Genomic DNA, 45195 nt, shown 5'->3' on the forward strand with positions numbered 1-45195 from the left:
CAGCAACTGATCAGTGAACCGGACGAGCGTCTGGCCGACACCGCCGTGTTCGACGACCTGGCCCAGTTCGCGGATTTTCTGCTGCGGCAATCCTGATAAACAGTAGCTGCGCGGCGCTGCGCTTTCCCTACTTTAGCGGCAGAAAAATATCCGTAACCGCCTCTGCCTCCGGCACATCGGGAAAAAACTTCACGCGCTGGAAATAGATCGGAAAATCCCGCAGCTCCTCCCCACTCCGGGGCAGCCACTCAGAGTAGAGATACTTCACCGCTTCGCCCAGTCCGTCGTCGGACCCCGTATGCCGAAGCACCGCACAGTGGCCGGCGGGAATAATCTTGCCGACCACGCCGTAGGCATTTTCCTCCACTTCCCTGTCCGTCGCCGCGCAGATATCCAGGCGATAGTCTTCTGCGGCAACCTGTTGCGGGTCGTCGTAGACGATATTGAACGTCGCGCTGACAACCGGCGAAAGCTTCTGCTGCTTTCGCCACTCGATAAATTTCCGCACCGTGCTGCCGATGATCCGCGGATCGCCGCGATGTTCCAACGCTGCAACTTTTGTCTCCGCGAACGCCACTATCTCGACCTGCTTCTGCTTTCTCTCAGATTTCACCTGGCTGCCTCTCAGTACACTCAATAATTGATACTGTGAGTACCAGTTGCCCCAGCGCGGCGCCTTCCTGAACTCCGACGGCGACTGGCCGGCGCACCTCCTGAAAGCCCGCGCGAAGGACTCGGGCCCTTCGTAACCACAGGTCAGGGCTATTTCCGTCACCGGTATTGCGCGAAAGGCGAGCAGATAGGCCGCCCGCTTCAGCCGGCACAACTGGATATAGCCGTGCGGGCTGATGCCAAACAGCGCTGCAAACTGCCGCTGGAAATGAAATTTCGATAATGCAGCGATATCGCAGAGCCGTTCCAGAGTCAGTTTCCGATCCAGGTTCGCATCGATATAGGCAATTACCCTGCGAAATCTGTCCCGGTAAATTTCCGATTTCAATTCGGTCAAAACTGGCCTCCTCACAACACCGTCGAGTGTAGCGGGCCTGGCCCGGAGATACCTGATCGATATTGCTCAGTCCGCGCGGCGCCGTTCCTTCAGGCAGTGGCCGACCCGGACAATCGCCTCTATCGCCGGCTTGAGTTCCGCGCCCAGTTCGGTGAGGCGATACTCCACGCTCGGTGGCGAGGTGGGCATCACCTCTCGGATCACCACGCCGCTGGATTCCAGCTGCTTGAGGCGCGTGGTCAGCATCTTGGCGGAGATGCCGTGGATATCGTCTTTCAGTTCGCTGAAACGCCGCGGGCGCTGGCTCAGGTACCAGATGATATTCGGCGTCCAGGCGCCGCCGATCACTTTCATGCACTCGCCGATGGGGCAGGTCGACGGCGGCGGCTCTACGGGATTTTTTCTGCGCGGCAGCATGAGATTTCCTGTTCGCGGGGTGGCGTTGTCGGTTCGACTTACCGGGCATTCACATGGTTACCCGCCGGTAACTACTGATTTTAGTTACCAAGTCTCCGCAAGTATACTTTGGTAACTCGCATGGCTAGACTCAGCCGCGAATCAGAGATCGCTAGGGAGTCGGCAGGCATGTGGGATAACAACCCCGTCACACGCGCACTGGGTATTCAGTACCCGATACTTCAGGGACCTTTCGGCAGCGGCCACTCCAGCGCCGAGCTGGCGGCGGCGGTTTCAAACGCCGGCGGCCTCGGTGCCTACGGCGCCCACCACCTGTCCGGGGAGCAGATACTGGCGCTGGCGGCGGATATCCGCGCCGGGACACCCCACCCCTTCAACCTAAACCTGTGGATTCCGCGGCCGTCCGAGTGGGGCGAGCCGACGAGCGCAGAGCGGGAAGCCGCCTACCTGCAGCGGATAGAATCTTTCTTCGAGGAACTGGACCTGCCGCTTCCGGCGCGCATCGAGAACCCGCTGCACGACTTCGACGAGCAGGTGGAGGCGCTGCTGGAGGCGCGCCCGGCGGTGTTCAGTTTCGTGTTCGGCATTCCCGATAAAAAGATTCTCGAGCGCTGCGCCGAGCGGGGCATCACCACCCTGGGGGCGGCCACCTGTGTCGCCGAGGCGGTGGCGCTGGAGCGCGCCGGCGTGGACATGCTGGTGGCCTCGGGGCTGGAGGCCGGCGGCCATCGCCCGGCCTTTCTCGAGGAACCGCAGCCGCGCGCGCTGCTCGGCACCTTTGCGCTGCTGCCGAAGATCCGCGATGCGATTTCCATTCCAGTGATCGCCGCCGGCGGCATCGCCGACCGCCGCGGCCTGGACGCGGCCTTTGCCCTGGGTGCGGACGCGGTGCAGATAGGCACCGCCTTCCTGGCCTGCGACGAATCCGGGGCCAGCCCGCTGCACCGGTCCCTGCTGCGCCATCCCGAGGGCTGCGACACAGTGCTGACCCGCGCCGTCTCCGGCCGCATGGCGCGCTATATCCGCAACCGCCTGACCGAAGCCAGCGCCCGCTGGCCAGACCCGGCCCTGCCCTATCCGCTGCAGCTTTCACTGACGCGACCGCTGGCGAAGGCCTCCACCGCGCGCGGCAGCGCCGATTTCGCCACCATGGCCGCGGGCCAGGTCGCCGGCCTGTCGCGCCACCGCGGTGCCGCCGAACTGATGGCGTCGCTGGTGGCCGGCGGCTCTCCCGAAACAGCCTCATCCGAAGGAAAAACCCACGAGGAGTAAATACCATGTACAAGCTCTACTACATGCCCGGCGCCTGTTCCCGCGCCATTCACGCCCTGCTCAACGAGCTGCAGCAGCCGGTCGAACTGATTGCGCGGGATTCGGTGGCCGACTTCCGCCAGATCAACCCCACCAACCAGGTGCCTGTGCTGGTGGACGGTGACCTGGTTCTGCGCGAGGGCATCGCCATAGTGCTGCACCTGCTGGAGAAGCACCGCAGCCCGATGCTGCCCGCGGATCCGGCAGAACGGGCCGGGTTTTACCAGTGGCTGCTGTTTGCCAACGCGACCCTGCACCCGGCCTACAGCCTGCTGTTTTTCGGCGCCCGCGCGCTGGAGAGCGACGCGGCAAAGCAGGAGGTGCTGGCCAAGGGGGCGGCGCGGCTGTCCGCGCTCTGGGCCATCGTCGAGGACAGGCTGCAGGACAGGCCCTTCGTCTGCGGCGAGAGTCTCGGCGCCGTGGACATGATGCTGGCGGTCTATTCCGGCTGGGGTCAGGCTTTTCCGCTGGAAATCGAACTGGGCGACAGGACCCGCAGCATGATCGCGCGGGTGCAGGCGCACCCCGCCTTCGCGCAGGCGGTCGAGCGGGAACGGGAAACCGCGACTGCCTGACCGGCCGCTATCGGGGAGCCGGTCCCGGCTCCCCTTTCGCCCACTGGGTCCCAGTAATCGGGCAAAAAAAACCATTGCCGCGCCAACGAATTGAATTGCGCGCCCCATTCCTATAAAAGCGAATTTCAGGAAATGGAATTCCGTCATTTTGCTATCAAGCAGTACCACATAGCTGGCGGAGAAGGGTTGAAGGACCAGACCCGCAGTACCGCCTTGCGCCAGCCACCTCGGGGGAGCCCAGCGGATAGTCCCGTCTTTTGATCACTTCCGTTCCTGGAAAGCCATCAAAAACAATGGGGCATCCACCATGAGAATAACGGTAGTTTCGACATTGATTGCCGGCCTGCTGCTGTCATTTGGCAGCGCGGCGGAACCCGGCAGGGGGGCACTGAAACCCGACCACAACAAAGAGAAGAAGGTCTATATCGTCCAGCTGGCGGAAGAACCGCTGGCTGCCTACGGCGGCCATATCCCCGGCCTGGCGGCGACCAGGCCGCGCGCCAGCCGCAAGCTGGATCCGCAGAGCAGCCAGTACCGCAACTACGCGGATTTCCTCAAGTCCCGCCGAGACAGGGTGCTCTCCTCGGTACCCGGCGCGCGCAAGGTCCACGAGTACAAGGTGGCCTTCAACGGCTTCGCCGCGCTGATGAGCGCCAGGGAGGCCGAGGCGCTGCGCGCGCGCAAGGACGTGCTCGGGGTCTGGGAGGACGAACTGCTCAAACCACAGACGGATTCCACCCGGGATTTCCTCGGCCTGACCGGCTTCACCGGCCCCTGGCTCTGGGGCATCACCGGCGAGGATGTGGTGATCGGCGTGATCGACAGCGGCATCCATCCGGAGCACCCCAGCCTCGCCGATGTGCCCACGCCTAAGCGCGGCGACCGCGGGCGCGCGCTGCCCTTCGGCCCGGTGCCGGAGACCTTCGTCGGCGAGGGCTGCGACTTCGGCAACAGCGAGTTCAACCCCGGCGACGCGCCCTTCGAGTGCAACAACAAGCTGGTCAAGGCGCAGTCCTTCTCCGAATCCTTCCTGACCGTGAACACCCTGGCGGACTACGAGTTCCTGTCCGCGCGGGATGCGGACGGCCACGGCACCCACACCGCCACCACCGCCGGCGGCAACTACGGCGTCGAGGGGCCGAACGGCGGCATCCTCAGCGGCATGGCGCCGCGGGCGCGGGTGGCCGTGTACAAGGTGTGCTGGGACGCGCCGGATCCGGACGACAGCGGCTGCTTCTCGTCCGACTCCATGGCCGCCATCGACCAGGCGGTGGCCGACGGCGTCGACGTGATCAACTTCTCCATCGGCGGCAGCAGCACCAGGTTCAACGGCCCGGACGATATCGCCTTCCTGTTCGCCGCCGATGCCGGTGTCTTCGTGTCCGTCTCCGGCGGCAACAGCGGCCCGGGCGCCGAGACCATCGGCACCCCGTCTGGTGTGCCCTGGGTCACCTCGGTGGCCGCCGCCGAGGACAACCAGAACTTCGGCACCGGTCTGCAGCTGGACGCGCCGGCGGATATCGCCGCCACCTATGAGGGTCTGGAGGGCAATGGCCCTGTCTCCCTGGCCGTTTCAGGTGCCATCTCCGGATCGGTTGTGGTGGCGGAGCCGCTGACCGCCTGTGAGCCGCTGGCCAATGCCGCGGAGATGGACGGGCAGATAGCCCTGGTGATGCGCGGTGGCTGTAGCTTCAGCAGCAAGTACGACAACGCCGCCGCCGCGGGCGCCCGCGCCATAGTGGTCTACAACGACGGCTCTGCCGCGGACCGCATGGATCCGATCGTGATGTCGGCGCCGGACACGACCATTCCCGGTATCATGATCCGCCACCCGGACGGCAACCTGATCGCATCCAGCGCCGACAGCGCCGGCACCCTGAGCCCGGAGATCTCCGTGCCGCGAGTGGACCGTATCACCGGCTTCTCCTCCCGCGGCGCCAACGCCGGCGCGCCGGACATCATCAAGCCGGATGTGGCCGCGCCGGGCGTCGGCATTGTCGCCGGAGACAGCCCGGTGCTGAGCGGCGGCCAGTTGTTCGGAGCCAAGAGCGGCACCTCCATGGCCAGCCCCCACGTGGCCGGTGTGATGGCGCTGCTGAAGCAGGTGCACCCGGACTGGACCCCGGCCATGGCCAAGTCGGCGCTGATGACCACCGCGCGCAGCGACATGCGCAAGTCCTTCGGCCCCGCTGCCGCCGATCCCTTCGATATGGGCGCCGGCGCCATAGATCCAGGCGCGGCCTTCAACCCGGGCCTGGTCTACGACGCGGGACTGGCGGACTACTTCGCCTTCCTGTGCGGCGCGGAGCGGCAGCCGCAGATGCTCGACCCGGCCAGCTGCGGCCAACTGGAATCCAGCGGTTTCTCCCTGGATTCCAGCGACCTGAACCTGGCCTCCATCGGCATTGCCGAGCTGGCCGGCAGCCAGACGATCACCCGCAGGGTGACCAACGTGGCTCGGGGCAACAAATGGTTCTGGGTCTCGGTGGACGCCCCGGCGGGCGTGGATGTACGGGTTGAGCCGGCGGTGTTGCGGCTGAAGGAGGGTGAGAGCGCCAGCTATAGCGTCACCTTTACCGCCACCGGGGCCGCGGACCTGGGCAACTGGGCCTTCGGCGCCCTGACCTGGCAGTCCCTGACCAGCCACCACGCCGCGCGCAGCCCCATCGCGGTGCGCCCGGTGCCCATCGCCGCGCCGGCGGCACTGGGCGCCAGCGGCAGCGACGGCTCGCTGAGCTTCGATGTGCAATTCGGCTACGGCGGCGCCTACCAGGTGGCAATGAACGGCCTGGCCGAGGGCGTGCCCTATCCGGGCGCAGTGGAGGACGGCGCCGATGACCTGATCTTCTTCGAGGTGCCCGAGGGCACCAGCCTCTCGCGGGTGGCACTGTTCGATGCGGATGTGGGTGCCGGCGACGGCTCCGACGACCTGGACCTGCAGGTGTACGGCCCGGCGCCGGACTACCCGCTGGTCGGCAGCAGCGGCTCGCCCACCTCGGCAGAAGCCGTCACCATGCGCAATCCCCAGGCCGGTCAGTACGCGGTGTTCGTGATCGACTACGCCTCGGCCGCCGGCCCGACGCCCTACACACTGTTCAGCTTCAACCTGACCGGCGACAGCGGCAACACAGTGCTGAGCGCGCCGTCGACGGCTGAAGTGGGCGGCACTGGCAGTGTCTCAGTGGAGTGGATGGGACTGGCACCCGGCAGCCGCGCCTTGGGCCTGCTCAGTCACGGCAACGGCACCGAGACTTTCGCCGAAACGGAACTGCTTATCGATACCCGGTAACCGTGCCCGTATCCCCCTCCCGCGCGGAGGGGGAGCTTTCCATCGGCCCCGGATTTCCCGTCCATCGATTCTCGCCGCGGGCAATCAGGGCCCTTTGCGCAGTATGCCCTCGCATACCAGTCCCCTTCCCCTGCCGATATGCACTTTGTAGTGTTTGCCGGAATATTCCACTACTGCTTTATAACCGGAAATAATCACCGGCAGATAGCGCCGACCCGGCTTGGGACAACCCAGGCTGCTATCCTGCCATTGCACTTCCTCCAGCACCACCAGGTTTAAATCCCCGGAACTGACATCCAGGTGCTCAGCCGCGATAGACAACGCCAACTGAGACGCGCTGTCTTCTTCCTTTTCCTGCGCCGCGGTGCCTGCACTGAAAACGAAAATGGCGATCAGACTCATCCAGCGGATAGGCATGGTGTGTCACTCCTGTCGTCACGTGCCCCCCCTACTATTTTTAGCCTCCGTCACAGCCTTCCACCCGTTGGGTACGGATAAAGGCATCGGCAATATCCATCGATACACTGCTGAAATCCCGGAACACCTCCGTCTTGCGATTGATGTTCACGGCCACCGCCATCCGGTAATCCGGCAGTACCATCAGCCAGCTCTGGCCGCCGCGGGAGACGCCACCGTGGTTGGCGTAACGCACAGGGCCCGCCTGTGCAAACTCCTCTTCGAGGAAGCGCCAGCCGAGCGCGTAGTGCTGGGGATTCACTTCCCCACTGGCCAGTTTCTGCGGCGTCCAGAAAATTTCGCGGGTTTGCGGGGAGAGGTATTCATCGTCGAGGTAGCGGCTGCCGAGTTTCACCAGGTCCGACGGCGTGGAAACAAAGCCTCCTCCGGGCAGGCGGTGGCTCAGGTCCACCGGCCGCCACTCGCGCAGCCGGTGTTCCGCACCGGCCCTGCGGTTGCTTTTGTAGGGTGTGGCGATTTCATTCTGGTAATCGCCGCCGGTCGGTGCGGGAATTGTCGCCGTCATTCCCGCCGGCCCGAAGACCTCCTCCTGCATCAGCTGCAGATAGGGCTTTTGCGCCGCCCCGGCCATGGTCGCGCCGAGCAGAACCGTGTGGAAGCTGGTGTAGTGGAACTGGGTGCCCGGCTGATACAGGAGGGGGCTGTCGTCGAACACGTCCAGCGCTTCGGCCATGCTGTCGTAGTGACTCCGCAGCGCCAGGGTCTGGTAGAGGCCCAGCCAGTCCCTGTTTTCCTTGTAGTCCGGAAGGCCGCCCATATGGGAGGCGAGGTGACGCGGCGTTATCTGGGCCCACTCTGTATTGGGCAGAGGCTGTAGGTATTTTGCAATCGGTGCGTCCAATTCCATGTGCCCGCTCTGCACCAGCCGCGCCAGCGCGGTGCCGGTCAGCGCCTTGGCGGTACTGCCGATGCGGAAGCGGGTTGCGATGCTGACCGGGGTTTTCGATTCGATATCCGACCAGCCGGCGGCGCCCGCCCACACCAGCCTGCCACAGGCGGATACGGCGGCGGAGATTGCCGGAGATGCAATTTTCTGCCGGTGTTTTTCGATCGCCATCAAGGAGAGCTGTCCGGCCTCCGCGTAGGCCGGATCGCGGATTTCCTGCACTGACGGGCTATCGCCGGGAAGCTCCAGCCAGCCTAAAGGAGGCAGCGGCATCGAGCCCTTGTTGTAGGCGAAGAACTGGTAGGCGGGCCACAGCAGCCAGCCGAGAAATATCGCCAGCGCCACCGTGGCCAGCAGCGGCTTGTTTATTTTTTTCACGCCAATTCCCTTTTAAATTTTCATTGGTTCCTCGGCAGGAACACTGGGACAGGGATTTTTATTCCGTCGCCCCCGCGCCGATTAAGTACTCGCGTACCGCCGCATTGCGCGCCCGGTTGAGCGGCGTTCTGAATTCATTGCCGTTGGCCATGACACCGAGGTTTACATCGGCTCCCTTCTCCACCAGGAACCTGACCATTTCCAGATGGCCGTGGTGCGAGGCATTGATCAGCGGTGTCTCATCGGTCGGCACTATTCCGTTGATATCCGCCCCCTGTCGGTAAAGCCGTTGGGCAATTTCCAGGTTGCCGGTCATGGCTGCGGCAATCAGTGGGCTGCCGTCCCGCTCTGCGGCCCGGTTTACATCGGCACCCCAATCGATCAGCTGCTCCGCCATGGCATCGTGGCCGGAGCGGATGGCGACAATCAGCGGTGTGCCGTCTCCCGGTACTACAGTGTCCAGGTCCGCGCCCCGCTGGTGGAGCAGTTCGGCCAGTTCCATGCGGTTGTGCTGCGCGGCGGCGATCATCGGGTTGCCATCACCCGGGGACGATAAATTCACGTCCGCCCCGGCACCGATCAGCAGCTCCGCGATCTCGCGCCTGTTATGGCGGACCGCCTCTATCAGGGCGCTACCCTCCCCCGGTACCGGCGTATTGATGTCGAGGCCGTTGTTCAGCATTTCCGTCAGCGCCGGCAGGTCGTTTCTGCGGATGACTTCCATCAGTCGCTCGCCTGCGGCGCGCGACAGGGCTTCGCCCTTGATGAAAGCCAGGTCGATCCGCGGCGCGTATTCCTGTGCGGCGCCCAGGCTGGCGATGGCGAATACGGCACAGGCGGTTGCGGTGGCCAGAAGTTTCGGTGTCTTAGCGGTTTTGAGTTTCAGCACGGCGTTTATCCTCTCGGTCAGGTCCTTCTTTTTACTGAACAGCCCCATGGCCACCAGGTTCTGTTGCCGGGTGATCATCAGCTCGGCACAGTCGAGCAGGGATTGCGCATAGCGCTTGCCACTCTCCAATGCGCGCGCCGCGCGCATGTCACAGGCCAACTCCCTGGAAACATGGATCTTTCGCTCAATCAGTCGCATCACCGGGCTCCCCCAGAAGACGATGGCAACCAGCTCCTGCAGGGTGCCCACCCAGAGGTCCCGGCGCTGGATATGGGCCCACTCGTGCAGGATGATGGGCGCCAGCCGCTCGCTATCGAATCGCTCGACAAGGATTTTTGGCAGCAGGATTACCGGCTCTAACAGGCCCGCGGCCATCGGCGCCCTGGCGCTCGCGGATACGAGCAGCGGACAGGGGACCAGCTGTTTCCCGCAATCCCTGTAGGGCACCGCGGCTCCAACAAGCCGGCGCGTGCGGCGAATCGATCGCACCACACCGACCGAACGCCAGGCGCTGCCCAGCAGCCAGATCAGCAGGAAAATGTACAGGCCTGTGCTCGCCTCACTCACCCAGAGCGCGGAGAGCTGCCACTGGAATTTGTCGCCGGTGGCAGAGGGGCGCGGCGCAGTTTCGGGGAGCGCGACACTGCCGTTGGCCGCCGGCGACGCGGCCACTGCGGCATCTTCTGTCTGCGCGACCACCGCGTCGTGCTCAGCCACCGGTGGCTCCGCGCTCGATACCAGCGACGCAAAGGGAACCAACAGACATATTGCGAAGGCGGTGGTCCAGAGCCAGCTCTGCAGTTCGGCGCTCGGTCGCCACAGCCGAACCGCGGTGGCCAGCAGCAGTATCAGGCAGCCCCCGACCAGCAGGTGGTGCAGGGTAAAGGTCGTGAAGAGTGTCAGTTCAAAGAGCATGGAGCACCCGCCGTTCAGTCCGTTTCGTCGATTTTCCGCTGCAGGGCCTCGAGGTCCTTCAGGTCGATATCCGTTTCCCGGATCAGGTGCTGCGCGAGCAGTTCGGGGGAGCTGCCGAAGAAGCGGTTCAGCAGGCTTTTGAGCGCGCTCTGGCGCGCCTCGGTGCGGCTTATGCGGGCGCGGTAGATAAAGGCGCGCCCCTCCTTGCGGTAGTCGGCGTAGCCTTTCTCCGCCAGGATTTTGCACATGGTCTGCACGGTGGTGTAGGCGGCTGGCTTGTCCGTCGAAAGCGCACCGGCAATGTCCTTCACCGAACTCTCGCCCCGCTCCCAAAGTATTTCCATGATGCCCTGTTCACCGTCGGTGAGCTGATCGGATTTCTTTCTGGCCATGGGTCAGTCTACTAATTCGTTAGTTTTTTTAACTCTAGGAGCACAGATTCCGGTTGTCAACTAATTAATTAGTTTTTCATGAGTGACTGGAGAGTTCATTTTTGCGAATGAAAGGCCTGGTAACGGTAACTGTTTGGCGCCCGGATCAATCCAGTATGCCGCAGCGCCTGCCGCCTTTGCTGTATCCATGGGCCGCTCGCTCGCGGTGGCAAAATTAAGTAATTTAAAAAATTAGGTGCCGTGCCTCGCCGTCGGGAATTCCTCTCCGGCGTGGCCGGCAGGCTGGGAAACTCGTACTGACAAGAACCACGCAAAGAAATGGAAAGCCCATGCGAATACTCTTTTTGGCCGTCCTTTGGCTGTTGGGAAGCACGATGGCCAATGCAACACCTGTGCATTTGGGCCAGTGGCAGCAGCTTGATTTCGACAGTGATCCGGCGCTGAATCAGCACTTTTTCCTGTATGAATTGGCCCGCTCGGAGATATTGTTTGCCGAACAGGTAACCGACAATCCCGCGTTGACGCCGGCACAAAGACAAGCGCTTGTCGTGGCCGTGACGGCCTACCGGCCATTTGCTGCCAACCGGCGTATTCATGTGTTGCGTTCCGACACCGAGCTGTCGGAGGTCACCGCCGCGCTTATGGCCCGGCAAAGCCTGCCCGACGAGTGCCCGATCCTGTGCAAGCCTTATCGCGAGGCCACCGCTGTCTACCGGACCGGGTTCTGGCCGCAGCATCATCAGATGAATGAACAGTGGGGGGCAACATTGATACCCAAACTGGAAAAGCACGGCGAAGCAATCGCGCAGCGGTTGAGTCGACTGCTCCAGACTCCGCTGATCGAGCACCGCCACCAGGTGGATATTGTGCCCGGCTTACCCCAGGGCGCCACCACCTCGGGACGCAGCGCCCATACCCTGATCACCAGCCAGTCAGAGGAGTACCAGGACTGGTTCGCCCTGGAAATGCTGTTTCACGAAGTTGTCCATGTCCGGGCCAGCGGACGGGGAAGCCCTTTGAGAGAGGCATTGAATAGAAGACTCGATGACCGACAGGCCCGCGCCCACCGGAGCCTCTGGCATGCACTGCATTTTTACACCGTGGGGCAGGTGGTCAGAACACACCTGCAAACGGCCGGGGTGGACTATGAGACCTACGCAATGAGCCACGGCGTTTACGACGGCGGCTGGGAAGCCTATGTACCCCTGATGGAAAAGCATTGGGCGCCCTACCTACAGGGCGACACCACGATGGAAGACGCACTGACAAATCTGATCGAAGCATTGCCGAGATCCTAGTCGCCGATCAAATTGCGGTTGTTTAAAAGCGGCTATTTTTTGCGGGACTCGTCGCGCCTGTCCACAGCCAGCGGCGACATCCCGTTTCTCTCGGCAATATCGTCCATCACCCAGGCCAGGGGCTTGTCTATTCCCCGGCGGTAGCTCTCCCAGTCCGCCTCAATCAACACGTCCGGCTGGACCCCCTCGGAAAATTTGTCCTGGAACTTGTAGCTGCGCTTGGAGTAAGTGACGGTCCAGCCTGAGTTGGGCAGGGAAAACCGACCCATGTCCTGGTAGCCGACCGGATTGCCCCCGGTCGGTTCTCCCACCAATTTGGCATTCAGTATCTGTCGGTACTGGGCCGCGTTGCTCATGGCGGCGGAGTAAGTTCTGTTGCCGATCAGGGTATAGACCCCCTGCTCCCAGTCCAGACCATCCACGAGCACCAGCCCCCAGGCCAAGCCGAGGCCGACAAAGAAGTCGCCGCCGCCGTTGTCGCGCAAGTCGATAATCAGGTTTCTGATGCGCTGGTCGTCCAGATAGTCTTTGACGTCTTCGGCGAAATCCTCCATGTCCGAAAAACTCGGGTATCTGCGGAAGTAGAGGTAAGCCGTTTGGCTTGCTTCGTCGGCTGAAAGCCAGAGATCCTCGGATTCGATCACTCGCCTTTCGCGAAACGGCGTCACTTTTGGAAGTAGAGAGTGGGTGACCTGCTTGTGGTACTGCCCCATGGACAGCGGTTGCACGGAAACTTTCTCCACGCGCCCGCCGTCGTCCTCAAACGTGTATTCGGCCAGGTCGAGCCGATCGGTGATGCCCAGGCCGTAGAGGATCTGCACTGCATTGATCTGCCCGGAGAGCCGCACTTTCAGCGAGTGCGCATTCTCCACGCCTTGTACTACCGGGGATAGGCGCGACATCACTTCCTCGGTGGGAATGCCGTCGATAGCCCGAAGTTTGCGGCCGAGCAGATGCCGGTGATCCGCGCCGGTGGCGACCAAGCGAAATTCCCCGTCGATTTTCAGGAAATGGAACGGGAAGAAATCGATATCCCCTTCCCACCAGGCGAACTGTGTATGCCCGTCCTCCACCAACCGGCTGACTCGCATCATCTCGACCAGAAGCTGCTGGTGATTGAGTTCGGGCAGCGACACTTTCAGTTGGCGCAGTTCCACGGCAAACGCTTCCCTGCTTACGCTGTGGTACAGGTTGATATGCTTTGCTTCCAGCTGTTGCCTATAGCTGTCGATATCCTCGGACCAACGCTTCACCTCCGCTTGGGGTAGAGCCTGCGTAAAGCTGCAAATAGTGCAAAGACTTGCCAACAGGGAAACCGATAAACTGAAACGCATCCTTTCTCCTTGTTTGTTTTTCCTTAAGATTGCTAGCGGCAGGGCTTCAGCGGGCTTTTCAGTTCGGAGGAACTGGCCCTGCCGTAGGGCGGGGACAGGCAGCCCCTGGACCAGTCGGCCAGCAAACGGAAATAGTCCTTCGCGTAGCCGGCGGCGCCGCGCGATCGCTGCCGGCAACTATCGAGTACCAGCACCGAGAGCGCACTCAACACCGGCATGGCATCGTAGTCCCAGCGCCTGCTTATCGCATGTTTCAACAGAGGGAGTAAATACGCGTGCGGCCAGCTCCGGCTTTTCTTCGGTGAGTGGCCGCTGGAACAGCTGTTGCGGAACAGGCTCAGAGCACTTCCGCCCAGAGGTCGTACTCGTCGGCGTGGGTCACGCGGGCGCGGATCCTGTCGCCGGGCGCGAGCGACGTTTCGCCATTCAGGTAGACGGCGCCGTCGATCTCCGGGGCGTCGGCCCATGAGCGGCCGATGGCGCCCTCCTCGTCCACCTCGTCGATCAGCACTTCGATTTCGCTGCCGATCCTGCGCTGCAGGCGCGCGGCGCTGATCTGCTGCTGGTGGGCCATAAAGCGCTCCCAGCGCTCCTGCTTCACTTCCTCCGGCACAGCGCCTTCCAATTCGTTGGCGGGCGCGCCGTCCACCGGCGAGTATTTGAAGCAGCCGACGCGATCCAGTTGCGCCTCGGTCAGCCAGTCGAGCAGGTACTGGAAGTCCTCCTCCGTCTCGCCGGGGAAACCGACGATAAAAGTGGAGCGGATAGTCAGCTCCGGGCAGATCTCGCGCCACTTCTTGATGCGCGCCAGAGTCTTGTCCTCGAAGGCCGGGCGCTTCATCGCCTTCAGGATTTTCGGGCTGGCGTGCTGGAAGGGGATGTCCAGGTAGGGCAGCAGCTTGCCCGCGGCCATCAGCGGAATAACGTCGTCCACATTCGGGTAGGGGTACACATAGTGCAGGCGCACCCAGACGCCCATTGACGACAGCGCCTCGCAGAGTTCCAGCATGCGGGTCTTGACCGGGCGGCCGTCCCAGAAGTCCAGCTTGTACTTCAGGTCCACGCCGTAGGCGCTGGTGTCCTGGGAGATCACCAGCAGTTCCCGCACGCCGGACTTGACCAGCCGCTCCGCCTCGCCCAGCACCTCGCCCACCGGGCGGCTGGCCAGCTTGCCGCGCATGCTGGGGATGATGCAGAAACTGCAGCTGTGGTTGCAGCCCTCGGAGATCTTCAGGTAGGCGTAGTGGCGCGGGGTCAGCTTGATGCCTTGGGGCGGCACCAGGTCGACGAAGGGGTCGTGGTTCACCACGGGCGGAACAACTTCATGGACCGCGTTGACCACCTGTTCATACTGCTGGGGACCCGTGACCGCGAGTACGCTCGGGTGCACCTCGCGGATATGTGCCTCCTCCACACCCATACAGCCGGTGACTATCACCCGGCCGTTCTCGGCGATGGCCTCGCCGATCGCATCCAGGGACTCGGCCTTGGCGCTGTCGATAAAGCCGCAGGTATTGACCACCACCACGTCGGCGTCCTCGTAGGTGGGCACCAGCTGGTAGCCCTCGGTGCGCAGCTGGGTCAGGATGCGCTCCGAGTCCACGGTGGCCTTGGGGCAGCCGAGGGAAACGAATCCAACTTTTGGAGTGGTGCTGGTCATGGAGGCTCCAGGGGAGTGCTATCAGTTTGGTTAAAAAGCGGGCAATTCTAACGGCGCCGCGCGCGCTTGGAAAGCGGCCACAGGCCGACAGTCTATAACTTGACCTGGAGCCACCGAGGCGCACAATTGCCGCCCAGCCCAGAAAGTCCAACGGAGAGCCCCCTTGCCCGAACTGATACTGAACCGCGGCGCCGAGCGCCGCCTGAAACGCGGTCACCTGTGGATCTACAGCAACGAGGTGGACACCAAACGCTCGCCGCTCAAGGGCATAGAGCCCGGCAGCCAGTGCCGGGTGCTGGACAGCCAGGGCAAGCCGCTGGGCACCGCGTTTGTCAATCCGGGCCAGCTGATCTGCGGTCGCCTGGTCTCCCGCGGCCCCGAGCTGGACGCAGCCCTGCTGAGTGAGCGCTTGCACACCGCGCTGGCCGTGCGCGAGCGCTATTTCGATCGCCCCGGCTACCGGCTGGTGTACGGCGATTCCGACTGGCTGCCGGGACTGGTGGTGGACAGGTTCGGCGACTACCTGGTGGTGCAGGTGAGCAACTGGGGTATGGAGAAGCTGCTGCCCCAGGTGGTCGACACCCTGGTGCGGCTGGTGGAGCCGAAGGGTATATTGCTGCGCAACGATCACCAGGGCCGCGCCCTGGAGGAGATGCCGCTGGTCAACGAGGTCGCCTACGGCGAGGTGCCGGAGATGGCGCCCTTCGAGGAGAACGGCGTGGCGCTGCTGGCGCCGGTGCACGCCGGGCAGAAGACCGGCTGGTTCTACGACCATCGCGACAACCGCGCGCGGCTGAACCAGTGGGTAAAAGGCCGGAAGGTACTGGACCTGTTTTCCTACGCCGGCGGCTGGGGCGTGCAGGCCCTGGCCAGCGGCGCCGACAGCGCCACCTGCGTGGACGCGTCGGAACAGGCGCTGGAATGGTGCCGCGCCAACGCATCCCACAACGGACTGGCGGACAGGCTGCAGACGGTGCGCGGCAAGGCGGTGGATGTGCTGAAAGCCATGGTGGCCGATGGCGAGCAATTCGACGTGGTGGTGCTGGATCCGCCGGCCTTTATCAAGCGGCGCAAGGACCACAAGGCGGGGCTGTCCGCCTACCGCCATATCAACGAACTGGCGATGCGGCTGCTGGCGGCGGACGGCCTATTGGTGAGCGCTTCCTGCTCCATGCACCTGCAGGCGGACGAACTGCTGGATTGCGTGCGCGGCGCCGCGCACAGGCTGGGCCGGCCAGCGGCACTGCTGACCAGCGGCGGCCAGGGGGCGGATCACCCGGTGCACCCGGCGATTCCCGAGACGCGCTACCTGAAGGCGCACTTCGTGCACCTGTACAAGTAGGTAATAGATGAAGGAAGACCTGCCCTTGTAGGAGCGGCCGCTGGCCGCGATCGAGCTTCTCGACTTCTCCGGAATCCGATCGCGGCCAACGGCCGCTCCTACAGAATGAAGAAGACCGCGGGCACTCTCTTTTAGAATGTGGTCCGCGGCCTTTTTCGTTTGCCGGTAGCGACCGGGTCAGAAGACGAACTTCATGCCCAGGGTCGCGGTGCGCGGGCGGTTGGCGCGGGCGCCGTCCGGGCCGCGGTTGACGATGGCCTGCTCGTCAAGCAGGTTGTCCACCTTCAGGTAGCCACTCAGATCCTCGCTGAAGTCGTAGTGGGCGGCAGCGTCCAGCACCCACAGGGATTCGGTGTGGTCGAACTTGTCGGTGCCGCCGCGGTTGCACTCGGTGCTGACGCACATCTCGTCCTGATAGGCGGCGGTCAGGTTGAGGCGCCAGGCGGCGCCGCTGTCCAGGCCGGCGGACAGGGCGAAAACGTTTTCCGGCAGGTAGGCGAAGTTGTCGCCCGCGAACAGGTCGCCGCCATCGCTGTCTTTGGTGATTTCCGCATCCGTGTAGGTGTAACTGGCCCGCACCGGCAGGTTCCAACCGTTGGCTAGTGCCCACTCACTTCCGATGGAAGCCTCCAAGCCCTTGATTTCAGACTCGCCCAGCTGGTAGCTGCCGCCGTCGGCGCCGTCCGGACAGGGTACGGCGATAGAGCAGTTCTGCACGGTATTTTCGTAGTCGCTGAAGAAGCCGATGGCCTCCCCATAGAGGTTGCCGTCACTGAAGCGCGCGCCCACCTCGTAGTTGGTGGACACTTCCGCACCCACGCCGTCGCTGGCCCCAGCGCCGGGAGGCGCAAAGCCGCGGTGCACACCGGCCAGCAGGCTCCACTGCTCATTCACGTCGTATACCAGGCCCAGGCCCGGCATCCACTCGTCGAGGCTGTTGGACTTGCTGCTGCCCTTTTCACTGCGCTCCGGATCGTTGTAGCGCTGCTGTTCGGTCTCCACGTCCTCGTAGCGCAGGGCTGCGGTCAGGGTCAGCTTCTCTGCAAGCTGGATATCGTCATAGATAAAGAAGGAGGTGGCTTCCGCTTCCTCGACACGGTTGTTGCTCGAGCTTGGGGCACTGATGCCCTGAAATACCAGGCCGCCGTCGATCTGGCTGAAGTTTTCCGTCGGCTGGAAGCGGTCCACCTCATCCCAGTGGCGGCGCAGGCCGAAGGTCAGTTCGTGATCGATGTCGCCGGTGGCCAGCTGCCAGTCGGCGCTCAGCTGCAGGCCGCGGGCCTCGTATTTGCGGTTGTTGTGCTTGATGCCGAAGTCGTAGTCCGCCAGGCCGTCCAGTACAGCCTGGGCGTCGGCGTCGCCACCGTTGGCGTCCTCGATCAGCCCGCCGAGACTGACCTTGAACCAGTCGCGCTTGAACTTGTTGTAGTAGGCCTGGGTGTGCACGGAGAAGCTGTCGCTCAGGGCGATGCTGTGGTTCAGCTGCACGGTGCTGTGGCGGTTCTGCATCTCGTCCAGGGCGCTGATGCCGTAGCGGCGGTTGGGATCCCTGTTGAAGTCCGCGTCGGTCAGACCCAGGTAGCTCATGCCGGACTCCTCTTCGGAGTACTGCAGCTTGATATCCAGTTGCTGCTGGTAGGCAGCGTCGGCGCTGGAGCTCAGGCGCCCCTTCAGCAGGTAGTCTTCCTTGGCGATATCGGCGCTGTCGGCGCGGTCGATGTCGCGAAAGCCATCCGCCTGCTGCTGGTGGGTCTCGAGCAGCCAGCCGGTGTTATCGGAGCTGGTACCGTAGTAGCTGTGCAAGCGGGTTTCGCCGAGCTGGCCGGCCTCCAGTTGCACCATGCCCTCGGAGGCTTCAGGGATCGGCGTGCTCAGCATATTGACCGCGCCGCCGACGGTGAAGGGGCCGTATTTCAGCGTACCCGGCCCCTTCAACACTTCGATGCTGTCCAGCCGGCCGGCGGTGGGGAAGTAGTAGGCCTCGGGCGCAGAGTAGGGTGCCGGGGCTATCAGCACGCCGTCTTCCATCAGGGACAGCTTACTGGAGCGGCCGCTGCCGGAACCGCGGATGCCCAGGTTCGGGCGCAGGCCGTAGCCATCCTCTTCCAACAGATACACGCCCGGTACGGCGCGCACCATGCGGTTGATATCGACGAACTCGAACTTGGCCAGTTCTTCGGCGCTGACCAGGTGGGCCGAGCCCGGCAGCTGGTCGATGGCCTCGGCATCGCCGATCACGGAAATGGTTTCCAGGCGCACATCGCGGTCCTGAGCCAGGGCTGGTGCGGCCACAATGGCAGCCAACGCCAGGGCGAGAGGGGACAGGGAGAAGAGCTTCATGAATCCTCCATGGATTACTGGCTGTTATATGATTGAATTTGTTAATAATAATGATTCTATTTTAACATTTAACGGAGTTTTGAGTTAACAAAACTTTACGGGTTCGAGCGGGTTTCTATCCCCGGGTCCCCCTTCTTTTCTTCCCGGCCTACCCGGAAGGCCGGCGAGTCAGACTAGGAGCTGGCTTTTTCACTGGCTAGGATTGCGAGCAAGTGCTCACTTAGGTTGCAAGAATGATTCGAACGGCACGTCAATCGGACCTGCAAAGACTGGAGCAGCTTTGGTTCTACTCGGTGACAAGCGCACACCCTTCCCTGCCCACACACTACTGGCAAGCCCGCGCGGCGGAGTTCCGCCGCCACTGCCGCGAGGCGGACTGCATGGTGTACACGGAGGTGGACGATGGTATTGCGGAGGGATTTGCCGCGGTCAGGGATCTCGATCGGCTGGAGTGCCTCTGTGTCAGCCCGGCTTTTGCCGGCCGCGGCGCCGGCAGCGAGTTGATGCGCGCGGCCAAGCGCGGCAGGTCCCAGTTGGAGGCCTTGGTTCTGCAGGAGAACCTGGGAGCGCGCTATTTCCTGCAGCAGCACGGCTTCGTGGAGATTGGGCGGCAGCCCAGTGCCGCGGCGGGCCAGGCGGAGATACGGATGTGCTACTGCGCCAGTGGCGCCGCGGCGGCCGGCTGAATCATCCGCCAGCTGTGGTTTGCCCCTTTCTTATAACCGGATCTTATGGATTCACTTCTTTTTATTGTTTCTCACTCGTTCCTGCAGCGGGTAGCATGCTTTTCACCCTACAGATCCAATGCCTCGAGTGTTTTATGGGACTTAACGCCAGCAGCAACGCCATTCGCTCCTACCCGACGCGCACCTTCCACCACGGTGCCGACCTGGAGTCGCTGAACCAGCGCTTCAAGGGGGCCAAGCCGAGCGAGATAATGCGGTTCACGATGGAGCAGGCGGAGAACCCGGTGGTCTTCACCAACTTCCGCCCGCTCGCGGTGGCCTTCCTGCACCTGGTGACCCGCGCCAAACCGGATATCCCGGTGATCTGGGTGGACCACGGCTACAACACGCCGGAGACCTACCGCCATATCGAGCGGGTGGTGAAGGAGTTCGACCTGAACCTGCGCACCTACTCGCCGAAGATGTCCGCGGCCCACTACAACGCCGTCTACGGTGGCATTCCGCCACTGGATACACCGGAGCACGACTTCTTCTCCCGCACCGTGAAGCTGGAGCCCTTCAACCGCGCCATGCAGGAACTGCAGCCGGACGTGTGGCTGAACGGCATCCGCCACGACCAGAACGCCCACCGCAAGAACCTGGATATCTTCACCAAGGGCAACCACGGCACCATCCGCGTCGCCCCCATGTTTCACCTCAGCGAACTGGACGTGGAGGAGTATGTGTACGAGAACGAGTTACCGGACAACGACGTCTACTTCGATCCGACCAAGGGGGAGGAGCACAGGGAGTGCGGATTGTTGCTGGAGAAGTGACTTTTCCAGTCTCAAACTGAAAACGGCCGCAGTTGCGGCCGTTTTTGTTTGCCCCCTCCCCCGCAAGCGGGAGAGGGGAGCAGATAGGGGCAGCCGAGAGTCCCGAGTCCCGAAACAACTTACACGTCCAGGTTCTCCACCGCCAGCGCATTGCTCTCGATAAAGTCCCGGCGCGGCTCCACCTGGTCGCCCATCAGGGTGGTGAAGATCTGGTCCGCGGCAATGGCGTCCTCGACGGTCACCTGCAGCATGCGGCGACTCTCCGGGTTCATGGTGGTCTCCCACAGCTGGTCCGGGTTCATCTCGCCCAGCCCCTTGTAGCGCTGTATGCCGTAGCCGCGGCGGCTCTCGTTCATCAGCCACTCCAGGGCTTCGGGGAAGCTGTCGACCGGCTGCTGCTTCTCGCCGCGCTGGATATAGGCACCCTCCTCCAGCAGGTCCACCATCTTCTCACCCAGGGCGCAGATGGCGCGGTACTCGGCGGATTCGAAGAACTCGTGGCTGAACTGGTAGTCACTGCCGACACCGTGGGCGACGACATGGATATGGGGCAGAAAGAGGCCGCGCTCGGTGTTCTCGTGCACGCTCACACGATGACGGCGACCGCCGCCGTTGCCCTCTTCTTCCGCCAGCTTCTCCTGCAGCTGCGCGCACCAGGATTCCATCCTGTCCCTCGACTGCAGGTCCGCCTGGGCCAGGCTCGGCAGGTAGATCATGCTGCGCAGCACCTCCTCCGGGTAGAGTCGCGACAGCCGATCGATGGTGGCCAGCACGGCGCGGTACTCCCCCACCAGGTTCTCCAGGGATTCACCGGACAGGGCCGGCGCGTCCGGATTGACGAACAGGCTGGCGCCCTCCAGCGCCGCGTTGGTCAGGAACTGGGTCAGGGCCGTCTCGTCCTTCAGGTACTGCTCCTGCTTGCCCTTGCTGATCTTGTACAGCGGCGGCTGGGCGATGTAGATATGGCCGCGCTCGATCAGCTCCGGCATCTGCCGGAAGAAGAAGGTCAGCAGCAGGGTGCGGATATGGGCGCCGTCCACGTCGGCGTCGGTCATGATGATGATGTAGTGGTAGCGCAGCTTGTCGGGGTCGAACTCGCTCTTGCCGATGCCACAGCCCAGCGCGGTGATCAGGGTGCCCACTTCGGCGCTGGACAGCATCTTGTCGAAGCGCGCCTTCTCCACATTCAGGATCTTGCCCTTCAGCGGCAGGATCGCCTGGGTGCGGCGGTCGCGGCCCTGCTTGGCGGAGCCGCCGGCGGAGTCACCCTCCACCAGGTAGAGTTCGGACTTGGCCGGGTCCTTCTCCTGGCAGTCCGCCAGCTTGCCGGGCAGGCCGGCGATGTCCAGGGCGCCCTTGCGGCGGGTCATCTCGCGGGCCTTGCGCGCGGCCTCGCGGGCGCGGGCGGCGTCGATCATCTTGCCGACCACAGCCTTGGCCTCCTGGGGGTTTTCCAGCAGGTAGTCGTTGAAGTGATGGCCCATCTCCTGCTCCACCGCCGGCTTTACCTCGGAGGAAACCAGCTTGTCCTTGGTCTGGGAGGAGAACTTGGGGTCCGGTACCTTGACCGAGATGATCGCGGTCAGGCCCTCGCGGGCGTCGTCACCGGTGGTGCTGACCTTCTCCTTCTTGCCCAGGCCCTCCTTCTCTATGTAGTTGTTGAGGCCGCGGGTCAGGGCGGCGCGGAAGCCCGCCAGATGGGTGCCGCCGTCACGCTGGGGGATGTTGTTCGTGTAGCAGAAGATGTTTTCCTGGAAGCTGTCGTTCCACTGCAGCGCCACTTCCACGGCGATGCCGTCTTCGCGCTGGCTCTGGAAATGCAGCACCTTGTTGATCGGGGTCTTGTTCTGGTTCAGGAACTCGACGAAGGCCTTGAGGCCGCCCTCGTACTCGTACACCTCCTCCTTGCCGCTGCGCTCGTCCTTCAGGACTATGCGCACACCGGAGTTCAGGAAGGACAGCTCCCGCAGGCGCTTGGCCAGTACATCGAAGTGGAATTCGATATTGGAGAAGGTGTCCGCGGATGGCTTGAAGTGCACCGTGGTGCCGGTGCCGTCGGTATCGCCGATCACGGCCAGGGGCGCGTCCGGCACGCCGTGGCGGTACACCTGCTCGTGTACCTTGCCGCCACGGCGGATGGTCAGTTTCAGCTCTTCGGACAGGGCGTTCACGACCGACACGCCCACACCGTGCAGGCCGCCGGATACCTTGTAGGTATTGTCGTCGAACTTACCGCCGGCGTGCAGCACGGTCATAATCACTTCCGCCGCGGAAACCCCCTCTTCCGAATGTATTTCGGTGGGGATGCCGCGGCCGTTGTCGGATACCGAGACAGACTCATCCGGGTGAATGGTCACCCGAACTTCGTCACAGTGACCCGCCAGCGCCTCATCGATGGAGTTGTCCACCACCTCGAACACCATGTGGTGCAGGCCGGTGCCGTCGTCGGTATCGCCGATATACATGCCGGGGCGCTTGCGCACCGCATCCAGGCCTTTCAACACCTTGATACTGCTGGAGTCATAGCTCTGCTGCTCTGACATTTACTCACTCCATCAAACTTATGTGGTGGCCGATGGATCGGCACTGATATTCCCATGTTCCACGTGGAACACCTTCGGGTTGTTCCAGGGCGGGGACAACTGCAGCCAGGGACGGCTGGTGGCCTCCACCTCTATTCCGGTCACCAGCACCTGGCTGGCACAGCGGCTCACCCAGCGGGCAAACTGCAACTGATTCTTCTCATCCAGTTCCGCCGGCAGGTCGTCGACCAGAAACACCGGCTTGTCCCGATGGTGACAAACCAGCTCCGCCATGGCCGTGCGCAGCGCGCAGACCAGCATCTTCTGTTGGCCCCGGGAGAGGATGTTGTGCGCCGCCTCGCCGCCGACGCTGAAGCGCAGGTCGGCCCGGTGGGGACCGGTGCGGGTATGCCCTTGGGCCAGATCGCCTTCGCGGGACTCCTCCAGCGCCTGCAGCAGGTCGAGCTCCTTGCGCCAGCCGCGGCGGTAGGACATCTCCACCCGCGTCAGGGGCGACTCTCCGGACGTTTGGGACAGCTCTGCGATCAGGGACGAGGTCGCGGAGCGCAGCTGCTCGAACAACTCCCTGCGCAAACTATCTACGCGCTCCCCGCTTTCGGCGAGTCTGCGCTCCCAAACCGACAGCAAATCGGGGGCCATTTTACCACGTCGCAGCAGCGCATTTCGCTGCTGCAGTGCTATTTGGTAGTTCTTCCACTCCAGGGCGAAGGAATGTTCCACGTGGAACACCGTCCAGTCCAGCAGGCGCCTGCGCACACCCGGCCCGCCATCCAGGGCCGAGAAGCTGTCGCTGTTGATCACCTGCAACGGCAGGCAGCTGGCCAACTGCGAGCTGGATTCCGCCGGCGCCTGGTTGATGCGGATACGCCCGCCTCCATCGCCGAGACGCTCCACGCCGAGACTGTAGCCGCTGTCCAGCTGCGCGAACACGGTCAGGCCGCCGCTCCCTTCGCGGATCACCGCCCTGTGCTGGCGGGAGCGAAAGGAGCGCCCGGTGGCGAGCATATGAACCGCCTCCAGCAGCGAGGTCTTGCCGCTGCCGTTGGGACCGCAGAAGAGATTCGCACCGGGAGCCAGGGACAGCTCGGCGGAGGCGATATTGCGGAAGTTGGAGAGAGCGAGACGGGTCAGGGCCACAGCCGCAGCCCAACCGGGACAGGCCCGGACAGAAAGACCGCCATGCCCAGGGGAATGGCGGTTCCATGAGGATAGAAGGGTATCAGCACAGAGGAATATCAGAGCCGCATCGGCATGATCACATAGAGGGCGTCTCCCTCCTCCGGCTGCTGCACCAGCGCACTGCTGTTGGCATCGGCGAGGCCGATACGGATCTGCTCGCTGTGAATGGCACCGGTCACATCCAGCAGATAGGAGACATTGAAGCCGATTTCCAGCGGCTCGCCAACATAGTCCACCACCAGTTGCTCTTCCGCCTCCTCCTGCTCCGGGTTGTTGGCCACTATCTGCAGCAGGCCCTCGGAGATCTGCAGGCGCACGCCGCGATACTTCTCGTTGGAGAGGATGGCGGCGCGGGAGAATGCCTGGCGCAGGGCCTGGCGGTCGGCGTAGATCTCATTGCCGGTGGAGCGCGGCAATACCCGCTCGTAGTCCGGGAACTTGCCGTCCACCAGCTTGGAGGTGAAGGTGAACTGGCCGCTGATGACGCGGATATGGTTGTTGCCGAGCACCACCTCCGCCTGGGCGTCAGTGTCCTCCAGCAGGCGTCCCAGCTCTAGCACGCCCTTGCGCGGAACTATCGCCTGGATCGGCGACTCCACGTTCAGGCCCGGCGCGTCGCGGTCGCAGAGCGCCAGGCGGTGGCCGTCGGTGGCCACGGCGCGCAGTTGCTGCGGGCGGCATTCCAGCAACAGGCCGTTCAGGTAGTAGCGCACGTCCTGTTGCGCCATGGCGAAGCCGGTGGCCTCGATCAGGCGGCGAATCTCGCGCTGGGAAATGGAGAAGCGGGTCTGGGCGCTGGTCTCCTCCTGGTTGGGGAAATCCGCCGCCGGCAGGGTGGACAGCTGGAAGCGGCTGCGGCCGCTGCGCAGCACCAGGCGCTCGCCGTCGCGCTCGAACTTCAGCTCGGCGCTGTCCGGCAGGGAGCGGCAGATATCCAGCAGCTTGCGCGCCGGTACCGTCACCTCGCCCTCCATCTCCACGCCGTCCACCGGCAGGCGGCCGACGATCTCCACTTCCAGGTCGGTACCGGTCAGGGACAGTTCCTGCCCCTGCAGTTGCATCAACACATTGGCCAATACCGGCAGCGTCTGGCGCTTCTCCACCACACCGGCGACCAGTTGCAGCGGCTTCAGAAGGGCGTCCCGGCTCACATTGAATTTCATCGGTAGTTTCGCCTTACTTTGTTATCAATTTCGTCGGTTGTTCGGTTTACTTGTCAGGTTGTCAGCGAGCGGGTCAGCAGCTTGACGTCCTCGCGGATATCCGCGTCCGACTCCTGCAGCTCGCGGATCTTGCGGCAGGCGTGCAGCACCGTGGTGTGGTCGCGCCCGCCGAAGGCGTCGCCGATTTCCGGCAGACTGTGGTTGGTCAGCTCCTTGGCCAGGGACATGGCCACCTGGCGCGGCCGCGCCACCGAGCGGCTGCGGCGTTTGGACAGCAGGTCCGCCACCTTGATCTTGTAATACTCGGCCACCACCCGCTGGATATTGTCCACGCTCACCAGGCGGTCCTGCAGCGCCAGCAGGTCTTTCAACGCCTCCCGCACCAGCAGGTCGTCGATGGGACGGCCGGTGAACTGGGCGTTGGCAATCACCCGCCGCAGGGCGCCCTCCAGCTCGCGCACATTGGAGCGGATGCGCTGGGCGATAAAGAAGGCCGAGTCGTGAGGCAGGTCCACACCCACCTGCTCGGCCTTCTTCATTAATATGGCCACCCGCGTCTCCAGCTCCGGCGGCTCCACCGCCACCGTCAGGCCCCAGCCGAAGCGGGACTTGAGGCGCTCCTCAAGGCCGTCGATCTCCTTCGGGTAGCGGTCGCAGGTCAGGATGATCTGCTGGCCGCCCTCGAGCAGCGCATTGAAGGTGTGGAAGAACTCCTCCTGGGAGCGCTCCTTGCCGGCGAAGAACTGGATATCGTCGATCAGCAACGCGTCCACGGAGCGATAGTAGCGTTTGAAATCGCTGATGGCGTTCAGCTGCAGCGCCTTGACCATATCGGCGACAAAGCGCTCCGAGTGCAGGTAGACCACCTTGGCATTCGGATTGCGCTCCAGCAGCGCATTGCCCACCGCGTGCATCAGGTGGGTCTTGCCCAGGCCGACGCCGCCGTAAATAAAGAGGGGATTGTAGGCGCCTCCGGGGTTGTCGGCGATCTGCTGCGCCGCGGCCAAGCCCAACTGGTTGGACTTGCCCTCGACGAAGGACTTGAAGGTGAAGTTGCGGTTCAGGGAACTGCCGTGTTTGATGGCGCCCTCCACCTCCACATTGCGCGCCGGCTCCGGCGCCGGTCGCTGGGTGGGCGGAGAACGCAGGTCGGTCAGCGCCAGTTCGCCACTGGTGATCTGCTCGGCAGCACTCTCCTCCGCCGCCGCGGGATGAGCGGATACCGGCGGGTTGCCGAAAGCCCCCATAGGAGAGGGTTGAGGGCTAACGGCCTGCTGCGCCTCGACGCTGGCGCGGCTGCGCTGGAAGCGCGCAGGCCGCCGCTCGGTGATCTCCAGCATCACCTGGGCGGGCTGCTCGCCGGAAAACTGGTGTACCAACTCCCGGATACGGTTCAGAAACTTGTCCCCGACCCAGTCCAGCACGAAGCGGTTGGGAGCCAGCAGACGCAACTCCCCCGCGGCACTTGCGGGACTGACACGCAGCGGCCTGATCCAGGTATTGAACTGCTGTGCCGGCAGTTCATCCTGCAAACAGTTGGCACACTGCCTCCAAACGGATTCAGACAAGAAACCCCCTAAAACCCCGAAAAAAAGAGAAACCCTTGGAAACCGGACGGCAAAGACGGAGCTGCACTTATCGCAACCCTGGCTGCCCATTCTGCGGCTGCCGGCACCGTCCAAAAGATCGTGGGAGTATACCTTTGCGCCGCCGGGTTATCCACAAGAAGTGCGGCGATTGTTGAAAAAATTGCGACGAAAAGTCCCTTACAATCAACGACTTGCACACTAATTGAGCAGGCGGCCAGGGTGCAACCGAAGAGGTTATCCACAGCGATCTGTGTATATCTTGGGACCAATCGGTGGGCATCTGGGAATACTGCAGCCGACTCAATCACTTGCCCGGGCGGCGGCTAAAACTACCGCAGCGGCGGCACGGGCACGCGACAAATTTCCCCCGCCGCCGCGTTGATTTCACTGGTGCCTTTCTATACAATCCGCCGCCTTCGCAGCGCATTGCTCCGCCTGCTCCGGCTCCTGCCGGTCCCGGAGCTCAGGCCGCGGCTGGGCCAGCCCGAGAGGGACAGTCCACGAATTTCCGAATACTTCGTTCGAATACAACGTCTCAGGTAGCAAGACAATGAAACGCACTTTTCAACCCAGCAACTTGAAGCGCAAGCGCACCCACGGTTTCCGCGCCCGCATGGCAACCAAGAACGGCCGCAAGGTCCTGGCCCGCCGCCGCGCCAAAGGTCGCAAGGTACTGTCTGCATAAGTCCGCGCCCGGCAACGGGACGCCCTCCTTTTATGCAACAGACGCGCAGCGACTTCGGTTTTGCCAAGCCGCTGCGCCTCCTGAACGCGGCGCAGTATCGGGTGGTCTTTACCGCCAAGCAGCAGGTACGCGCCGCGCACCCCAACCTGCTGATTCTCGCCCGCCCCAACGATCTCGGCCATCCGCGTCTGGGCCTGGTCATCGCCAAGAAACACGTCCGCAACGCCTCGGATCGCAACCGCATCAAGCGTATTGCCCGCGAGACCTTCCGCCTGCGCCAGCACGAACTGCCGGCGGTGGATGCGGTGGTGCTGGCGCGCCCAGGTGTCGCGGACTTGGACAAGGCCGCACTGGCGAAGCTGCTGAACAAACTGTGGCGCAAGCTGGCCAACCGCGCGCAGCCGCAGGCCGGACAGCGATGACCAGGCAGGCGATCAAACTGATCCACGCCTACCGCTACCTGGCCAGCCCCTGGGTCGGCAACCAGTGCCGCTTCTACCCCACCTGCTCCCATTATGCGGAAGAGGCATTAAAAACCCATGGATTCCTAAAGGGGGGTTATTTAAGCGCGCGGCGCCTTATAAAATGCCACCCCTGGCATCCCGGCGGCCTGGATCCGGTTCCCCGCCCCACAAAGAACACGCTTAGGTAAAATGATGGATTGGCAACGCTACACGCTGCTGGGCGGAATCGCCGCAGTTGTCCTGGCACTGATATTCCAGTGGAACGAATTCCAGGAGGCGCGCGCGCCGGCACTGGACCGGGAGACGGTGGTTCGGGGAGAGACGCGGGGAGACTTGCGCGGCGACAGCGAGACGACAGTCCCCCAACCCGATACCGGCGACAGCGATGTGCCGCAGCTGCAGGCGCCAAATGGCGCCGCCGCCGCAGACAGGGGGCAACGCGAGCTGATCCGCGTGACCACCGATGTCTTCGAGCTGCTGATCGACCCCCGGGGCGGCGATATCGTCAAGGTGGCGCTGCGCCAGTACGACGAGGAGCTGCACAGCGAGAACCCACTGATACTGCTGAACCAGACCCGCGATCACACCTATATCGCCCAGAGCGGCCTGATCGGCCGCAACGGCACCGACAGCGCCGCCGGCCGCCCGCTGTTCCAAACCGCGGAGACCAAATACGCACTGGTGGAAGGCCAGGACAGCCTGACCGTCGACCTGATCCTGAAGCAGCAGGACGCCGATATCACCAAGCGTTTCACCTTCAAGCGCGGCGACTATCTGATCGACGTCTCCTACCTGGTGGACAACCGGGCCGCCCAGCCATGGTCCGCGGCCATGTTCGGCCAGATCAAGCGCGACGACCGCGAGCCACCGGTGGATGCGGGTATTGGCGTGTCCCCCTTCCTCGGCGCGGCCATCCACACCAATGAGGAGAATTACTTCAAGCAGGACTTCGAGGAGATCGCCGAGAAGCCCACCCGCGAAACCGTCGAGGGCGGCTGGGTGGCCATGGTGCAGCACTACTTCCTCAGCGCCTGGATTCCGCCGCAGGATGTGCGCAATACCTTCGAACTGAGGGCGCTGTCCAACGGACTCTTCCGCATGGGCTTCACCTCGCCGCAGGTGCAAATCCCCGCCGGCACCCAGGGTGAACTAAGCGCCACCTTCTATGCCGGCCCCAAGGATGTCTATCGCCTGGAGGAGATCTCCCCCTACCTGGACCTGACCGTGGACTACGGCTGGCTCTGGTGGATCGCCAAACCGCTGTTCCGCGTGCTGCACTTTATCCAGGAACATATCGTCAGCAACTGGGGCTGGGCGATCATCCTGCTGACGGTGTTTATCAAGGCGCTGCTGTTCCCGCTGTCCGCCGCCGGCACCAAGTCCATGGCGCGCATGCGCAAGTTCGCACCGCAGATGAAGAAGCTGCAGGAACAGTACAAGGACAACCGGCAGAAGCTGGCGGAGGAGACGATGAAGCTCTACCGCCGCGAGAAGATCAACCCGATGGGGGGCTGCCTGCCGATTCTGCTGCAGATGCCGGTGTTTATCGCCCTCTACTGGATGCTGACCGAGACCGTCGAGCTGCGTCACGCCCCCTGGATCTTGTGGATTCACGACCTGTCCGCCAAGGACCCCTACTTTATCCTGCCGGTACTGATGGGCGCCTCCATGTGGTTTATGCAGAAGCTGAACCCGCAGCCGACGGACCCGACCCAGGCGCGCATCATGCAGCTGATGCCGGTGATGATGACCTTCTTCTTCCTCTGGTTCCCGGCCGGCCTGGTTCTGTACTGGATCGCCAACAACCTGATCACCATTGCGCAGACCTGGTATATCAACACGCAGGTGGAGGCCGGCAAGGTCTAGCGCGACTCCGATCGGCCCTGCCGCCGGTAGTTGTCCGGGAAAAAGCCACATCGGCAAATATTTCCCGGACAACTACCGGCGGCAGGACCTAGCATCTGTGCCACCACCACGAATTCCAAAGGGGCCGCAGTAGCGGCCCCTTTTCGTTGGAGTAAACTCAGCCCATGACCCAGCAAAGCCTCAACAAAGACACCATCGCCGCCGTCGCCACCGCCCCGGGCCGGGGCGGTATCGGCGTGATCCGCCTGTCCGGCCCCAGGGCCCTGGAGATAGCCCGTGGTATCTGCGGCGAGCGGGAACTGAAACCGCGCCAGGCCCACTACCGGGATTTCCTCCACGGCGAGCAGGTGGTGGACCAGGGCATAGCCCTCTTCTTCCCCGGCCCCAACTCCTTTACCGGCGAGGACGTAGTGGAACTGCAGGGCCACGGCGGCCCGGTGATCCTCGACCAGCTGTTACAGGCAGCCATAGACCTGGGCGCGCGCCAGGCCCGCCCGGGGGAATTTTCCGAGCGCGCCTTTCTCAACGACAAGATAGACCTGGCCCAGGCGGAGGCGATAGCGGACCTGATCGAGGCCGGCAGTGCCCAGGCAGCGCGCAATGCAATGCGCTCCCTGCAGGGCGTATTTTCCGAAAAAATCGAAGACCTGGTCGAATACCTGACCCATTTGCGTATCTATGTCGAAGCATCCATAGATTTTCCTGAAGAGGAAATCGATTTTCTCGCCGACGGCAAGGTGGCGGCGGATTTGCAGGCACTCCTGCAACAGCTGGCCGCGGTGGAGGCCCAGGCGCGCCAGGGCAGCATAATGCGCGAGGGTATGCGGGTGGCTATCGCCGGCCGTCCCAACGCCGGCAAGTCCAGCCTCCTGAATGCGCTGGCGGGCCGCGACGCGGCAATTGTCACCGATATCGCTGGCACCACCCGGGACATACTGCGCGAGCATATCGATATCGACGGCATGCCCCTGCAGTTCGCCGACACCGCCGGCCTGCGCGACGCCCCGGACAGGGTGGAGCAGATCGGCATAGAGCGCGCCTGGGAGGAGATACGGCACGCCGACCGGGTGCTGCTGCTGGTGGATGCGCAGCAGGCCCGCTCTCTGGATCCAGATCAGGCCTGGCCGGAATTCACCCGGCAATTGCCGGACGCGGAAAAGCTGACCCTGGTGCTGAACAAGATAGACCTGACCGACTACAGCGCCGGCCTGCAGGCCCACACCGACGGCGTGCCGGTGATCGCCATCAGCGCCAAGACGGGCGCCGGGCTGGAAGCCCTGAAAGAGCACCTGAAGCACTGCATGGGCTACAGCGGCGCCGCCGAGGGCAACTTCAGCGCCCGCCGCCGCCACCTCGAAGCCCTGGCCCGCGCGCGCGCCTTTATCGAACAGGGCGCCGGTCAGCTGCACGCCAGCGGCGCCGGCGAGCTGCTGGCCGAGGACCTGCGCCAGGCCCAGCAGGCGCTGGGGGAGATTACCGGAGAAGTCACCGCCGACGAGCTGCTCGGCCGCATCTTCGGCAGCTTCTGCATCGGCAAATAGCCTCTCACTTCCTTGAATAACTCTCGCCCGGGGGCCTGATCGCGGGTATCCCGGCCCTTTCCCCTGCCGAAACAGCGGATTCGCAAGTCGTGCAACCGCTTCGCGGCCGGTGCGTAACTCCCGAGCGCGCGATTTCGTACCGGCAACTCCACCGCCAGATCACAAAAGTTGCGCACAGCTACTCACAGACTTATCCAGAGGGCACCATTTATACACAGGGGATCCCCGCAGAGAGCGACTGTCTATCAACAGCGGTCGACGGCCGGCGCTACCCTGTGGGTAAAATCGGGGGTAACTTCGCAGAAAGCTGCGGGCGGAGGCGGGCATAACTCAGGCACCCGCCGAAGCAGTCCAAGGTTATCCCGCCCGTCCACAGCGCCCTACATGGGTTGCCCCGCCCCGAAAGCAGGGGTTATCAGCAAGCTACCACAGTCTATAACTATTTGATTTTAAACAATTTTTTAGGGTTATACATGAATGGGCGCCCCCTAATAAAAACAACTAATACAAAAACACTACCAATACAGGATATGTATAAGTTAATTAATCCAATAAAGGGGCTTGGGGGTTTTTCACAGGTCTGTCGGGGTGTGGACTAACGCAGTCCACCCTTAAATTGTCTGGGACAAGTTTTCCGTCGTGCCATTTGCTGAAGTGCTTCAACTGCCTATAAAATGTGCGCCCATTTTTACCGCCTGTGGCAACAGCTATGGATTTCCCCAAGACCTATGACGTGATAGTGATCGGCGGCGGCCACGCCGGCACCGAGGCCTCGCTCGCGGCCGCGCGCATGGGGGCCTCCACCCTGCTGTTGACCCACAACATAGAGACGCTGGGGCAGATGTCCTGCAACCCGGCCATCGGCGGCATCGGCAAGAGCCACCTGGTCAAGGAGGTGGACGCCCTCGGCGGTGCCATGGCCGAGGCCACGGACCTGGGCGGCATCCAGTTCCGCGTGCTGAACGCGCGCAAGGGCCCGGCGGTGCGGGCCACCCGCGCCCAGGCGGACCGCGCCCTGTATCGCGCCGCCATCCGCTCGATCCTGGAGCGCCAGGAGAACCTGGAGATCTTCCAGCAGGCCGCCGACGACCTGATCGTCGAGGGCGAGCGTGTCGTCGGGGTGGTCACCAACGCCGGCGTGCGCTTCCGTGCCAGGACGGTGGTGATCACCGCCGGCACCTTTCTCGGCGGCAAGATCCACATCGGCCTCGACAGTAACGAAGGCGGCCGCGCCGGGGATCCGCCGTCCATCGCCCTGGCGGAGCGGCTGCGCGAGCTGCCCTTCCGCGTCGAACGCCTGAAGACCGGCACGCCGCCGCGCATCGACGCGCGTTCAGTGGATTTCTCCGGCCTGGAGGAGCAGTGGGGCGACACACCGACGCCGGTGATGTCCTACCTGGGCAGCCGCGGGCAGCACCCGCGCCAGGTGTGCTGCTGGATCACCCACACCAATGCACGGACCCACGAGGTGATCCGCGGCGGCCTGGACAGGTCGCCGATGTACTCCGGCGTGATCGAGGGTATAGGCCCGCGCTACTGCCCATCCATCGAGGACAAGGTGCACCGTTTTGCCGACAAGGACAGCCACCAGATCTTCATCGAGCCGGAGGGGCTGACCACCAACGAGCTCTACCCCAACGGCATCTCCACCAGCCTGCCCTTCGACGTGCAGATCGAGCTGGTGCATTCGATCAAGGGCTTCGAAAAGGCGCATATCACCCGCCCCGGCTACGCCATCGAATACGATTTCTTCGATCCCCGCGACCTGCTGCCGTCGCTGGAGACGAAATTCATTCAGGGACTCTATTTCGCCGGCCAGATCAACGGCACCACCGGCTACGAGGAGGCCGCGGCCCAGGGACTGCTGGCCGGCGCCAACGCGGCGCTACAGGCGCAGGATCGCGAGGCCTGGTCGCCGCGCCGCGACCAGGCCTACCTGGGCGTGCTGGTGGACGACCTGATCACCAGCGGCACCAGGGAGCCCTACCGCATGTTCACCAGCCGCGCCGAGTACCGGCTGCTGCTGCGCGAGGACAATGCCGACCTGCGCCTGACCGAAAAGGGCCGCGAGCTGGGACTGGTGGACGACGCCCGCTGGGCCGCCTTCAGCGCCAAGCGCGAGGCGATCGCGCTCGAGGAGCAGCGGCTGCGCGATACCTGGGTGCACCCGCAGACGCCACAGGCGGCCGCCGTCGAGACCAGGCTGCCGCAGCCGCTGTCGCGCGAGTACAGCCTGATGGACCTGCTGCGCCGCCCGGAGCTGAACTACGCCGATGTGGCGTCGCTGAAAGGCGAGGCGGTGACGGACGAGCGAGTCGCCGAGCAGGTGGAGATAGCGGCCAAGTATGCCGGCTATATCGATCGCCAGCGGGATGAAATCGCGCGGCTGCAGGCCTACGAGGACACGCCGATTCCCGCGGACTTCGACTACAGCCAGGTTTCCGGCCTGTCCAGCGAGGTGAAGCAGAAGCTGGGCGATACGCGCCCCGACACTTTGGCGCGCGCGTCGCGGATTCCCGGCGTGACCCCGGCGGCAGTGTCGCTGCTGCTGATCCAACTGAAGAAGCGCGGCCTGCTGACCCGCAAGAAAGCTGTTTAACCGGTGCGCACGGCGCACCCTACCCCACGCGAACGTAGGGTGCGCTGTGCGCACCAATAACCTGGAGATCCGGCTATTTCTCTGCAAATGGAAGAATTCCGCCCGCGCCTGTGTGGGGCGGCGGCGCAGCTGTCGGTGGAGCTGAGCGCCGAACAGCAGGACAAGCTGCTGGAATACCTGGCCCTTTTCGCGCGCTGGAACGCCGCCTACAACCTGTCGGCGATACGCGACCCCGGGCAGATGCTGGAGCGGCATATCATCGACAGCCTCAGTGTCGTGAACCTGTGCGGCCTGGACACAGACCCGCTGATCGACGTCGGCAGCGGCGGTGGCCTGCCCGGCATTCCGCTGGCGATAGTGCACCCCGAGCGCCCGGTGACCCTGCTGGACAGCAATGGCAAGAAGACCCGCTTCCTGTTCCAGGTGGCGACCGCGCTTCCCCTGCCCAATGTGCAGGTGGTCAACGAGCGGGTGGAGGAATTCGCGCCGCCGCGGAAGTTCTCCGCAGTGGTCTCCCGGGCCTTCGCCTCCATCGGCGACATGGTGGCGGGTAGTGAGCACTTGCTAGCGCCCGGTGGTAGGTTTTACGCTATGAAGGGCAAACTGCCGGAAGATGAGTTGAGCGCACTTCCAAAAGGGATTAAGGTCGAGCGGGTGCACCCCTTGTCGGTACCGGGTTGCGACGCGGATCGCCACCTTGTCATTCTCCGCCGCGAGGAAAAGCGCGGCAGCCTGGCGTAAATCCCGCAAACCTAGACTCTTATTTTGCAAGACCTGTGCACTCCCTTTTCAAGGAGACGAGTGCCCATTGATGCCGGCTTTCCGCGGCGAAACTCGAAAAGCATCGGGGAGAGCGCTTTTCGGGAGAACAAAGGACAAGAACCTTGAGCAAGATATTTGCTGTGGCCAACCAGAAAGGGGGCGTGGGCAAGACCACCACCTGTGTCAATCTGGCCGCATCCCTGGTCGCCAACAAGCGCCGGGTTCTTCTGATCGACCTGGACCCCCAGGGCAACGCCACCATGGGCAGCGGCGTGGACAAGGGCGAACTGCAGCTGTCCTCCTACGACGTGCTCGCCACTGAACTGCCGGCGCGCAAGGCGATTGTCGCCACCGAGAGCGGCTACGACCTGATGCCCGCCAACGGCGATCTGTCCGCCGCCGAGGTGGAACTGCTGGAAATGGAGGGGCGCGAATCCCGTCTGCGCCGCGCCCTGCGGGAAATCAGCGGCGACTACGACTATATCGTCGTCGACTGCCCGCCGTCCCTGAACATGCTGACCGTCAACGCCCTCTGTGCCGCCAATGGCGTGCTGATCCCGATGCAGTGCGAGTACTACGCCCTGGAGGGCCTGTCGGCGCTGGTCGACACCATCACCCAGATACAGCGGGCCGCCAACCCGGAACTGAAGATCGAGGGCATACTGCGCACCATGTACGACCCGCGCAACAGCCTGACCAGCGACGTGTCCGAACAGCTGTCTGAGTACTTCGGCGAGCGCCTCTACCGCACCTGCATTCCGCGCAACGTGCGCCTGGCGGAGGCCCCCAGTTTCGGCAAGCCGGCACTGGACTACGACCGCCATTCCAAGGGCGCCATCGCCTACCTGGCGCTGGCCGGCGAGATGACCCGCCGCCATGCGGCCAACCCAAATGCTGTTAATCACAGTTCCAATCAAGCCCGCCCGGTGGCGGAAGCGGTTTAACAGAGGTATTGAGTTATGGCCGCCAAACGCAAGGGCCTGGGCCGGGGCCTGTCCCACCTGATCAGTGACAATGCCAGCGAGGCGATTGCCGTCGCCAGCGGCGAGGGTGCGGCCAAGATCGCCGATGGCGAGCTGCGCGAACTGCCGATCGAGTTCCTGCAGCGCGGCCGCTACCAGCCGCGCCGCGACTTCCCCCAGGAAACGCTGCAGGAACTGGCCGATTCCATCCGCGCCCAGGGCATCATGCAGCCGATCGTGGTGCGCCCGATCGGCGAGCACAGGTACGAGATCATCGCCGGCGAGCGCCGCTGGCGCGCCGCGCAGATGGCGGAGCTGGACCGGGTGCCGGCGCTGGTGCGCCAGGTGTCGGACGAGGCCGCCATCGCCATGGCGCTGATCGAGAATATCCAGCGCGAGGACCTCAACCCGGTCGAGGAGGCCGCGGCGCTGAAGCGCCTGCAGGACGAGTTCCAACTGACCCAGCAGGAGGTGGCCGACGCGGTGGGCAAGTCCCGCACCGCGGTGACCAACCTGCTGCGCCTCCTCAGTCTCACCGAAGAGGTGCGCACCTTCCTCGAGCGCGGCGACCTGGAGCTCGGCCACGCCAAGGCCCTGCTCGGCCTGGCCGGCGAGACCCAGCGCGCCGCCGCGCGCCAGGTGGTGGACCGCGGCCTGACCGTGCGGCAGACGGAGGCGCTGGTGCGCCGCCTGCAACAGCAGGCACAGAGCCCAACTCCGGTCAAGCCGAAAGAGGATCCGAATATCCGCCGCCTGAGTGAGCGCCTGGCGGAGAAGATAGGCGTGCCGGTGGCCATAGATCACAACGACAGGGGCGTCGGCAGGCTGGTACTCAAGTACAGCAGCCTGGATGAACTGGACGGCATCCTCGCCCATCTGGGCTACAGCGAGGACTGACCCCCCCCCGCGCCGGTCCGGCGGCACAGAAATGCCCCGTTTTGGCGCACAGGTCCACAGTAGGTAAATACTTACTTAGCTGACTATCTGCGGGAAAAAACCGCTGAAAATTAAATAACTTGGCGAGATTTGCCGGTTGAACCGGCAATGCCGTTGCTCCTATAATTCGCACGCCCAAAAATTGGGCGGACAGCGCAAAGATGGTCGGCTTATCCCCGCCTATGCAAAAACCCCCGGTGTTGGTAATTGCCGCGGTACAGCTGCTGCTGGTATCGCTGGCGGGTGCGGTATTGCACTTCGGCGGCAAGCCTGTGGCCGCGCTGTCCGTAGTTATCGGCGGTGTCCTGTGCGCGCTGCCCAATGCGTATTTCGGCCTGCGCGCCTTTCAGGGTGATCCGCGAGAGCGCGGCGCGCGGGCGACAGATCGGGTGTTGCAGAACTTCTACCGCGGAGAAACGGGCAAGTTCGCACTCACCCTGGTCGGCTTTGCCGCGGTGTTTGCGATGGTGAAACCGCTGGACCCGGCGGCCCTGTTTATCAGCTACGGCCTCTGTGTGATCGTGCAGTGGCTGTTGGCGGCGCGGCTGGTGCGTTGAAGCCCTCTCCATTTGAGCTGAGGGCTCTTTATTGAAGCTGAGGGCTCTTTATTGAAGCTGAGGGCTCCGCAGACAGACCGGCGCAAAAAAAGAATTCATACTTTTACGATTGTTGAGGAATTATGGCTGGCGAAGCACAAACGGCGACGGGGTATATCCAACACCACCTGCAGAATATGGCTTTCGGCAAGCTGCCCGCGGGCTATACCCGTGAGGATGGCACGGTGCTCAGCGAGAGTACCTGGACCATGGCCCACTCCTCCCAAGAGGCCGCGGACATGGGTTTCTGGGCAGTTCACCTGGACACCCTGGGCTGGTCCGTCGTCCTGGGCCTGCTGTTCTGCTTCCTGTTCGCGCGCGCAGCCAGGAAGGCCACCCCCGGCGTACCCGGTGGCTTCCAGAGCTTTGTCGAGCTGGTCGTCGACTTTGTCGACAGGCTGGTCAAGGAGACTTTCCCCCACCGCAACAGCATGGTCGCGCCTATGGCGCTAACCATCTTCGTGTGGGTCTTCCTGATGAACCTGATGGACCTGATTCCGGTGGACTGGCTGCCGATGGCTGCCGCCACCGTCTCCGGCAATGAGCACCTCTTCTTCAAGGTTGTGCCCACCACCGACCCCAACGCCACCCTGGGTATGGCGCTGGCGGTGTTCGCACTGATGATCTTCTTCAGCATCAGGGAGAAGGGCCCGGTTGGCTTTATCAAGGAGCTGACCCTCCACCCCTTCCACACCGGCAAGTGGTACTTCGACATGCTGCTGATCCCGTTCAACTTTCTGCTGGAGGCGGTTTCCCTGATCGCCAAGCCGATCTCCCTCGGCCTGCGTCTGTTTGGAAACCTCTACGCAGGCGAGATGATCTTCATCCTGATCGCGATCGTCTTCGGCGTGGGTGTGCTGGGCTTTATCGGTGCCGGCCTGATGCACATGGGCTGGGCCATCTTCCACGTGCTGGTGATCACCCTGCAGGCGTTCGTGTTCATGGTGCTGACCACCGTGTACATGGCCATGGCGCACCACCGCGACGAAGAGCACGAGCACGATCAATAAGTTTTTGACAGTTAACCCTTTAATCAACCTTTACAACAACTCTTAAACCTTTAATTGGAGAACACAATGGAAGCATTAGGTCTGGTTTACATCGCGGCAGCTCTGCTGATCGGTCTGGGCGCACTGGGTACTGCTATCGGTTTCGGTACCCTGGGCGGCAAGCTGCTGGAAGGTTCTGCGCGTCAGCCGGAACAGGCCCCGGCTCTGCAGGGCAAAATGTTCCTGATGGCGGGTCTGCTCGACGCCGTTCCGATGATCGGTGTTGGTATCGCCATGTACCTGATCTTCGCGGTCGCACCTGGTCTGGCGTAATTACACCGTTCCAATTGCCCTTAACCCCCAAAGGTTCTTTTTAATAAAGAGCAAAGAGCAAGAGGTGTCGGTGTGAATATCAACCTGACTCTAATCGGCCAGTCGATTACTTTCCTGTTTTTCGTCTGGTTCTGCTGGAAGTTCGTGTGGCCGCCGCTGCTCGGCGTGATGAAAGAGCGCGAGCAGAAAATCGCCACCGGCCTGGAAGAGGCCGAGCGCGCGGGCAAGGATCTGGAACTGGCGCGCCGCAAGGCCGCCGACCAGTTGAAGGAAGCCAAGGAGCAGGCGGCGGAGATCATCGATGGTGCCAACAAGCGCGCCAACCAGATCGTCGACGAAGCCAAGCAGGCCGCGCTGGCCGAAGGCGATCGCCTGAAAGCCGCGGCCAAGGCCGAGATCGAACAGGAAGTGAATCGCGCCAAAGAGCAGCTGCGCAGCCGTGTGGCCGCCCTGTCTGTCGCCGGTGCGGAGAAGATCCTGTCGGTCAATATCGACGCCAAGGCGCACGACGACCTGATCGAAAAACTGGCAGCCGAGCTGTAAGCGAGGAACCCCATGGCGGAACTCAGCACCCTGGCACGGCCCTACGCCAAAGCGGCATTCAGCTACGCGCAGCAGGCCTCCGACCTCAAGGGTTGGAGTGCTGCGCTGGCCACTGCGGCAGCGGTCAGCCAGAGCGAAAAAGTGCGTGAGCTGCTGGAAAACCCCCAGCTCACCAGCGCCGAGCGCGCGGACAAATTCCTGTCGATCTGTTCAGACGATCTCAGCGATTCCGGCAAGAACTTCATCCGGCTGCTGGCGGAAAACCACCGCTTGGCGCTGTTGCCGGAGATTTCCGCGCTGTTTGAAGAGCTGAAAGCGCAGGCGGAAGCCACCCTGGACGTGGAAGTCGTATCGGCGCGCGCCCTCAGCGAGGCCCAGTCCCGGAAACTGACCGAGGCACTGGCGAAAAAGTTTGAACGGGAAATACACCTGCACAACTCCGTGGACGAGAGTCTGCTGGGCGGCGCAGTGATCCGCGCAGGAGACACCGTCATCGACGGCACAGTGCGCGGCCGCCTGGCCAAACTCGCCGAGGCAATCAACTCCTAATTTAATTTTCCGGCCCGCGCCGGAAAATCCGAGGAACAGAGCATGCAGCAACTGAATCCCTCCGAGATCAGTGAAATCATCAAGAGCCGCATCGAAAGTCTCGATGTGAGCACCCAGGCCCAGAACGAGGGCACCATCGTATCCGTATCCGACGGTATCATCCGCATCCACGGCCTGGCCGATGTGATGTACGGCGAGATGATCGAGTTCGAGGGCGGCGTCTACGGTATGGCGCTGAACCTGGAGCGCGACTCCGTGGGCGCGGTGATCCTGGGCGACTACAAATCCCTGGCCGAAGGCCAGAAGTGCCGCTGCACCGGCCGCATTCTGGAGACCCCGGTGGGACCGGAACTGCTGGGCCGCGTGGTGGACGCCCTGGGCAACCCGATCGATGGCAAGGGCCCGCTGAACACCAAGCTGACCGACGCTGTGGAAAAGGTGGCGCCCGGCGTTATCGCCCGCCAGTCCGTTGACCAGCCGGTACAGACCGGCCTGAAGGCGGTCGACACCATGATCCCGATCGGCCGCGGCCAGCGCGAGCTGATCATCGGCGACCGCCAGATCGGTAAGACCGCTGTTGCGATCGACGCCATCATCAACCAGAAAGGCACCGGCATTAAGTGTATCTACGTCGCCGTGGGCCAGAAGCAGTCCTCCATCGCCAACGTGGTGCGCAAGCTGGAAGAGCACGGCGCCATGGACCACACCATCGTGGTTGCCGCCGGCGCCGCCGACCCGGCCGCGATGCAGTTCCTGGCGCCCTACGTCGGCTGCACCATGGGCGAGTACTTCCGCGACCGCGGTGAAGACGCCCTGATCATCTACGACGACCTGACCAAGCAGGCCTGGGCCTACCGCCAGATCTCCCTGCTGCTGAAGCGCCCGCCGGGCCGCGAAGCCTACCCGGGTGATGTCTTCTACCTGCACTCCCGTCTGCTGGAGCGCGCCGCGCGCGTCAACGCCGACTATGTGGAGAAGTTCACCAACGGCGAAGTGAAAGGCAAGACCGGCTCCCTGACCGCGCTGCCGATCATCGAGACCCAGGCCGGCGACGTTTCCGCGTTCGTACCGACCAACGTGATCTCCATTACCGACGGTCAGATCTTCCTGGAAACCGACCTGTTCAACGCCGGTGTGCGCCCGGCCATCAACCCGGGTATCTCCGTATCCCGCGTCGGTGGTGCGGCCCAGACCAAGGTGATCAAGAAGCTGTCCGGCGGCATCCGTACCGCCCTGGCCCAGTATCGCGAGCTGGCGGCCTTCTCCCAGTTTGCCTCCGACCTGGACGAGGCCACCAAGGCCCAGCTGGATCACGGCGCGCGCGTTACCGAGCTGATGAAGCAGAAGCAGTACAGCCCCATGTCCATCGCGGAAATGGCCGTCTCTGTTTACGCCGCCGACAAGGGTTACCTGAAGGACGTGGAAGTTGCCAAGGTGCTGGACTTCGAATCCGCCCTGCTCGCTTACATGAACAGCGAACATGCAGAGCTGATGGAAAAGGTGAACAGCACCGGCGACTACAACGACGAAATCGAAAGTGGCTTCAAGGCCGCCATCGAGAAGTTTGTCGCTACCGGTAGCTGGTAATCATCCTTCCCTCCCTCCTCCCGTATGCGGGTGGGGGCACATACCTTCTCCTCTCTCCCGCTTGCGGGAGAGGGGCCGGGGGAGAGGGCAAAGAAAGGTAAATCACTATGGCAGGCGGAAAAGAAGTACGCACAAAAATTGCCAGCATCAAGAGCACGCAGAAGATTACCTCCGCGATGGAAATGGTCGCGGCGAGTAAGATGCGCAAGGCTCAGGATCGCATGGCACTGGGGCGTCCCTACGCCCAGCGCATACGCGCGGTGATCGGCCACGTTGCCAACGCCTCGGCCGAATACCAGCATATCTACCTGCAGGAGCGCGAGGTCAAGCGGGTCGGGTTCATCCTGGTATCCACCGATCGCGGTCTCTGCGGCGGTTTGAACATCAATATGTTCAAGGCGGCGATCCGCGAGATGCAGGCCTGGTCCCAGAAAGGCGCTGATGTCGAGATTTGTGCCGTGGGCAACAAGGCGGCCGGTTTCTTCAATGCCATCGGCGGCAAGGTTGTGGCCGCGGTGCGCGACCTGGGTGACCAACCCCAGGCGAACAAACTGATCGGCTCGGTAAAGGTAATGATGGATCGCTTCGCGGAAGGCGACATCGATCGTCTCTTCCTGGTGTCCAACGAGTTCATCAACACCATGTCGCAGAAGCCGCGCGTCGAGCAGCTGCTGCCGCTGCCGAAAGACGACGACGAAATGCTCAAGCACGAATGGGACTACCTCTACGAGCCGGATCCGAAGGAGTTGCTGGACGGCTTGCTGGCTCGCTACATCGAGTCCCAGGTGTACCAGGCTGTGGTTGAGAACAAGGCCTGCGAACAGGCCGCGCGCATGATTGCAATGAAGAGCGCCACCGACAACGCCGGCGAGCTGATCGACGCATTGCAGCTTGTGTACAACAAGGCGCGCCAGGCGGCCATCACCCAGGAGCTGTCCGAGATTGTGGGCGGCGCCGCGGCGGTATAAGGCGGCTGAAGACAGAATTTAAAGCTGAGGATCCGGAAATGAGTAACGGGCAAATTGTGCAAGTGATCGGCGCAGTCATCGACGTGGAGTTCCCACGCGATGCCGTACCGAATGTTTACGACGCACTCCTGTGTGAGGAAAAGAACCTCACCATGGAAGTGCAGCAGCAGCTGGGCGACGGCGTGGTTCGCGCCATCGCCATGGGTTCATCCGAGGGCGTGCGCCGCGGCTTGGCGGTGAAGAACACCGGTGCGCCGGTTTCCGTACCGGTTGGCCACGAGACCCTGGGGCGCATCATGGACGTGCTGGGCAACCCGATCGACGAGTGCGGTCCGATCGGCGAGAAAGAGCGCGCTTCCATCCACCGCGCCGCCCCCACCTACGAAGAGCAGTCCAGCTCCACCGAACTGCTGGAGACCGGCATCAAGGTGATCGACCTGGTATGCCCCTTCGCCAAAGGCGGTAAGGTCGGCCTGTTCGGCGGCGCCGGCGTGGGCAAGACCGTAAACATGATGGAGCTGATCAACAACATCGCCACCGAGCACTCCGGTCTGTCTGTGTTCGCCGGTGTTGGTGAGCGCACCCGTGAAGGCAACGACTTCTACCACGAGATGCAGGAAGCCGGCGTTGTAAACGTCGAAGAGTTTTCCAAGTCCAAGGTGGCGATGGTCTACGGCCAGATGAACGAGCCGCCCGGCAACCGCCTGCGCGTGGCCCTGACCGGCCTGACCATGGCGGAGAAATTCCGCGACGAGGGCCGCGACGTACTGCTGTTCGTCGACAACATCTACCGCTACACCCTGGCCGGTACCGAAGTATCCGCCCTGCTCGGCCGTATGCCGTCCGCAGTGGGCTACCAGCCGACCCTGGCGGAAGAGATGGGCGTTCTGCAGGAGCGCATCACCTCCACCAAGACCGGCTCCATCACCTCCATCCAGGCGGTATACGTACCGGCGGACGACCTCACCGACCCGTCCCCGGCCACCACCTTCGCGCACCTGGACTCCACCGTGGTACTGAGCCGCGACATCGCCGCCAAGGGTATTTACCCGGCCGTTGACCCGCTCGACTCCACCTCCCGCCAGCTGGACCCGCTGGTGATCGGCCAGGAGCACTACGAAACTGCGCGCGGCGTGCAGTCCGTACTGCAGCGCTACAAGGAACTGAAGGACATCATCGCCATCCTGGGGATGGACGAGCTGTCCGAGGACGACAAGCAGACAGTTGCGCGCGCGCGTAAGATCGAGCGCTTCCTGTCCCAGCCGTTCCATGTGGCGGAAGTATTTACCGGCGCGCCGGGCAAATACGTCTCCCTGAAGGAGACCATCCGCGGCTTCCAGGGTATCCTGAACGGCGACTACGACCACATGCCTGAGCAGGCCTTCTACATGGTGGGCACCATCGACGAAGCGGTGGAAAAAGCCAACAAGGCGAAGGGCTAAGCGACAGAGGCAGACAATATGGCCATGACAGTACATTGCGACGTTGTCAGCGCCGAGCAGTCTCTCTTCTCCGGACTGGTGGAGATGGTGATAGTGAGCGGGGTCGAGGGGGAGCTTGGTATCTCCTACGGCCACGCCCAACTGCTCACCGCCCTGAAACCCGGTCCGGTGCGCATCATCAAACAAGGTGGTGAAGAGGAAGTGCTGTTCGTCAGCGGCGGCTACGCCGAGGTGCAGCCGAATATGGTGACCATCCTCGCGGATGTGGCCGAGCGCGAAATCGACGAAGAGGCAGCGCAGAAGGCCCGCGAGGAAGCGGCCCACGCCCTGCACAAGGCGCCCTCGGAAATCGACTACGCCCGCATCTCCGCCCAGCTGGCCGAAGCCGAAGCGCGTCTGCGCACCCTGCAGGCAATCCGCAAGGCGGCCGGCAAGTAAGCGGCTCTTACCTCCTGTAGGAGCCTGCTTGCAGGCGATCGAAAAAGCAGCTTCGGCTGCTTTTTTTCAATTTTCCTGTGCGTTGTATCCGGGAACAATCTTCAACTGCATTGTTGAGAATATGGACGAAAAACCGGCCTCGCTATGGACAATCTCGACAACATCGATCAATTTGGTAGCTAACTTCGAAGTAAGGGCCAAGATGTAAGTCTGAATGAATCAAAATAACACATAATTAGGGGGTAGCATGGCAGTTCTACAAGAAACCATTGATATGGCATTGGAATTCCATTCTCGTGAAACCGCTAATGCCTTCAAAGCAGATGTGTTTTCCTTTGTTGGTGGAATACGTCATGAATACTTAAGTTCATTTCGGGCTCATATGGAAAATTTGGCAACGAGCCCGAGACCAGATCATCATATTAAGCCGAAGGTCTTAGTTTTTTTATTATGGACGCCGGGAGGCGTTGCTGAGGTAGTAGAGAAAATGGTACAGATCACCCGGCACCATTATGAAGAAGTCTGGTTTGTCGTTCCGGGGTTTGCAATGTCGGCAGGCACGATACTTTGCATGTCTGGTGACCGGATTTACATGGATTACAGCTCATCTCTGGGACCAATTGACCCCCAAGTTGCCAATAGCGATGGACAGCTGGTACCTGCCCTTGGCTATTTGGATCAAGTTGAACGTTTGATTGAAAAGTCAAAAAGCGGAGATCTAACTGACGCGGAATTCGCCCTTCTCCAAAACCAAGATCTCGCAACCCTACATAGGTATGAGCAGGCCCGTGAGCTGTCTATATCCCTTCTAAAAGACTGGCTGGTCAAGTACAAGTTTAAAGACTGGGATGTGCACTCTAGTACCAAAAAAGCAGTAACCCATGAAGAGAAGGTAATTCGTGCGGAGGAAATTGCTCATAAACTGAGCGATAACAAACACTGGCACTCTCATGGGCGCATGATTGGCGTAGCCACCCTTACTGAGGTGTTAAGACTACGTATTGAAGACTACACTAGCAACATTGCTCTCCGAGAGGTCATCAGGCAATATAGCGACCTGCTGATGGATTGTGTTCAGAATAGGGGGTTGGACCACATATTCCACGTTCAGCAATATATCGAATCGGCATAGAAACACCAATAATAAAGCGCCGCAGGGAGTTGTTTATGAATGATGTTACTAAGCGAGTCATGGATATCCGCCGCGATCACGCTCCGCAAAGTAAGCAGCGTGCAGAAAAGCAGCAGGAATACTATCTTCGGTTGAAAAAGGCTGGGATAGCTAAACCGCAAACTTACAATTTAGCGCCTGTCGCCAGAATCTAATTCATCCAAAAGGAGGCTGTAAATAATTCTGTGTAACCGCCCATGCCGCTGGTTACTGGTGATCGACCAAGCGATCACCAAATTCGATCATAAAACGGTTTAGCGCTGGCTTCCAGTTGCGG

At 62.6% G+C, this 45195-nt stretch carries 43 protein-coding genes (1 of these 43 only partly in view); 28 read left to right on the forward strand and 15 right to left on the reverse strand.

Translation table 11 applies throughout. The features are described 5' to 3' along the window. A protein-coding gene (gene gmhB, locus AC6R19_RS15000) for a D-glycero-beta-D-manno-heptose 1,7-bisphosphate 7-phosphatase (protein WP_500580651.1) crosses the window boundary here: on the forward strand, positions 1-96 show its 3' end. Its footprint begins 459 nt before the window's first position; only the last 96 of its 555 coding nucleotides appear in the window; its start codon lies beyond the left edge, outside the window; it ends in the stop codon at positions 94-96. A 31-nt stretch (positions 97-127) separates the two neighbouring features. Here gmhB and AC6R19_RS15005 read toward each other — a convergent pair whose 3' ends face one another. After that, a complete protein-coding gene (locus tag AC6R19_RS15005) occupies positions 128-1009 on the reverse strand; it encodes an AraC family transcriptional regulator (protein WP_500580652.1) in 882 nt (293 codons plus the stop codon). Positions 1010-1075: 66 nt separating this feature from the next. Beyond that, entirely contained in the window at positions 1076-1426 is a 351-nt protein-coding gene (locus AC6R19_RS15010; protein ID WP_500580653.1) for a winged helix-turn-helix transcriptional regulator, read from the reverse strand. A gap of 168 nt (positions 1427-1594) precedes the next feature. On the opposite strand from AC6R19_RS15010, the gene AC6R19_RS15015 reads away from it, so the two are divergent. The 3 genes from AC6R19_RS15015 (at position 1595) to AC6R19_RS15025 (ending at position 6601) form a co-directional block, all read left to right on the forward strand. Next, positions 1595-2698 carry an NAD(P)H-dependent flavin oxidoreductase gene (locus AC6R19_RS15015; protein ID WP_500580654.1) on the forward strand — a complete coding sequence of 368 codons (1104 nt, stop codon included), beginning with the start codon at positions 1595-1597 and terminating at the stop codon, positions 2696-2698. Between the two features lie 5 nt (positions 2699-2703). Continuing rightward, positions 2704-3312, forward strand: coding sequence for a glutathione S-transferase family protein (locus AC6R19_RS15020; protein WP_500580655.1), 609 nt, complete (start codon positions 2704-2706; stop codon positions 3310-3312). A gap of 307 nt (positions 3313-3619) precedes the next feature. Beyond that, positions 3620-6601, forward strand: coding sequence for a S8 family serine peptidase (locus AC6R19_RS15025; RefSeq protein WP_500580656.1), 2982 nt, complete (start codon positions 3620-3622; stop codon positions 6599-6601). Positions 6602-6685: 84 nt separating this feature from the next. Here the strand turns inward: AC6R19_RS15025 and AC6R19_RS15030 are convergent, their stop codons facing one another. From AC6R19_RS15030 to AC6R19_RS15050, 5 genes are read right to left on the reverse strand one after another with little or no spacing between them, the layout of a single operon-like run. Next, positions 6686-7018, reverse strand: coding sequence for a DUF8738 domain-containing protein (locus AC6R19_RS15030; protein WP_500580657.1), 333 nt, complete (start codon positions 7016-7018; stop codon positions 6686-6688). Positions 7019-7058: 40 nt separating this feature from the next. Next, on the reverse strand, positions 7059-8342 hold the full coding sequence (locus AC6R19_RS15035) for a serine hydrolase domain-containing protein (RefSeq protein WP_500580658.1): 1284 nt from the start codon (positions 8340-8342) through the stop codon (positions 7059-7061). A gap of 58 nt (positions 8343-8400) precedes the next feature. Next, on the reverse strand, positions 8401-10146 hold the full coding sequence (locus tag AC6R19_RS15040; RefSeq protein WP_500580659.1) for a M56 family metallopeptidase: 1746 nt from the start codon (positions 10144-10146) through the stop codon (positions 8401-8403). A gap of 14 nt (positions 10147-10160) precedes the next feature. Further along, complete coding sequence (locus tag AC6R19_RS15045) at positions 10161-10538, reverse strand: BlaI/MecI/CopY family transcriptional regulator (protein ID WP_500580660.1); 378 nt, start codon at positions 10536-10538, stop codon at positions 10161-10163. A 60-nt stretch (positions 10539-10598) separates the two neighbouring features. Then, positions 10599-10727, reverse strand: coding sequence for a hypothetical protein (locus tag AC6R19_RS15050; RefSeq protein ID WP_500580661.1), 129 nt, complete (start codon positions 10725-10727; stop codon positions 10599-10601). Positions 10728-10867: 140 nt separating this feature from the next. Here AC6R19_RS15050 and AC6R19_RS15055 point away from each other — a divergent pair, with 140 nt between their 5' ends. Beyond that, positions 10868-11836 carry a hypothetical protein gene (locus AC6R19_RS15055; RefSeq protein ID WP_500580662.1) on the forward strand — a complete coding sequence of 323 codons (969 nt, stop codon included), beginning with the start codon at positions 10868-10870 and terminating at the stop codon, positions 11834-11836. A gap of 32 nt (positions 11837-11868) precedes the next feature. On the opposite strand, the gene AC6R19_RS15060 is transcribed toward AC6R19_RS15055, so the two are convergent. The 3 genes from AC6R19_RS15060 to rimO form a co-directional block, all read right to left on the reverse strand. Beyond that, a complete protein-coding gene (locus AC6R19_RS15060) occupies positions 11869-13089 on the reverse strand; it encodes a S41 family peptidase (protein ID WP_500580663.1) in 1221 nt (406 codons plus the stop codon). A gap of 113 nt (positions 13090-13202) precedes the next feature. Continuing rightward, a complete protein-coding gene (locus AC6R19_RS15065; protein WP_500580664.1) occupies positions 13203-13427 on the reverse strand; it encodes a hypothetical protein in 225 nt (74 codons plus the stop codon). Positions 13428-13507: 80 nt separating this feature from the next. After that, entirely contained in the window at positions 13508-14830 is a 1323-nt protein-coding gene (gene rimO / locus AC6R19_RS15070; RefSeq protein WP_500580665.1) for a 30S ribosomal protein S12 methylthiotransferase RimO, read from the reverse strand. 163 nt (positions 14831-14993) lie between these two features. Here rimO and AC6R19_RS15075 point away from each other — a divergent pair, with 163 nt between their 5' ends. After that, positions 14994-16172, forward strand: a complete 1179-nt coding sequence (locus tag AC6R19_RS15075) for a class I SAM-dependent rRNA methyltransferase (protein WP_500580666.1) — start codon at positions 14994-14996, stop codon at positions 16170-16172. A 177-nt stretch (positions 16173-16349) separates the two neighbouring features. Here the strand turns inward: AC6R19_RS15075 and AC6R19_RS15080 are convergent, their stop codons facing one another. Then, entirely contained in the window at positions 16350-18512 is a 2163-nt protein-coding gene (locus AC6R19_RS15080; RefSeq protein ID WP_500580667.1) for a TonB-dependent receptor family protein, read from the reverse strand. Positions 18513-18745: 233 nt separating this feature from the next. Between AC6R19_RS15080 and AC6R19_RS15085 the strand changes: the two genes are divergently transcribed. Both AC6R19_RS15085 and AC6R19_RS15090 read left to right on the forward strand, forming a co-directional pair. Next, a complete protein-coding gene (locus AC6R19_RS15085) occupies positions 18746-19198 on the forward strand; it encodes a GNAT family N-acetyltransferase (RefSeq protein ID WP_500580668.1) in 453 nt (150 codons plus the stop codon). A gap of 134 nt (positions 19199-19332) precedes the next feature. Further along, the gene (locus tag AC6R19_RS15090; RefSeq protein WP_500580669.1) at positions 19333-20013 is read left to right on the forward strand and encodes a phosphoadenosine phosphosulfate reductase domain-containing protein; all 681 of its coding nucleotides are present in this window, start codon (positions 19333-19335) and stop codon (positions 20011-20013) included. A 119-nt stretch (positions 20014-20132) separates the two neighbouring features. Here the strand turns inward: AC6R19_RS15090 and gyrB are convergent, their stop codons facing one another. The 4 genes from gyrB to dnaA all read right to left on the reverse strand — a co-directional run bounded on the left by gyrB (position 20133) and on the right by dnaA (position 26430). Beyond that, positions 20133-22556, reverse strand: coding sequence for a DNA topoisomerase (ATP-hydrolyzing) subunit B (gyrB, locus tag AC6R19_RS15095; RefSeq protein WP_500580670.1), 2424 nt, complete (start codon positions 22554-22556; stop codon positions 20133-20135). An 18-nt stretch (positions 22557-22574) separates the two neighbouring features. Further along, positions 22575-23693, reverse strand: coding sequence for a DNA replication/repair protein RecF (recF, locus tag AC6R19_RS15100; protein ID WP_500580671.1), 1119 nt, complete (start codon positions 23691-23693; stop codon positions 22575-22577). Positions 23694-23791: 98 nt separating this feature from the next. After that, a complete protein-coding gene (gene dnaN, locus AC6R19_RS15105; RefSeq protein WP_500580672.1) occupies positions 23792-24898 on the reverse strand; it encodes a DNA polymerase III subunit beta in 1107 nt (368 codons plus the stop codon). A 53-nt stretch (positions 24899-24951) separates the two neighbouring features. Further along, on the reverse strand, positions 24952-26430 hold the full coding sequence (dnaA, locus tag AC6R19_RS15110; RefSeq protein ID WP_500580673.1) for a chromosomal replication initiator protein DnaA: 1479 nt from the start codon (positions 26428-26430) through the stop codon (positions 24952-24954). 607 nt (positions 26431-27037) lie between these two features. On the opposite strand from dnaA, the gene rpmH reads away from it, so the two are divergent. The 20 genes from rpmH to AC6R19_RS15210 all read left to right on the forward strand — a co-directional run bounded on the left by rpmH (position 27038) and on the right by AC6R19_RS15210 (position 45073). Next, the gene (gene rpmH, locus AC6R19_RS15115; RefSeq protein WP_067157157.1) at positions 27038-27172 is read left to right on the forward strand and encodes a 50S ribosomal protein L34; all 135 of its coding nucleotides are present in this window, start codon (positions 27038-27040) and stop codon (positions 27170-27172) included. A 32-nt stretch (positions 27173-27204) separates the two neighbouring features. Beyond that, positions 27205-27594, forward strand: a complete 390-nt coding sequence (gene rnpA, locus AC6R19_RS15120; protein WP_500580674.1) for a ribonuclease P protein component — start codon at positions 27205-27207, stop codon at positions 27592-27594. Then, positions 27591-27824 carry a membrane protein insertion efficiency factor YidD gene (yidD, locus tag AC6R19_RS15125; protein ID WP_500580675.1) on the forward strand — a complete coding sequence of 78 codons (234 nt, stop codon included), beginning with the start codon at positions 27591-27593 and terminating at the stop codon, positions 27822-27824. Before rnpA ends, yidD begins: the two co-directional genes overlap by 4 nt. A gap of 4 nt (positions 27825-27828) precedes the next feature. After that, entirely contained in the window at positions 27829-29502 is a 1674-nt protein-coding gene (gene yidC, locus AC6R19_RS15130) for a membrane protein insertase YidC (RefSeq protein WP_500580691.1), read from the forward strand. A 164-nt stretch (positions 29503-29666) separates the two neighbouring features. Then, the gene (gene mnmE, locus AC6R19_RS15135) at positions 29667-31043 is read left to right on the forward strand and encodes a tRNA uridine-5-carboxymethylaminomethyl(34) synthesis GTPase MnmE (RefSeq protein ID WP_500580676.1); all 1377 of its coding nucleotides are present in this window, start codon (positions 29667-29669) and stop codon (positions 31041-31043) included. A gap of 709 nt (positions 31044-31752) precedes the next feature. After that, on the forward strand, positions 31753-33642 hold the full coding sequence (gene mnmG, locus AC6R19_RS15140) for a tRNA uridine-5-carboxymethylaminomethyl(34) synthesis enzyme MnmG (RefSeq protein WP_500580677.1): 1890 nt from the start codon (positions 31753-31755) through the stop codon (positions 33640-33642). An 87-nt stretch (positions 33643-33729) separates the two neighbouring features. After that, positions 33730-34383 (forward strand): 16S rRNA (guanine(527)-N(7))-methyltransferase RsmG, encoded by a 654-nt coding sequence (gene rsmG / locus AC6R19_RS15145; RefSeq protein ID WP_500580678.1) that lies wholly within the window; start codon positions 33730-33732, stop codon positions 34381-34383. Positions 34384-34526: 143 nt separating this feature from the next. Continuing rightward, the gene (locus AC6R19_RS15150; protein WP_500580679.1) at positions 34527-35348 is read left to right on the forward strand and encodes a ParA family protein; all 822 of its coding nucleotides are present in this window, start codon (positions 34527-34529) and stop codon (positions 35346-35348) included. A 15-nt stretch (positions 35349-35363) separates the two neighbouring features. Next, complete coding sequence (locus tag AC6R19_RS15155) at positions 35364-36263, forward strand: ParB/RepB/Spo0J family partition protein (protein WP_500580680.1); 900 nt, start codon at positions 35364-35366, stop codon at positions 36261-36263. A 221-nt stretch (positions 36264-36484) separates the two neighbouring features. Continuing rightward, positions 36485-36859: an ATP synthase subunit I gene (locus tag AC6R19_RS15160; RefSeq protein ID WP_500580681.1), complete on the forward strand. Its 375-nt coding sequence runs from the start codon at positions 36485-36487 to the stop codon at positions 36857-36859. A 122-nt stretch (positions 36860-36981) separates the two neighbouring features. Beyond that, a complete protein-coding gene (gene atpB / locus AC6R19_RS15165; RefSeq protein ID WP_500580682.1) occupies positions 36982-37908 on the forward strand; it encodes a F0F1 ATP synthase subunit A in 927 nt (308 codons plus the stop codon). Between the two features lie 66 nt (positions 37909-37974). Beyond that, on the forward strand, positions 37975-38220 hold the full coding sequence (atpE, locus tag AC6R19_RS15170) for a F0F1 ATP synthase subunit C (protein ID WP_193190586.1): 246 nt from the start codon (positions 37975-37977) through the stop codon (positions 38218-38220). 72 nt (positions 38221-38292) lie between these two features. Continuing rightward, positions 38293-38763 (forward strand): F0F1 ATP synthase subunit B, encoded by a 471-nt coding sequence (locus tag AC6R19_RS15175; protein ID WP_500580683.1) that lies wholly within the window; start codon positions 38293-38295, stop codon positions 38761-38763. A 12-nt stretch (positions 38764-38775) separates the two neighbouring features. Further along, positions 38776-39312 carry a F0F1 ATP synthase subunit delta gene (locus AC6R19_RS15180; protein ID WP_500580684.1) on the forward strand — a complete coding sequence of 179 codons (537 nt, stop codon included), beginning with the start codon at positions 38776-38778 and terminating at the stop codon, positions 39310-39312. A gap of 42 nt (positions 39313-39354) precedes the next feature. Further along, positions 39355-40899 carry a F0F1 ATP synthase subunit alpha gene (gene atpA / locus AC6R19_RS15185; RefSeq protein ID WP_500580685.1) on the forward strand — a complete coding sequence of 515 codons (1545 nt, stop codon included), beginning with the start codon at positions 39355-39357 and terminating at the stop codon, positions 40897-40899. Positions 40900-41006: 107 nt separating this feature from the next. Beyond that, a complete protein-coding gene (gene atpG / locus AC6R19_RS15190; RefSeq protein WP_500580686.1) occupies positions 41007-41867 on the forward strand; it encodes a F0F1 ATP synthase subunit gamma in 861 nt (286 codons plus the stop codon). A gap of 38 nt (positions 41868-41905) precedes the next feature. Continuing rightward, positions 41906-43309, forward strand: coding sequence for a F0F1 ATP synthase subunit beta (gene atpD, locus AC6R19_RS15195; protein WP_500580687.1), 1404 nt, complete (start codon positions 41906-41908; stop codon positions 43307-43309). An 18-nt stretch (positions 43310-43327) separates the two neighbouring features. After that, entirely contained in the window at positions 43328-43747 is a 420-nt protein-coding gene (locus AC6R19_RS15200; RefSeq protein WP_500580688.1) for a F0F1 ATP synthase subunit epsilon, read from the forward strand. 247 nt (positions 43748-43994) lie between these two features. Continuing rightward, the gene (locus AC6R19_RS15205; RefSeq protein ID WP_500580689.1) at positions 43995-44879 is read left to right on the forward strand and encodes an SDH family Clp fold serine proteinase; all 885 of its coding nucleotides are present in this window, start codon (positions 43995-43997) and stop codon (positions 44877-44879) included. Between the two features lie 35 nt (positions 44880-44914). Then, complete coding sequence (locus AC6R19_RS15210; RefSeq protein WP_500580690.1) at positions 44915-45073, forward strand: hypothetical protein; 159 nt, start codon at positions 44915-44917, stop codon at positions 45071-45073. Positions 45074-45195 lie beyond the last annotated feature (122 nt).

The organism is Microbulbifer sp. SE14 (genome assembly GCF_059834885.1).

What these genes read in the sequence shown, in the direction of transcription:
- AC6R19_RS15010 (WP_500580653.1), bottom strand. Translation starts at nt 1,426, where the DNA reads ATGCTGCCGCGCAGAAAAAATCCCGTAGAGCCGCCGCCGTCGACCTGC.
- AC6R19_RS15015 (WP_500580654.1), top strand. Translation starts at nt 1,595, where the DNA reads ATGTGGGATAACAACCCCGTCACACGCGCACTGGGTATTCAGTACCCG.
- AC6R19_RS15020 (WP_500580655.1), top strand. Translation starts at nt 2,704, where the DNA reads ATGTACAAGCTCTACTACATGCCCGGCGCCTGTTCCCGCGCCATTCAC.
- AC6R19_RS15025 (WP_500580656.1), top strand. Translation starts at nt 3,620, where the DNA reads ATGAGAATAACGGTAGTTTCGACATTGATTGCCGGCCTGCTGCTGTCA.
- AC6R19_RS15030 (WP_500580657.1), bottom strand. Translation starts at nt 7,018, where the DNA reads ATGCCTATCCGCTGGATGAGTCTGATCGCCATTTTCGTTTTCAGTGCA.
- AC6R19_RS15040 (WP_500580659.1), bottom strand. Translation starts at nt 10,146, where the DNA reads ATGCTCTTTGAACTGACACTCTTCACGACCTTTACCCTGCACCACCTG.
- AC6R19_RS15045 (WP_500580660.1), bottom strand. Translation starts at nt 10,538, where the DNA reads ATGGCCAGAAAGAAATCCGATCAGCTCACCGACGGTGAACAGGGCATC.
- AC6R19_RS15050 (WP_500580661.1), bottom strand. Translation starts at nt 10,727, where the DNA reads ATGGATACAGCAAAGGCGGCAGGCGCTGCGGCATACTGGATTGATCCG.
- AC6R19_RS15055 (WP_500580662.1), top strand. Translation starts at nt 10,868, where the DNA reads ATGCGAATACTCTTTTTGGCCGTCCTTTGGCTGTTGGGAAGCACGATG.
- rimO (WP_500580665.1), bottom strand. Translation starts at nt 14,830, where the DNA reads ATGACCAGCACCACTCCAAAAGTTGGATTCGTTTCCCTCGGCTGCCCC.
- AC6R19_RS15080 (WP_500580667.1), bottom strand. Translation starts at nt 18,512, where the DNA reads ATGAAGCTCTTCTCCCTGTCCCCTCTCGCCCTGGCGTTGGCTGCCATT.
- AC6R19_RS15085 (WP_500580668.1), top strand. Translation starts at nt 18,746, where the DNA reads ATGATTCGAACGGCACGTCAATCGGACCTGCAAAGACTGGAGCAGCTT.
- AC6R19_RS15090 (WP_500580669.1), top strand. Translation starts at nt 19,333, where the DNA reads ATGGGACTTAACGCCAGCAGCAACGCCATTCGCTCCTACCCGACGCGC.
- gyrB (WP_500580670.1), bottom strand. Translation starts at nt 22,556, where the DNA reads ATGTCAGAGCAGCAGAGCTATGACTCCAGCAGTATCAAGGTGTTGAAA.
- dnaN (WP_500580672.1), bottom strand. Translation starts at nt 24,898, where the DNA reads ATGAAATTCAATGTGAGCCGGGACGCCCTTCTGAAGCCGCTGCAACTG.
- rpmH (WP_067157157.1), top strand. Translation starts at nt 27,038, where the DNA reads ATGAAACGCACTTTTCAACCCAGCAACTTGAAGCGCAAGCGCACCCAC.
- rnpA (WP_500580674.1), top strand. Translation starts at nt 27,205, where the DNA reads ATGCAACAGACGCGCAGCGACTTCGGTTTTGCCAAGCCGCTGCGCCTC.
- yidD (WP_500580675.1), top strand. Translation starts at nt 27,591, where the DNA reads ATGACCAGGCAGGCGATCAAACTGATCCACGCCTACCGCTACCTGGCC.
- yidC (WP_500580691.1), top strand. Translation starts at nt 27,829, where the DNA reads ATGGATTGGCAACGCTACACGCTGCTGGGCGGAATCGCCGCAGTTGTC.
- mnmE (WP_500580676.1), top strand. Translation starts at nt 29,667, where the DNA reads ATGACCCAGCAAAGCCTCAACAAAGACACCATCGCCGCCGTCGCCACC.
- mnmG (WP_500580677.1), top strand. Translation starts at nt 31,753, where the DNA reads ATGGATTTCCCCAAGACCTATGACGTGATAGTGATCGGCGGCGGCCAC.
- rsmG (WP_500580678.1), top strand. Translation starts at nt 33,730, where the DNA reads ATGGAAGAATTCCGCCCGCGCCTGTGTGGGGCGGCGGCGCAGCTGTCG.
- AC6R19_RS15155 (WP_500580680.1), top strand. Translation starts at nt 35,364, where the DNA reads ATGGCCGCCAAACGCAAGGGCCTGGGCCGGGGCCTGTCCCACCTGATC.
- AC6R19_RS15160 (WP_500580681.1), top strand. Translation starts at nt 36,485, where the DNA reads ATGCAAAAACCCCCGGTGTTGGTAATTGCCGCGGTACAGCTGCTGCTG.
- atpB (WP_500580682.1), top strand. Translation starts at nt 36,982, where the DNA reads ATGGCTGGCGAAGCACAAACGGCGACGGGGTATATCCAACACCACCTG.
- atpE (WP_193190586.1), top strand. Translation starts at nt 37,975, where the DNA reads ATGGAAGCATTAGGTCTGGTTTACATCGCGGCAGCTCTGCTGATCGGT.
- AC6R19_RS15180 (WP_500580684.1), top strand. Translation starts at nt 38,776, where the DNA reads ATGGCGGAACTCAGCACCCTGGCACGGCCCTACGCCAAAGCGGCATTC.
- atpA (WP_500580685.1), top strand. Translation starts at nt 39,355, where the DNA reads ATGCAGCAACTGAATCCCTCCGAGATCAGTGAAATCATCAAGAGCCGC.
- atpG (WP_500580686.1), top strand. Translation starts at nt 41,007, where the DNA reads ATGGCAGGCGGAAAAGAAGTACGCACAAAAATTGCCAGCATCAAGAGC.
- atpD (WP_500580687.1), top strand. Translation starts at nt 41,906, where the DNA reads ATGAGTAACGGGCAAATTGTGCAAGTGATCGGCGCAGTCATCGACGTG.
- AC6R19_RS15200 (WP_500580688.1), top strand. Translation starts at nt 43,328, where the DNA reads ATGGCCATGACAGTACATTGCGACGTTGTCAGCGCCGAGCAGTCTCTC.
- AC6R19_RS15205 (WP_500580689.1), top strand. Translation starts at nt 43,995, where the DNA reads ATGGCAGTTCTACAAGAAACCATTGATATGGCATTGGAATTCCATTCT.
- AC6R19_RS15210 (WP_500580690.1), top strand. Translation starts at nt 44,915, where the DNA reads ATGAATGATGTTACTAAGCGAGTCATGGATATCCGCCGCGATCACGCT.